The sequence below is a fragment of the Streptomyces winkii genome, from assembly GCF_032248595.1.
In the GTDB taxonomy this organism is placed as follows: Bacteria; Actinomycetota; Actinomycetes; order Streptomycetales; family Streptomycetaceae; genus Streptomyces; species Streptomyces winkii.
The window spans coordinates 1-57671 of record NZ_JASTTH010000002.1 but is presented as its reverse complement, the minus strand read 5'-3'; the positions used below and the strand labels follow the sequence as shown (position 1 = coordinate 57671).

Here is a 57671-nt window from a genome sequence, read left to right as displayed (position 1 = left end):
TAGCCGGTCGAAGGCCGATGTGCTGCGACAGGAGGTCGAGCAGGTCGCGCCGGGCACCCCGGTCGACGTCTTCCTCGCTGATCTGTCCCTGCTCGCCGAGGTGCGCCGGGCAGGTGAGGAGATTGCAGCGCACTATCCGCGGATCGACGTACTGATCAACAACGCGGGTTTGCACGCCTTCTCCCAGCGGGTCACCGCCGAGGGGTACGCCGAGATGACCGCCGTGAACTACCTCGCGCCCTGGTTGCTCACCGACGTCCTGCGCAACAGGCTCACAGCGTCGGCGCCCGCCCGGATCGTCACGGTCGCCTCCCGGGCTTCGCTCCGGGCCGGCAGTATCGACCCGCTCAAGGACCTCACCGACACGGCACCCTTCACGCGTCGCGAGTCGAGCACGCTGTATGGCCGATCCAAACTGATGGACATCATGTTCACCGAGGAGCTCGGCCGTCAGCTCCAGAGCGCGGGTGTCGCGGTCACCTGTTGCTGCCCGGGGTTCAACGCCACCGGCCTGGGGCGCGAACTCCCCCTCTCCGGCGCGCTGGAGAAGGTGCTGACCACGCTGAACATCGGCAACCCTCAGCAAGGGGCTGACATCATCGTGAAGCTCGCTAGCGACCCTGAGTTCGCCGACAGCGCCGGTGGCTACTTCGCCGCCAAGACCGCCAAGGCGTTGCCATGCCCTGAGATCGGGCGCACTGAAGCTGTTCAGCGTTCGCTGTGGGAGGCCACGGCCAAGCTCACCCAGGGCATCCGGAGGCCGTACAACGCCTGAACGGCGTGGGGTACAGCTCCTGTCGATGTGCAGTCTGAACTGGGCCTTTGCTGTAGAAGGCTCAGCCTGCGAGCAGAGGTTCCACCCGGGACAGCGTGTCCTGGATGTTGGCCTCGGTGATCGCCATCCGTGCCTCCTCCAGTGACAGCCACCGCAGTGGTGCGTCCGGGTTCTCTGGCCGCGCCACCTCGGGAACTTGGGTGGCCAGCACGAACCGCAGGTCCGCATGTTCGTGCGGCTCCTCCTGGCTGTTCGCCGGGACCGGCACGATCGCCAGATGCCGTACTTCCGGATCCGGCCACGGCGAAAGGTCGGGCAGCCCCGTCTCCTCATGTGCTTCCCGGAGAGCGATGGCGAGCGGAGCGTACTCACCCGGATCGGCGTGCCCGCCGACCAGCAGCCACGACTGGTGGCGCGGGTGCCAGCGCAGCAGCACCCGGCCGCTGCCCGGGTGCACGATCAGCGCCGATGCCGTGACGTGCAGGGGGTTCGTCCACAGCCAAGGGTCATCCACCTCGACGAGGGCATTTACCCGGTTCACATCGGCGAGTTCCGCCGCGGTTTTCGGCCGATAGCCGGCAAGGACGTCGATGACTGCGTGGTGGGTTGTGGCCATGCGCCGGATCGTAGTGATGCGACGTGACCACGGCCCGCGGTTATCGGTTCGGGCCTTTCCAGGCCTGGGAACAGCGGCCGCTGGGAGGCACGATCGCTCGCCTTCCCCACCGAACAGTGCTTGGTTGCGGCGCGGTCGACGCGGGGTTACCCATGAAGCAGAGCCAACGGTGGAGGAGTGGTCGGATGACGGCAGTGGCGGTCATCGGCATCGGTGACATGGGCGCCGAAATCGTGCCCCATCTGGTGTCGGCCGGTCATGAGGTGACGGCGTTCGACCCCGTCCCCGAACGGCTGGACAGAGCGCGCGACGCCGGCGCGGAAGCGGCCTCGTCACCGGCCGCCGCGGCACGCGGTGCCGATGTCGTGCTGGGTCTGGTGATGGCGGAGGACATCCCGGCGGCGTATCTCGCGGCCGACGGCATCTTGGCGGGTACCAGCAGCGGCTCTGTCGTCCTGATCGGCTCGACGACCACGCCCACCGCCGTCGAGGGGATCAATGCCCAGGCACCGGACGGTGTCGCTGTCCTCGACGCTCCGATGGTCGGCGGCGTGCGGTACGCACGGGAGAAGTCGCTGACTTTTCTCGTGGGCGGCCCCGAGAGAACCGTCGCCGTTGTCGAGCCAGTGCTCACTTCCCTCGGCAAGGTCCGGCACGTCGGCGACTTCGGGGCAGGCGTGGCATACAAGCTCATCACCAATGTGGCGATCATGGCCGCAGAGGCCGGAATCCGCGAAGCCCTGGATCTGGCCGATGTCCTCGGCGCGGACTACGGGACGGCTCTGGACCTCATGTCGGCGGGACCGCTGGGGGCGGTCGTGTCCCGTGCCCTGGACACGAGCAATCCCCGCCCGTTGCGGCGCTCAGCAGAGGACGACGACGCGTTGCTGTCCGCTGTCCACGATTCCGGCAAGCTGCTCCCCATCTCGACCGCGGGGCGCAAGCGGCTGTGGGAAGCGGTCAACACCACTCCCGGGTTCGAGCCGGATTTCGTCGACCTCACACGTAAGACCACGTCCCGCCCCGGGCACCGGCCTTAGCGCACCGGGGCCGATCCATCGAGGCCGTTGAGGATGTGCGTGAGACCGCGTTCGAAGCGGACGTCGTTGTCGAGGTCGGTGGCCTCGTGGATGACGCGGCTGAGATGCGGATATGCACCGGTGCGCAGGACGTCCTGGAGGTAAGGCCCGACAGTGGTTCGCCATTGCTCCTCGGTCAGGCCGGAGCGGCGCTGGATGTTCGCCTCGGCGAGTTCCCGCGCCACGGCGCCGAGCACGTAGGCCAGTACCGTCTCGACTGCGCTGCCGGCCGCCGTCGGGTCCTCCGTCAAGCCGGCCACGGCGGCGAGTGCCCCTTCGTGGTGCGCCAGCGCGTGGGGGCCAAGTGCAGGGCGTCCGGCAAGCTCCGAGCCCAGCCAGGGATGGCGGAGCAGGAGCGCGCGGCGGGCCTGGGCGAGCCGCCTGAGGTCTGCTCGCCAGTCGCCGGAGCGCTCTGCGGGCAGGGACTCCCCGAGTGCCGTGTCAACCATGTGGTCGAGCAGCTCCTCGCGGCTGTCGAAGATCCGGTACAGCGACGCCGTGCCTGACTTCAAGGCGGTGGCGACGCGGCGCATGGACACCGCGGTGAGGTCCTCGGCGTCGGCAAGGTCGATGGCGACTTGGACGATCTGTGCGAGGTCCGGCGCGCCACGGCGCCGGGGTGTGCGCTGCTTGCTCCACGTCAGCATGGGTGCCCTTCCCGCTCGATTCTGGCTACAGTGTATCCAGAATCGGCTACGGTGTATCCAGGAGTAATTGATGAACGTTGACGACGCACTGGCCACTCTGCTGAGCAGGTACTTCGCGGCGGTGGACGACAAGGGGCTGGACGCCGAGGTGGTGGCGGCGACGTTCACGCCCGACGGCAGGATCGTCCGCCCCAACGGCGAGACGCTGACCGGCCGGGACGAGATCCTCGCCCGGCAGTCCGCGAGCTTCGCCCGGTTCCGGTTCACGCATCACATGCTCACGAACCACCTCGTCGAGCGGGACGGCGACACCGCGCGGATCCGCGCCAACATGCAGGCCATGCACCTGTGGGGCGACGGGCATCGCGACCCGCACGAACTGGTGACGCACTTCGTGGCCGGCGGCGTGATACGAGCGGTCGCCGCGCTGACGCCCGACGGCTGGCGCCTGACCGAGCTGGCCCTGCGGCCTATGTGGCGGACCGGCGCCAGTCTCGGAATGATGGCGAGCGCCTAGCGCCTGCCCTGTGAGTCATCACAGCCAGAGCACGGTCGCGGCGATGATCAAAAGCCACAGCTCAAACCACTTACAGGACACGGCAGTAGGCGGTTTCGTCTGGATCATCGTGAGGGCCAGAGGAAGATGCCCGCGACGTGGAGTCCGGCCGGGTGACGCCGCTCAGGCGTTCCCGGGTACCGCCGCCAGGATTCGCCGGGCGCTGCGGATCACCGCTTCGTCGATCATGCGGCCCGAGTCGTCCAGGGCCACGCCCGAAGCGGAGTTCTCGAACCGCTCGACCAGTGTGCGTGCCCTGGCCAGTTCAGCGGCGCTGGGGGTGAACACCTCGTTGACGACGGGGAGTTGCGCGGGGTGGATGCAGGCACGGCCGCCGAAGCCGAGGCGTTTGAGCGCCAGCGTGGACCGGCGCAGGGCATCGAGGTCACGGAAGTCCGTGCTGACCGGGGCGAGCGGGGGCGCGAGGCGGGCGGCCGCGCAAGCGACTACGAGTTGGGACCGGGGCCACAGCAACTCCCTCTCGTCCAGGCCCGGTTCGATGCCCGTGTCGGCACGCAGGTCGGCCTCGCCCAGCTGCATCCTGGTCACCCGCGGCCCGCGGGCGATGAGCGGTGCGGACAGCAGTGCGGCCGCGCTCTCCAGCAGGGGGCACAGCGCGATCCACGGAGCGGAGACGAGTGCGCCGGACACGGCGACCAGGTCGCCGACCGTCTCGGTCTTCGCGACCATCACGCCTGTCAGGGCAGGCAGCGCCACGGCGTCGAGGTCGGCGAGTCCCTGGCGGCCGGGGTTGATCCGGGCCCATATCTCGGGTCCCGTACGGGAATTGGCAGACGGCAAGCTCGCCAGCCAGTCCGCCACGGTGACCCGGGCGTCCTCCTTCGCCCCGGGTGCGACGCCGTCCTCCAGGTCCACGATCACCGCGTCGGCGCCCCGGCCGAGCGCCTTCGCCAGCCTGTCCGGCCGGTCGCCGGGTACGTACAGGGCAGATCTCACGAGAGCTCTCCTTCCCTTCCTGCTCGTCCTGGCCTGCTTACCGACGTGCGATGCGGTGGCCGGGCGATGCCGTCCCGGACACCCCGGCCGTCTCCGATCGAGGGGTGTGCGTGCGGCTCAACTGCCGGTCGGACGGTGAAGGTAGGAACCGCCGGGCTCACCGGTGATCTTGCCCTCGGTCAGGACGCGGGAGCCCCGCAGGAAGGTGTCGGTGACCCGGGCGGTCAACTCGAAGCCCTCGAAGGGGGTGTACTCCTGGGCGGACTCCGAGTCCTCCGCGCGGACGGTCCAGGTCTCGTCCGGGTCGACCAGCGCGATGTCGGCGTCGAAGCCGGCGACGAGCCGGCCCTTGGTGGGCAGGCCGAAGCGCTGAGCGGGGTTCCAGGAGGTGAGGGCGGCGATCCGTCCGAGGGGCAGCCCGCGCCGTACGCCCTCGGTGACCATGCCGGGCAGCAGGTACTCGGCTCCGCCGAAGCCGGACTTGGCGAGGAAGACGTCGTCCTCGGGCTTGCCGAATTTCAGTTCCTCTCGGCAGCAGGCGTGGTCGGAGACGATCCAGTCGACGGTGCCGTCCAGCACGTACTCCCACAGGGCCTCGACGTCTTCGCGGGGCCGCAGCGGCGGGTTGACCTTGCCGCCGAGACCGTGAGCGGTGTCGATATCGGCGAGCAGGTGGCCGACGGTGACCTCGCGGCGGAAGTCGATGTGCGGGAACGCCCTGCTCATACGGACCGCCGCGTCGACCGCCTTGCGGGAGGAGAGGTGAAGCAGGTTGACGGTGGGCAGGCCGGTCTCGTGGGCGAGGTAGGAGGCGATGGAGACGGCCAGGCCCTCGGAGTGCTGCGGGCGGGAGGCACTGTAGGCGGCGAGACCGGTCAGTTCGCCGGCTTCCTCCACCAGCTGCGTGTACGCCGTCATGATCTCGGCTGTCTCGCAGTGCAGGGACAGCGAGATCTGGTCGGCGATCTCGGGGAACTCCTCGCGCGCGGCCTGGATGCCGCGCATCACGAACTCGAAGTGGGCGTAGTCGTAACGCTCCCCCTCGGGGGTCATCAAGAAGGAACTCTGGTCGGAGGAGCGGCCGTGCAGACCGTGGCTGCCGTAGAACATGAACACCTTGAACGAGGTGACACCGTGTTCCCGGACCAGGCTCGGGATCTCGGCGATGTGGCCCTTCGACATCGGTGCGAGATGGAAGGCGTAGTCGACGTGAGCGCGGCCTCCGGCTCGCTCCAGCACCTCGGGGAAGAACTCGGCGTACGGGCCGCCCTTGTTGAGGTAGTACTGCCCGGTGCGCATGTAGGTCAGGGCCGACGTGACGCCGCCCTGGGCGCAGGCGCGGCTCTCGGCTGCGGCGTCCTGCTCCAGCGGGTTGTAGATGCCCCAGTGCTGGTGGGCGTCCACGACCCCGGGGAAGGCCAACTTGCCTCCGCCGTCGACGACTTCGCGGGCGCCGGCGGCGTCGATGCCGGGCGCGACCGCCGCTATCCGCCCGCCGGCGACGGCGATGTCCGCGTCGGCCGGTTCGTCGTGTTCGTCCGTGACGACACGCACGTTCTTCACCACGAGGTCGTACTCAGTCACGATGGCCTCCTGCCAGGGTCTTCAGCTCGGCCAGGGGCCGGAGCAGGTCTTGGACGCGGTCGAGTTCGCCGAGGCGCAGGCCACGCTCCATCACGGTGTCGATGTGGGCTTCGGACAGCCGCCCGGAGGCGTTGTCGCGGAATTTCAGCGCGAGTTCGGCGTCCGACAGGGGGCGGTCGGGGCCGCCCCGGTTGCTGAACGTCTCCTGCCGCCATTCGCGGCCGTCGGCGTCGTACGCGGTGAGTACCGCCGGGAACTGCGCCGGGAAGATCCGGGTGGCGGTCTCGTCGGCGATCACCTCGACCTTGGCCATGAGTTCACGGCGGGCCGGGTCACGGGCGAGTGCGTCGGTGAAGTCGCCGAGACCGAGACCGAGGCCGGCGCCGCCGCCGAGGAGTCCCGCAGCGACCATGTACGGGCCGGAGAACTGGGCCTCGTAGCCGGTCTCGGGGGCCCGCTTGCGCTCGATCGGCTGACCGATGGTGCGGATCACCGGGGCAGGCACGCCCAGCACCAGTCGCTCCACCCGGGCCGGGTCCAGGCCCCGTTCACGAAGGGCCATGGCGGCGTCGGCCGCAGTGTGGGTGAAGTGGTTGGCCGGGTAGGGCTTGAAGAAGATGTCCGGCACTGCCCATCCGGTGCCGAGGTCCGTGGTGACGGCCGACGGGTCATAGGTGCCGTGCAGGAACGCCTCGAAGAAGCCGAAGCGCCCCTCCAGCACGGTGGGCGGTCCGGTGAAACCGCGGCACACCAGTTGGGCGGCGGTGACGGCCGACTGCGCCGCCAGGCCGCAGTGCAGCCGCTTGACGGTGCCACCGGTGCGGTTGGCCTCGATGATGCCGGCGGCCATGGAGGCGGCGACGCCCATCACGTCCACGAGACCGTCGGCCGGGAGGCCGAACAGCAGCCCCGCGGCGACGGCCCCACCGAGCGCACCGCATATCGAGGTGGCGTGCTGACCGTGTTCGAAGAAGGTGGAGTTACCGGACTCGCGGTCGTAGCCGGCCATACCGAGACGTACGCACACCTCCAGGCCCACGGCCATGGCCCGGATGGTGCGGGGGCCGTCCGCGCCGGCTGACTCGGCCGCCGCGAGCGCGGCGGGGACGACGGAGGCGCTGGGGTGCAGCACGGAGGGCAGGTGGGTGTCGTCGTAGTCGAGGGAGTGGGCGAGAACCCCGTTCGCAAGCGCCGCGAGCGGGGCGGGAACCAGGGTCCGGCCGCCTCCTACGACGGTCGCCTGTGGCCGCCCGCCTTGCTCCTGCACGTGCTGGACGATCGCAGTGGAGGTGGGCAGCCGGTGGGCTGCGACGCACAGGCCGAGCACGTCGACGACGCGCTTGCGGACACTGCCGGCGACCTCGTCCGGGAGGCTGCCGTACGACGTGGCGGCGGCGAACTCGGCGAGTTGCCGGGCGAGGGTGTGCTCAGCCACGGCCGTCCCCCGGTGCCGTTCCGTCCCCCGCCCCCGGGGCGCAGACCAGGGCCAGCGGACGTACGGGGGACCCGGTGGCGCCGAACAGCGGCAACGGGGCGAGCACGAAGGTGAATTCGTGCACCTGCTCTGCCGCGATCTGTTCCAGGTCCAGGGTCTCGATGATGTACACGCCGGCTTCGACGAGCAGCACCCGGTGGGCGGGCAGGCTGCTGTGGCCGGCTCCCGGGGCCAGCCGCTCGAAGGCGATGGAGTCGGCGCCGGCGGCGTGCACTCCGCGGCCGGCCAGCCACCGCGCGCCCGCCTCGCCCACACCGGGGACACCGGAGTCGTGGCCCACGAAGGTCCCGTGGCCGGGGGCATCGAAGTGGCGCCCCCAGCCGCTGCGTACGAGAACGACGTCGCCGGGCTCCACGGGGGTGCGCTGACGGCGCTCGGTGGCTTCCAGATCGGCCACGGTGATCTCGTAACCGGGTTCGCAGACCTCGGCGCCGAGTGCCGTCGGCACGTCGAGCAGGACGCCCCGGCGCACCATCGGCGCGATGCTGTGCACTCCGTGCTCGGGATAGAGGCCGCCCTCGCCGGCGGCGCGGGCGTCGGCGCCGCCGTGCAGCTTGCCGTCGTGGGAGACGTGCGCGAGGGCATCGATGTGCGTGCCGACGTGGGTGCCCATGACGAGCATGTCGTTCGCCGCGGAGCCGCCGTCCGGACGTACCCGGTCCCCGTGGCGGCGCGGCAGGGTGTGCCAGTAGGCGGGGTGGTTCGGCGACTGGGGCATGCCGACGTAGAGCCGGCGGCCGAGGTCGAGAACGCGTACTCCCTCCCGCACCACGGCCAGCAGCGGGTCCCGCGGGCTCGTCTGCGCGGATTCGGAGATCGATGCTGTGCTGCTCACTTGCGTCCCGTCCTTCTCTCGCTGGTGCCTTGCGCGACTGCCCGCCCGATGCGGCCCGCTCAGGAGACGACCTTCCGTTCCCGAAGAGCCGCCAACTCCTCGGATGGAACGCCCAGTTCCTCGACGAGCACCTCTTCGGTGTCGGCTCCGAGCGCGCGTCCGGTGAAGCGGATACGCCCCGGAGTCCGCGACATCCGCCACATGACGTTGTGCATGAGCAGCGGGCCGAGGTCCTCGTCCTCGACGGCGGTGAGCATGCCGGTGGCGCGGATGTGGGGATCTTCGACCAGGTCGCGTGCGTCGTAGACGGACGCCACCGCGGCCCCGGCCTCGGTGAACTCGGCGACGACCTTCTCGCGGAGCCGTTCGGCGATCCAGCCGCCGACGAAGCCGTCGAGCAGGTCGGCGTGGGCGGCCCGGCCGGCGCCGGTGGCGAACCAGGGCTCGTCTATGACCTCGGGGTGCCCCACCAGGTGCATGACGCGTTCGGCGATCCGCTGGGCGCTGGTGGACACGGCGACCCAGTGACCGTCACAGGTGCGGTAGGTGTTGCGCGGAGCGTTGTTGGTGGAGCGGTTGCCATGCCGCTGCTGGAGGATGCCGAGCTGGTCGTAGACCGTCGGCGCGGGGCCGACGGCGGTCATGAGGGGTTCGATCAGGCTCATGTCGATGACCTGGCCCCGGTGCTGCGGATCGCGCTCGCGGTCGTACAGCGCCATCGTGGCGGCCGACGAAGCCGCGATCCCGCAGATGGTGTCGGCGAGGCCGAACGCCGGGAGCGTGGGCGGCCCGTCGGGTTCGCCTGTCAAATGGGCGAAGCCGCTCATCGCCTCGGCAAGGGTGCCGAAGCCGGCCCGGGAGGCGTAGGGACCGGTCTGTCCGAAGCCGGTGACGCGCACCACCACCAGGCCCGGGTTGCTCTCGTGCAGGACTTCGGGGCCGAGACCCCAGCGCTCCATGGTTCCGGGGCGGAAGTTCTCCACCAGGACGTCGGCGCCCTCGACCAGGCGGCGGAACAGGGCGGCGCCGTCCGGGTCGGAGAGGCTGAGGCCGACGGTGCGCTTGTTACGGGATATCTCCTTCCACCACAGCGGTACGCCGTCCTTGAGCTCGCCGTGGCCCCGCATCCCGTCCCCGGCCACGGGGTGCTCGATCTTGACCACGTCGGCACCGAAGTCGCCCATCAGCTGGGCACACAGCGGACCGGCCAGGATGGTGGAGGCGTCGATGACGCGGATGCCCCCGAGAGGGCCCGGGCCGGTGGCCGGTGCCTCCTCCCCGGGGCCGGCCTGCGCCGGTGTCGTCATGGTGGTCCTGCCTTTCAAGTCGTCGGTCCGCTCTGGTCGTTCGCGAGATCGGACGGCCCAGGGGCCGTGACGTTCTTCTGTTCGCCTGCGGCGTCCTGTACGGCGCCGAGGTCGGCGGAGATGTCGACGGCCGCCTTCGCGACCCACTCGCCGAGCCGGCGGCTGCTGATCTCGTCGAACATGGACTTCGTCCCGCACACCGACACCGAGCCGACGACCTGTCCCATCGGCCCGTGCAGCGCGGCGGCCACACTGGCGGCCTCCACTTGCCGCTCCCCGATGCTCACCGCGTAGCCGACGGCGCGAATTGCGGAGATCTCGTCGCGCAGGGTCTCCGCAGAGGTGATGGTGGCGTCGGTGACGCTGTCGAGGCGGTGATGGGCGATGTAGTCCTCCACCTCGGAGTCGGGGAGGCCGGCCAGGATGGCCTTGGAGGAGGAACCGGCGTGCAGCGGATGGCTGGTGCCGAGCGCGACGGACATCCGGATCTCCTGGCGGGAGAGGACCTGGTCGACGTACACGCGTGACCAGCCCTGCCGTACGGAGAGAGTCGCGGTCTGTCCGGTGCGCTCGGACAGAGCCACCACGTGGCGGTGTGCGATGGAGGCGATGTCGAGTTCGCGCATCGCGGCAAGGCCGATGTTGAGGGCCCCGGGACCCATCCGGTAGACCTTGGTCGCCTCGTCGAAGGCGAGGAACTTCCCGGCCACCAGCTCGCGCAGGATGCGGTGGGTCACCGCCTTCGGCAGCCCCGTCTCCCGGGCGATCACGGAGACACCCTGTGCGTGGGGGGCACGTCCTATGGCGTCGATCACCGCGAGCGCGCGGGCGATCCCGGAACGGCTGCGGTTCGACTGCTCTTCGGTGTCATCGCGGGTCATTGAAGTCCTCGGTCGGTCGGCCGGCCCGCGTGCGCGTTCCGGCGTGAATGGCTCACGGCGCTATTGAGGTGCCGGTGACGTCAAGTGCCGCCGCTCACCTCGGTGGTGACCTCGATGTTGCCGCGAACGGCTCTGGAGTACGGACAGATGGTGTGGGTGAGCGCCACCAGTTCCTCCAGCGTCTGCTGCGGGCACTCGGGTGCGGCGACCCCGAGGCGGACCGCTATGCCGTACGTGCCGCCCGGCAGCGCGCCGAGAGTGACGGACGCGCTGACGGTCACCGGACCGGCGGTGACGCTCCTGCGCCGCTCGGCGACGCCGAGCGCGCCGCCGAAACAGGCCGCGTAGCCCGCAGCGAACAGTTCCTCCGGGTCGGTTCCGGTGTCGCCCTCACCGCGCTCGGCCGGCCGGGTCAGGTCCACGTTCAGCGATCCGGTGCGGGAACGCACCCGTCCCGCGCGGCCGCCCAGCACATCCACCGTGGCGGTGTAGACCGGCTTGAAGGAGGCGGGCCCGAACGAGGAGCCGGGCGAGGGATCGGGCGAAGCGGCCGCCTCCGTGTGGGACAGCACGTGCGCGGCGACGGCGTCCGCGAACTCCTGCGGTTTCTCCTCGGCGACGAAGTCGGTGCCGCCCTCGATGCGGATCAGCGGGGCGGCCGGGAAGGCCGCCGTGACGACGTCGTTCATGCGGTCGAGGACGTCTTCGCTGCCGTGCAGCAGCAGGGTCGGCACCTCTTTGAGGGTTTCTCCGAGGGCTTCCGTGTCGGCCCGGTGGGCGAAGACGGCGCGGTAGGCGACTCCGTAGTCCGGGCCGACGCTGAGGTACTCGGCGACCTGGCGGCTGCACGACTCGGCGGAGATCGTCGGGTAGAGCCGACGGATCCGGTCCCAGACGACCTTCAGATGGTCACCGTCGAGGCCGGGGGTGTAACCAGGGGCGTAGTCGGCGGCCTTCTCGGCTCGCTCTTCGTCGCTGTAGAGCGGAATGCCCTGGAGGATCAGGCTCAGCACCCGGTCGCGCTGCTGGAGCGCGGCCTCGGCGCAGACGATCGCGCCGGTGTGCTGGCCGAGGAAGTGCAGCCTGTCGAAGCCGAGTTCGTCGGCGATCTGCCACAGCGCTCCCGCGTACTCGGGTATGGACCACTGCCCGGGGGTGGCGTCCGACATGCCGAAGCCGGGGATGTCGACGGCGACGGTGTCCAGTCCATGGGCGGCGAGCGCGGCCATCGCCGGTTCGTAGGTGGCGGAGGACAGCGGCGACTGGTGGACGACGACGAGCGCGGGGCCGTCTCCCTCGCCGGAGCGGCGGAAGTGGACCTGTCCCCAAGGCAGTTGGAGGTACCCGCGGCGTGCGGCTCCCTTCATGTGGGTGACCCGGGTGCTCATGCCCGTACCGCCAGCGCCGCCATGATCTCGATGACGTGTTTGATGCCCATGCGGTAGTCCTCCAGGCGTATGTGCTCGTTCGGGCCGTCGATGCCGGCGTCGGCGCGCGAGACGCCCACGCCCACGATGGGCAGGCCCGCCAGCACGCCCTGGTTGCCGATCCACTGGGTGTACGGCTCGATGAGCGGCTCGGCGTGATAGGCGGCGCGGGCCGCCTCGGCGACGAGGTGCACGAACGGGTGGGTGTGATCGGTGATGTGCGGGCGGCTGCGGGCCATCACGGCGACGGCGACGTCCTCGAAGCCGCCCTCCGCGAGGTGACCGCGGACTGCCGCCAGCACCCGCTCGGGGTCCTGGCCGGGAACGAGGCGGATCTCGACCTTTGCGGCGGCGGTGGCGGGGATGCCGAGGGTGACGTCGTCCGCGTCGTCGCCCCCGGCGATGCTGGTGACGGTGATGGTCGGAACGGTGCGGATGGCGACGGCGGCCTCGGTGTCGCTCAGGTCCCCCCTGAAGGTGTCGACACCTGCTCGGCCCTTCAGGAACGCACCGTCGAACGGCAGCTTTTCGAGCAGGGCGCGCTCGGCGTCCGTGGGGACGCGGGCGTCGTCCGCGAAACCCTTGACCGCCGGGGTGCCGTCGGGGTGTACGAGAGTGGCGAGCGCGCCGATGAGCCGGGCGGTGGCCGACGGCAGCAACGCGGTGTTCTGACTGGTGAGTTCGCGAGTGAGCGAGGTCGCGGTCAGACGCAGGTAGAGGATGCCCTTCTCACCGAGTTTCAGCAGCGGGCGGCCCTCACCGTCGCACCATGAGTTCTCCCACAGGGCGGCGTCGGCCGCGAGCCGGTCCGCGTGGGCCTCCACGAAACTGCCGAGTCCCGGGCTGTGCAGCATCTGCTTGCCCTCCATGATGTAGCGGCTCGTGACCGGAGGTTCCTGCCCGGAGAGCCGCCAGGCCGCCGCGGCGTGCAGCCGTGACATCAGGGCGCCCTTGTCGTCCGCCACACCCCGCGCGTACAGCCGGCCGTCGTGGATCGCGGCGGCATACGGGGGGCTGATCCACTGGGAGTCGTCGCCGGTGGGCTCCACCTCGACGTCGTAGTGGTTGAAGTGGAGGAGGCGCCGCTCACCGCCGTGGATCTCGGCGAGGACGTACGGGTGGGAGTGCTCCCACTCGACGATGTCGGCCGTGCCGCCCCAGCGTTCCACGGATCGCTTGAGGAACTCCGCTGTGGCGGCCATCTGTTCGGGCTCCTGGCGCCTGCTGCGGATGCGGCACAGCTCCTGGAGCTCGGTGACGAAGGTGTCGAAGTGCTCGTCGACCGCTGCGAGGGCGGTGTCGAGATCCAACTCGGGCATGCGGGGTGCTCCCGTTCCTGGTGGCGTCCTGGTGACGCCGGCTAGTGGATGACGGCTCCGCCGTCGACGAAGATCGTCTGACCGGTCGTCATGGCCGCTGCCGGGCTGAGGAGATGGGCGGCGGTCAGGGCTACGTCGAAGGGGCTGGCCATCCGTCCGAGCGGGATGCCGGCCATCTTGTGCGCCATGTACTCCTCGTCGGCGCGCACGTCCTCGGTCATGCCGGTCGGCACGATGGTCGGGCCGACCGCGTTGACGCGGATGTTGTCGGGGGCCCACTCCAGGGCCAGGACGCGGGCCATATGCATCACGCCCGCCTTGCTGACGCAGTATCCGAGAGTGTCGAGGACCGCGATGTGGCCGTTGGTGGAGCCGATGTTGACGATGCTGGCCTCGCCGGCGTCCCGCAACGCGGAGTAAGAGGCCCGCGACATCCGGAAAGTGCCGGTGAGGTTGACGTCGATGACGCGGGTGAAGTCCTCCTCGCTCATGGTGGCGGCCGGTCCCCTGCTGACGATTCCGGCGTTGTTGACGAGGTGGTCCAGCCGGCCGTGCGCGGCGAGGACCTCCTCGACCGTGCGGCGGCAGGACTGCGCGGAGCGGACGTCCAGGTGGTGCCGGGTGTGCACGCCGCCGAGGGGGACGGCGTCGTCCCACCGCTCTTCCGGGACGATGTCGGCGGCGGCGACAGCGGCACCCAGTCCGGCGAGGCGGCCCGCGATGGCGGCGCCGATGCCGCGGGCGGCGCCGGTCACGAGGGCCACCCTTCCGTCGAAGCGGAGCGGGTCGGGCTTCGCGCCGCTCACGCGCCGATCACCGTGTTGTCCTCGGCCCAGAAGGCGAAGCGCTTCTGGGCGGTACGGATGATGAAGTGCGCGATCAGGCCGAGGACCGACAGGACCACGAGGACCGCGAACATCCCTGCGATGTCGAAGTTGTAGTTGGCCTGGAGCAGCAGGTAACCCAGGCCTTCCTTGGCGCCGATGAACTCGCCGACGACCGCGCCGAGAATGGCGAAGACGATGCCGATGTCGAGGCCGGCGAAGATGAACGGCAGGGCACTGGGCAGCCGCACCCGCCGGAAGACATCGAACTTGCTGGCCCCGAAGACGGTCAGCATCTGCACGCGGTCGGCGTCCGCCGACCGCAGTCCCTCGACCACGTTGACCAGCATCGGGAAGAAGGAGATGACCGCGGCCATCACGAACTTGCTGGTCATGCCGAAGCCGAACCAGACCACGAACAACGGCGCGAGGGCCACTTTCGGCACGGTCTGGAAGGCCACGATGTAGGGCATCAGGGTCTTCTCGACGAGCCTCACCTGAGAGATCGCGGTGCCGAGCACCAGCGCGGCGCCGACGCCCAGCAAGAATCCGTAGAGGGATTCCAGCAGAGTGACCTTCATGTGCGTCCAGAAAAGAGCGTCGGACAGCTGTCGCCCGAGCGCCTCGACGATCTGGCTGGGACGCGGCAGCACGTACTCGTCGACGCCGAGAGCCGGGATCAGGTACTCCCACAGCACTACGACGACCACGAAGACGCCCGGAACCAGGACCCATTCGGGGTGGTCCCGCAGATCTCGCCAGCGGCGGGCCAGGAGGGACGCCTTGGCGGCGGCCGTCCCGTCCCCCGGTTCGGTGGGGCGCGATGTGGCGCCGTCGCCCTGCTCGGCTTCCTCGGTCATCGTCATGAGCGGCCTCATCAGTCGATCACGGCTTGGGCGTTGAAGTACGTACGGATCCGCTCGACGTAGACGCCGGCCCGGTCCGAGGCCATGACGCTGAGTTCACGCGGACGTTCGAGGTTGATGTCGATGACCTCCGCGATCCGGCCGGGGCGCGGGCTGAGCACGACCACCCGGTCGGAGAGGAACACCGCTTCGGGGATGGAGTGGGTGACGAGCACGACGGTCTTGCCGCTCTCCCGCCAGATCCGCAGGAGTTCGAGGTTCATGTACTCGCGCGTCATGGCGTCGAGCGCGCCGAACGGCTCGTCCATGAGCAGGACCTCCGGGTCGTGGACCAAGGCCCGGCAGATGCCGGCTCGCTGCTGCATGCCGCCGCTCAGCTCGTCCGGGTACTTGTCCTCGAACCCTTTGAGTCCGACCAACTCCAGCAGCCGGCCCGCCCGTTCGCGGTAGACGGCCTTGTCGAGGCGCTGGATCTCCGCGGGCACCATCACGTTCTGCAGGATGGTGCGCCAGGGCAGCAGCGTGGCCGCCTGGAAGACCATTCCGACCTGCGGCAGCGGACCGTCCACGTCGCGCCCTGCGACCCGCACCGTGCCCTCGGTCTTGGGTATGAGCCCGGCGAGGATCTTCAGCAGGGTCGTCTTGCCGCAGCCCGAGGGGCCGACGACCGAGATGAACTCACCGCGTGCGACGGTGAGGTCGATGTCGGACAGCGCGTGTGTGGGTTCGGACTTGCGGGGCCGGTAGACCTTGTGCAGTCCGCCGAGTTCGATCCAGCGGTTCTCGTCGGCCTCCGGGGCGGCTGCCACGCTCTGGCGACGCCCGAGAGTCTTCAGGGCCATATCGGCCTCCTTCGCCTTCCTTTGTGGCGTCGCCGCCTATTCGGCGGCGCTCTTCGCCTTGCTGATCACGGCGGCCGCGTCGAAGTCGTTGGCGTCTTTCAGGAGGCTGTCGTCCCAAAGGCTCTTGAAGTCGGGGGACTTCTTGATGGTCCCGGACGCCTTCATGTAGTCGGCCGTCTTGTTCCACGCCCCGCCGCTGATGGCGCCCCAGTCCTTGAAGGACTCCGGTTCGCCTTCGGCGGGCACGGCCGTCTTCACCCAGGTATCGAGGATCTTGCTGTCGTCCTTGACCCGTTCCTTGGCGCTCTTGCCCGAGAGGATCGCCGGGAATACGCCGTACCCGTCGCGCATGGCGGCCTCGGGGTTGACGGCACTGAACAGCAGTCCCTTGTACGAGGCCCGCAGGAACCGGGTGATCACGTCCCGCTTTTCGCGGAGGGTGTCCTCGCGTACCGCGTAGGTCAGCGACTGAATTCCCTTGAAGCGCTCGCCGTTCGGCAGGTAGTGGAACTTCTTGCCGCTCAGCTCCAGGGTGGTGTACGCCTGCGTGTACAGGGCCAGCGCGTCCACCTTTCCGCTGTCCAGCGCTGAAAGGGCCTGGCTGCCGACGCCGACGGGTATCAGGTCGACGTCCTTCTCCGGGTCCAGCCCCGCGTCTTCGGCGAAGGCGCGCGCGTACGGGGCCGAACCGGATGCGAGGCTGATGACGCCGATCTTCTTGCCCTTGAGGTCCTCGGGGCTCTGGACCTTGCCGTCCGGCTTCGTCGCGATACGCCAGGGCCAGTTCTGCACCAGGCCGCCGACCGCGACGACGGGGACGCCCTTCTCCCGGGCGGCCAGAACGGCGCTCGCGTCGGCCGGGGTGATGTCGGCGCTGCCCGAGGCGACCGCCTGGACGGAGGCGACCGAGCCGTCGGCGTTGGACGTCTTGACGTTCAGTTTCTCCTCGCCGAGGAAGCCTTCCTTCTTGGCCACCGCATAGGTGGCGACCTCTTCCTTCGGGCCGATGACGGCGGAGGCGATGGCCAGGTCGACGGTCGCCTTCTTCCCCGGGGCGGACGAGGATCCGGAGGAGCCGCCGCCGCAGGCGGCGAGGGCGCTCATGGCGAGAAGTGCCACGGCGCCGGCGCCGATTCGCAGTGCATGGTTCATGATCGGTACCTCTGCTGTTCAGTGGAGTCGCGGAGTGTGCCGCCGCCCGGGGAGCCGCTCCCGGTCTCGGCGAGGTCGTTGTAGACGTGCTGTTCGGCGATGAGCCCGTCGCGCAGAACGAAGACGTCGGCGTAGCGGACGTCTTCGAAGAGCTCTCCGTCCGTGCCCTGGCCGTAGAGCGTGCCGAGCGAGGTGACGGTCACCAGACCGTCCGGGGTGCTGCCCTCGAAGTACCGGTCGCGCCGCTTGCGCACCCACTGGTACCGGCCGCGCTGCCGGACGGCCATTTCGGGCAGGGAGCCGTAGACGGCACCCCCCGGGAACACGATGCGGGCTCCCGGGACGAGCATCTTCCCCGCCTCTTCCAGGTCGCGGTCCTCGCAGAGCTGGAGGTACCGGTCGACCGCCGCACTGGGGGCGCGCCCTGTAGCCATCAGCCGGCCCTCTTCTTCAGCGTCGACTCCCACTGGTCGCGCAGCGGGTGCTCGGCGGGGCCCGACTCGGTGATGATCCGCATGAGCCGGGCGACGACGGCCTCGCGTCGGTTGTCCAGCACGCGCTGCTCGTCCTCGGTGGGTTCCAGGGCGTCCAGTTCGCCGTCGGCGAGCACTCCGTGCCTCACCAGCAGCGCCTCCATCGCGTGCAGGCGCTGGCTGGTGACGTGGAGTTCGGTGCTGACCTGGAGCAGCAGGTCGAACAGCTTGCCGGTGTTCCGGTCGCGGAAGTAGTCGAATTCCTCGGTCATGGCCGCCTCAGCTCTCCGGCTTGGTCGCTGTCAGAACGGCCCATGGGAAGTGCCACTCCGTGCGGTCGCCCCAGCCCTCGGGGCGCTTGCCGTCACGGCGTTCGTCGAAAGGCGTCCAGCCGGCGTCGGTCAGGCCTGCCTCGGCGCAGACGCCGAGCAGGTCGGTCGCGAACAGATGGCGGAAGAAGGGCTCGTTGTTCCGCTCGGCGTGCTCGTAGATCGTGGCGTCGCGGAAGGGATCGCCGGTGGTCTGGAACTCCAGGAAGCTCATGGTGCCGCCGGGCTTGAGCAGCCTGGCCGCTTCGCGGACGGTCTCGCGGACCGCGTCGGAGGGCATCTCGTGCAGCACCATGGTGCCGGTGACGACGTCGCAGGAGGCGTCGTCCAGGCCGGTGGCACGGCCGTCGGCCTGGAGGTAGGTGATGGCGCCTCCCTCGGCGTGCGCGAGGCGGAGGCCGGGTGCGGCGAGGTCGATTCCGATGACCTCGGCACCGGGGTACTTGGCCACCAGGGGGCGGGTGCTCTTGCCGAATCCGCAGCCGATGTCCAGGACTTGGGTGGCGCCCGGCACGTCGGGCAGGGCTGTCTCGGTGAACAGCCGGTGGAACTTGTAGCCGTCGTTGTCGCGCAGCATCACGATCCGCGCGCCCAGTTCGTAGACGTAACCGCTCAGGTCGTCGGAGTAGAAGCTGCCGGGCTGGATGTGGATGTCGTAGTCCGTGTACCAGGCGGGCAGTTCCAGGTGGGGGTCGAGCACGAGCCGGCCCTCGGGCGTTTCGGAAGTCTGTTCCAGCAGCTGCCGCAGCTCCTCGCCGCGGCCGAGGACGGCTTCGCCGACGGTCTTCCACAGCATCTTCTGCTGCACCCGCTCCAGGTGGCTGTACCAGGGGTACAGGCTCAGTTCCCGCATACGGTCCGAGGCGCCGTCCACCGTGCCTTCCGCCGGACCTTCCGCTTCGTACTCGCTGACGAGGGCCGGGTAGACGGTGTCGGACCAGCGCTTGCGCAGCGTCAGGATGAAGTCCACGGACGAGCGTTCGTCGAGGGTGAGTTGGTCCTCGATGTCGATCATGTGTCTCTCCTGTTCGGGTGGGGCGGCGGGGCGTGCGGAAGCCGGGGACCGGCGATGAAGGGCACAACGCGGCCCGGGAGCGTGATGGCGATAGGTGCGACCGGAGCGGGCCCGGCCGAGGACCCGGACGGATGTCCTCGGGTGCGGGCGAGCCGGCCGGAGCGGCCCCGAACGGGTTGCGTCGGGGATCGCCCGGGCGAGAGCGCGGCCTGTGGATCGGCCGCCGTCCGGCGGTTCCGTGCGTCGGTCGAACGGTGAGTGGTTGGGAGTACGGGTTGCGAGTACGGGTCAGTGGGCCTGGGCAAGGAGTCCGGCGGCGGTGACCGCGTCGGTCAGGAAGGTTCCGGCGAGCCGGCCTTCGTACACGGCCTCCAGCGCGGTGCGGGGGGCGTTGGCATCACCGACCACGTGGACGCGCGGGGCGTCGTCCCGGGTGTCGAGGGCCCGGTACAGTCCGTCGTCGGCCACCGGCAGTCCCACGTCCAAGACGGCCGTGACGCCGGTGAGTTCTTCGGTGTGGCCGCAGAGCGTGTCACGCAGGACGACGCTGTCGCCCCGTGCCGCTGCCACGTCCCGCATGGGATGCGACCTGACCCCCAGCTCACCCAGCCGGCTGGTCAGCGCCAGCTTGGAGTACGTGGTGATCTTCGAGGCGAAGGAGGCAGTGGGCGACAGCATGTGCACCTGAGCGCCGCCCCGGGCGAGGCTCTCGGCGACGGAGGCCGCCGCCCAGCCGCCTTGATCGTCCCGGACGAGCACCGTGCCGAGCAGCGGGGCGACAGGAGCCCTCAACGCGGCAATCGCCTCCAGGATGTCGAATACGGGCGGTCCGTCCGGCAGTTCACGCTTCCCGGGACGGGCACCGGTCGCGACGACGACGTCGTCGAAGCCGTCGAGACGTCCTCCGGGCAGCAGATCCGCCGCTGCCACCGGCTCGCCGAGCCGCACGGTCACGGCAGAACGGCCGAGTTCGCGGACGAGGTCGGCGACCATCAGGCCCAGCCGTTCCCGGCCCGGCACCGTGGCCGCGTCGGAAATCCGGCCGCCCAGCGCCCGGCCGGCCTCGACGAGGGTGACCTCGAACCCGGCCCGCTCAGCGGCCAGGGCGGCCTCCATCCCCGCGGGACCCCCGCCGACGACCAGGACACGCCTGATCGTGACCGGGTCGGCGGCCGCGGTAAGACCCGACCGCACCGCCGCCCACTCCGCTTCGGAACCGACCTCCGGGTTGACCACACACGAGATCGGCAGGTTCGCCTCCAGCCGTCCGACACAGCCCTGGTTGCAGGCGATGCAGGAGCGGACGTCGTGCGGACGGCCCTCGTGGGCGCGGCGGACCAGGTACGGATCGGCGATGTGCGGCCGGGCCAGTCCGACGAGGTCCGCCTCTCCGGCCGTGACGAGTGCGGCCGCCTCGGGCACGCTGTCCAGACGGCAGACCGCCAGCACCGGGAGATCCGGGAACTCCTTCTTGAACAGGGCCGCGTGGTGCCGGAACTGGGCGTGCTCGAAGCTCATGTCCGCCATCTGTGTACCCAGCGAGTAGCTGCCGTGGTAGGCGGCGTGACTGGCGTGCACGTAGAGCAGCGGGAACTCCTGCCGCAGCAGGCCGACGATCTCGACCATGTCGGAAGGCGTGAGCCCACCGGGCAGAAACTCGTCGACGCTGATGCGAATGCCCATGGGGAGTCCCGGCGCCTGCGCCAGGACTTCGGTCAGCACCTCGCGCGCGAACCGCAGCCGCCCGTCGGGGCTTCCGCCGTAGGCGTCGGTACGGGTGTTGGTGAACGGCGACAGGAACTGCTCGATCAAATGGCCGTGGCCGAGATGGATCTCGACACCGTCGTAGCCGGCCCGCTGCATGCGACGGGCCGCCGCGCCGAAGGCCCGCACCACGATGGAGATGTCCCCGCGGCCCATGGCGTGCGGGATGTGCATCCCGGCCGCCCACGGGGCGGTGCCCGGAGACCATGCGGCGGTACGGGTGGCGTCCCCGCCGGCCTGGCGGCCGGTGTGCAGTAGTTGGGCGAACAGCCGCGTGCCGTGCGTCTGCACCGCCTCGGCGACGGCCGCGTACTGCGGAATGGAGGAGTCGTCGAAGCTGCCGAGGCTGATGTGGCGGCCGGAGCTGGTCGGATGGACCCGGATGCCCTCGGTGATGATCAGTCCGACTCCGCCGCGGGCGCGCTCGCGGTGGTAGGCCGTGTGGCGCTCGGTGGGCCGGTTGTCGTGACCGAAATTCGTCGTATGCCCGGGGACGAAGACACGGTTGCGCAAGCGGACTCGGTCAAGGCTGACCGGGGACAGGAGGGTCTCGATGTCAGGAGTTGTCACTTATGCTCCCTCCAACCCGAGGCCCAGCGCCGGAACTTGTTCCGATGACATGAACGCTGTTCGTTTGACCGGAACAGTAGAGCGGGGCATACATCGCGTCAATCGAGACCCGTGAGTAACTTCTGTCGTTAACGCCCGGGGAGATATGGCTACATCGGCGAAACATCCGGACGGGAGAAGCACGGCAACCGGCGGGGCGTCCGCAACCGGCTGCGGAATCGGCCGCTGACGGCACACGGGAGCGGGTGTCCACCGCGTCCAGGGTCGAGGCGGCCGGGCCGCCGAGGGCGGCGAGCAGACCATGTCGGCCCGACCGCCGGGCGCACGCCGCTCCCACGGCCCCGCACATGCGCCCCGAAGAACCGCCGCACAGGCCGGAGTCCGGAGGCGTCGGGAGGGGAACAGGAGACAGCCGCGGCAGCGGCAACCACGGCGGCGAGTCCGGCAGCGTCGGCGACCGCGCACGGTACGCGTGTCTTGCCCGCGTGGGCGACCTCGCGCAGCGCCCGCAGGCGCAGCGCGCGCAGGCGACGGCCGCCGCATCCACAGCCGCCGGCGCGCCCGCGGCCACGGCTGCCCTTCGGTCAAATCCGGCGCGCTCGCGCCGGTCAGGCGCCCCCGTGTGCCCGGAGCACCAGCAGCGCCAGGTCGTCCGCCGCAGCACCGTCGCCGAAGGCGTGGACCGCACGACGGACCCTCTCCGCCGTCGCCGCCGCGTCGAGACCGCCGCACCCCGCGAGCACCGCCGCGAGCCCGTCGTCGTCATCGAACTGCCGCCGGCCGCAGCGCCGTTCGGTGACGCCGTCCGTGACGCACAGCAGCGTCTCGCCGGGTTCCAGGACGACGCTCTGGCTCTCGTACGAGACGTTCTCCTCGACGCCGAGCAGGAGTTGGGGCTCCGCCGCCGGACGCACCTTCCCCGAGGCCTCGCGCACCAGCGGCAGCGGATGGCCCGCGCAGACGAGGGTGCAGCGGGTGCCGCCGCCCTCGGAGGCGGGGCGCGGGGTCAGTTCGCCGTAGATCATGGACAGGAAGCGGGTCTGCTCGCCGACTTCGCGGTTGAGCCGGTCCATCACCTCGGGCACGCCGTGGCCCTCGCGGGCGAGCAGCCGCAGCACGGGGCGGGCGAGGCCGGTGACGACGGCGGCCTCGGGGCCGTTGCCGCACACGTCACCGAGGGCGAACCGCCAGCGCCCGTCCGTCCCTTCGAAGAAGTCGTAGAAGTCGCCGCCCGCCCAGGAGCCCTCGCCGGCGGGCTCGTAGACGACGGCCGTCTCGACGCCCGGCACGGCGACGTCTCCCGACGGCAGCAGCCCCCGCTGGAGCACCCGGCTGATGGTGGCTTGACGCGTGTAGCGGCGGGCGGAGAGCACCGCCTGGGCGACGCGGCGCGCGAAGTCCTCGACGATGCCGACGACTTCGCCAGGGATGCGGATGAGTCCGGCGCGCCCGATGACGAGCGCGCCCACGGTCCGTCCGCCGACGACGAGGCGGCAGCCGACCGCCGCGCCGCCCGGCCCGTAGGCGGACGCCTGGCCCGGCCAGTCCCACGGGACGGCCCGGCCGGGCGGCGTGCGGCCCGTGAGGTGCGGCGGCGACGCCTTGAGTTCGCCGCGCAGCTCGTCCATGCGCTCCTCCTGCGTGTGCCATACGCGCGAGAGGCGGAGCGGGGCGCCCGCGTCGGGGTCGGCGAGCCAGACGGCGCACCAGTCGGCGAAGCGCGGGACGAGCAACTGGCAGGCCAGGGAGGCGACTCGGTCCTCGTCGGTCTGGCCGGCGAGGAGGTCGGAGGCCTCGGCGAGGAAGGAGAGGATGCCGTGGTCGATCCAGTCGGGGTCATGGCGGCGTACGGCTCCCGCGGGGCGCTGCGGCGTCGGGGCGAGGCTCCCCGTCAGGCTGACCGGGCCGCGCTGCCCGGCGCGCTCGTCCGCGGCGGCGCCCGGAGCGGGCACCGACGCGGCCGTACGGTACGCCTCGGCGTCCTCCCCGGCGGCCAGGCCCTCATCAGCCAGGCCCTCATCGGTCAGCCTCTCACCGGCCGTGCCCTCACCGGCCTCGCTCGGCAGCCGGAACCAGACCGTCTTGCCGTCCCGCCGGTAGGTGACGCCCCACTCCTCGGCGAGGGCCGCCACCAGGCGCAGCCCGTGACCCTGATGGCCGTCGCGGGTGCCGTCCGGGTCCTCGCCGGCAGCGCGGGTCTCCACGGCGCGGGTGGGGTGCCGGTCGGCGACCTCGACGGCCAGGGTGCGGCCCTCGTGACGGCACTCCAGGCGCACCGAGGTCCCGGCGTGCACGACCGCGTTCGTCACCAACTCGCTGGCCAGCAGGGTGACATCCTCGACCGTCCGGACGGGGACCTCCCAGCCGCGCAGCGCCGTACGCACGAACTCCCGCGCGGCGGAAGGCGCTCGCGCGTTGCCCGCCAGCGCCTCCCGTACAACGGCGGATCCGGCAGTGCGGACGGGTGCGCCCGCGTCATGGCGCGTGCGCTCCTCCACCTCGTCCGCTTCCCCCCAGCGCGTCGACGACATCCCCACAGTGCCTGCCCCCACCACTTCTCCGGTTACTCCTCACGGGATTATCGCAAGGGTGACAGACTGAGCCGATCCAGATGCGCCGGGTGACCAAACCGATGAGGCGGCATTGCCATGAGTGGTCAAGTGTCCGGACTTCCGGACAACGCCCTGAACGCGGGTGCGGGTCCGCATGATCCGCAAGGTCTGCATCCCGTGCTCTGCGCTCTGCGCGCCCTGCGCGACGGCGACTTCACCGCCCGGGTCGAGGTGGCCCGGGACGTGGCTCCCGGCGTGCACACCGACCTCGCCGACACCGTCAACCAACTCGCGGCGCGCACGGAGCACCTGGCGACGGAGCTGATGCGGGTACGCGCGGACGTCGTGCGCCGTGGCCGTGTGGACGAACGGCTGACCGCCAGTCCCGGCCAGGGCATGTGGACGGACTCCGTACACGCCGTCAACACCCTTCTGGAGACGCTCCTCGGGTCACGGGCCGAGGCCACCCGGGTGCTCGCCGCCGTCGCCGACGGCGATCTGTCACGCCGTGTCGATCTGCACGAGAACGGCAGGGCGCTGCGGGGCGAACTGCGCCGTCTGGGGCGCACGGTGAACCGCATGACCGATCAACTCGCCCTCTTCACCGGTGAGGTGACGCGCGCCGCGCTCGACGAGGAGGGGGACGGCGGCGGGCGCGGCCCGGACGGCAAGCACAGCGGGCCGGTCACCACGCACACCACCGCCGGGGGCCTGTCCGGCAGTTGGCGGGACGCCGCCGAGGCGGTCAACAGGATGGTCTCCGATCTGCGGGAGACCACGCGGGCCAAGGAGTGGCTGGAGTCCAACCTCACCCGCCTCGCCGCGCTGATGCAGGGCCGCCGCGACATACGCGAGATCGCCGAGCCGATCATGCGGGAGCTTCCGCCGCTGGTGGGCGCGCAGTTCGGCGCGTTCTTCCTCGCCGAGGGCCCCGAGGACGAGGCCGCCACGGGCGACGGGGAGCTGAGCTATGTCGCGGGCTACGGCACCGCCGCGTACGAGCCGGGCGCCCGGCCGCACGGTGCGCGCGGGCACGGTGCGCGCGGGCACAGCCTGGTCGCGCAGGTCGTGGCGGAGAAGCGGCGGCTGCTGCTGACGGACGTGCCGCCCGACTATCTGCCCATCGGCTCCGGGCTGGGCGAGGCACGGCCGGCGTGCGTCGTGATCCTGCCGGTGCTGTACGAGGACACGCTCCTCGGCGTCCTCGAACTCGCCTCCTTCAGCACCTTCAGCGACATCCACCTGGCCTTCTTCGACCAGTTCGTGCACACCATGGGCGTCGCCCTGCACACGATCAGGGCCAACACCGAACTCTCCGAGAAGGCCGCCCTGCTGGCCGCCTCCTCCCAGTACAAGACGCAGTTCCTCGCGAACATGTCGCACGAGCTGCGCACCCCGCTCAACTCGCTGCTCGTCCTCTCCCGGCTGCTCGCGGACAACGAGTCGGGGCGCCTGTCCGACGAGGAGGTGCGCTTCGCGCAGACCATCCACCGCTCGGGCACCGACCTGCTCTCCCTGATCAACGACGTGCTCGACCTGGCCAAGATCGAGTCCGGCCGGATGGAGGCCAGGCCGCGCCACCTGACGCTGCGCAAGCTGCTCGCGTACGTGGAGGACACCTTCCGCCCGATCGCGCACGACCGCGGGCTCGGGTTCTCCGTCACGTCCGCGCACGACGCGCCCGACGAACTCCACGTCGACGAGCGGCGGTTGCAGCAGGTGCTGCGCAACCTCCTGTCCAACGCGGTGAAGTTCACCGCAGAGGGCGGCATCGAACTGCACGCGGAGCGCGCCCGTGAGCGCGGCGAGAACGGCGAGGCACTGATCGCCTTCCGCGTCACCGACAGCGGCATCGGCATCGAGCCGGGCCAACTGCCGCGCATCTTCGAGGCGTTCCAGCAGGGGGACGGCTCCTCGCACCGCACCTACGGCGGTACGGGGCTCGGCCTGGCCATCAGCCGGGAGCTGGCCGGGCTGCTGGGCGGGAGCATCACGGTGGAGAGCACGCCGGGCTCCGGCAGCACCTTCACCCTGTACGTGCCCGCTGCGGTGCCCGCGGCGCCGGTGCCCGCCCCCGCCGCGGGCGCTCCGCAGGCCCACGAGGCGCCGGCCGCCGTACTGCCGGCACAGCTGCCGCCGTCCCGGGGCAACGGCCACGGCGGGGACCGCGCGGGTGGCGCCGACGCCAACGGGAACGCCCAGGTTCCGGGGGCGAGTTCGGCACAAACTTCCGCCACAACGCCCGCACCGGCCCCGCCGTCCGGCCTCGCCGCCTGGCAGACGGGCCGCGCCGCGCTCGTACTGCGCGACAAGCGGGCGCTGATCGTGGACGACGACATCCGCAACGTCTACGCACTGACCCATCTCCTGGGCCGGGTCGGCATGTCCGTGCGCTACGCGGAGAACGGAGCCGAGGCGCTGGCCGCTCTGCGCGACGGACCGGCCGTCGACTTGGTCCTGATGGACATCATGATGCCGAAGCTGGACGGCTACGAGGCGATCCGCGCCCTCCGCGCCGACCCCCGCTTCGAGGAGCTGCCCGTCGTCGCCCTCACCGCCCAGGCCATGCCGGGCGACGGCGAGCAGTCGCTCTCCGCGGGAGCCTCCGCCTACGTGCCCAAGCCGGTTGCCGTCGAAGCGCTGCTCGGCACGGTGCTCTCCCTGCTCGACCCGCACTCCTCACCGAGGCCGCAATGACATCCGAAGTCCACACCCGCATACCGCACACCTCGTACACCGGCCCGGCCGAGGAGGCGGGCATCCTCCTCGTCGACGACCGCGAGGACAACCTCGTCGCGCTCGAAGCGGTGCTCGGCGCGCTGGAGGTGCCGCTCGTACGGGCCACCTCCGGAGAGGAGGCCATGAAGGCGCTGCTGCGGCAGGAGTTCGCCGTCATCCTGCTGGACGTGCTGATGCCCGGCATGGACGGCTTCGAGACGGCGGGCCACATCAAGCGCCTGGACCAGACCCGCGACGTGCCGATCATCTTCCTGACCGGAGCCGAGTCCGCCTCCGAGGCCGGCTACACCTTCCGCGGCTACGCGACGGGCGCCGCGGACTATCTCACCAAGCCGTTCGACCCGTGGATGCTGCGCTCCAAGGTCTCCGTCTTCCTCGAACTGGACCGGAAGAACCGGCAGTTGCAGCGAGTGCTGGCCGGTGAGCGGGACAGGCTGGGCGAGTTCGAGCGGAGGCTGGAGCGCCTGGAGCGGCAGCTGAACCCCGCGGGGGCCGCGTCCACCGCAGGTGTGCACGCCCCGGCATCCGGCCCGCCCGCCGCGCCCGATGTGCCCGAACTCGCGCGGCGCATCGCCGAGTTGGCCGAGGCCCTGCACGAGCTCCGCACCGAGCTCCCCTGAGAGGCCGCGCACCGGCGGGCTGCCCGCCGCGCCGCCCGAACCGCACACCGTCAGCCCGCCCGTAGAGCGACGGCGTGAGCCGGGCGGCCGCCGTACGTGCCGCCCGGCTCACGCCGTCACTTCAGGTTTCTCAGGGGTTCCTGCTGCACACTCCCCTGGCGCGCGCCGCCGCCTCAGGCCTCGCGCGTCCCGGCGTACATCTCCTCGATGAGGTGCCCGAACTCCCGCTCCACCACGGGCCGCTTGAGCTTGAGGCTGGGCGTCAGCTCACCGTGCTCGATGTCCAGGTCGCGGGGCAGCACACGGAACTTCTTGATGGTCTGCCAGCGCTGGAGCGTGCCGTTGAGCTCCTCGACGTAGCCGTCGACCATCTGCCGCACCTCGTCGCTGGTGATGACCTCCGAGTACGGCTTGCCCTTCAGCTGCTCCTGCTCCTCCGCCCACGCGGTGAGGCTGACCTCGTCCAGCGCGATCAGAGCGGTGCAGAAGTTGCGGTCGGCGCCGTGCACCAGGATGTTGGAGACGTACGGGCACAGGGCCTTGAACTGGCCCTCCACCTCGGCTGGCGCGATGTACTTGCCGCCGGAGGTCTTGATCAGGTCCTTCTTGCGGTCCGTGATCCGCAGATAGCCGTCGTCCGACAGCTCGCCGATGTCGCCGGTGTGGAACCAGCCGTCGGCCTCCAGGACTTCGGCCGTCTTCTCCGGCAGCCCGTGGTAGCCCTCCATGATTCCGGGCCCGCGCAGCAGGATCTCGCCGTCCTCCGCGATGCGGACCTCGGTGCCGGCGAGCGGCTTGCCGACGGTGCCGGTGCGGTAGGCCTCGCCGGGGTTGACGAAGCTCGCCGCGGAGGACTCGGTCAGCCCGTACCCCTCCAGGATGTGGATGCCGGCGCCCGAGAAGAAGTAGCCGATGTCGGGCGCGAGGGCCGCCGATCCGGAGACGCACGCGCGCAGGCGCCCGCCGAAGGCCTCGCGGAGCTTGGCGTAGACGAGCCGGTCGGCGACGGCGTGCTTGGCCTTCAGACCGGCGGGCGCGGTGGCGTTGCCCGTACGGCGGAAGTTCTCCTGCGTGACCTTGGCGTACTCGCGGGCGACGCCCGCCGCCCACTGGAAGATCTTGTACTTGGCGGCACCTCCGGCCTTCGCCTTCGACGCGACGCCGTTGTAGACCTTCTCGAAGATCCTGGGCACGGCGGCCATGTACGTCGGCTGCACGACCGGAAGATTCTCGATGATCTTGTCTATGCGCCCGTCGACGGCCGTCACATGGCCGACCTCGATCTGCCCGGCCGTGAGCACCTTGCCGAAGACGTGGGCCAGCGGCAGCCACAGGTACTGCACGTCCTCGTCGGTCACCAGGCCGGACTGGGCGATGGCCTTCGCCATGTAGGCCCAGCAGTCGTGCGGCAGCCGGACGCCCTTGGGCTTGCCCGTGGTGCCCGAGGTGTAGATGAGCGTCGCGAGCTGGTCCGAACGGAGCGCCGCCACCGTGTTCTTGACGCACTCGGAGTCGTTCAGCAGGTGGTCGGTGCCGCGCCGGGTCAGCTCGGCGAGGCTGATCACCCAGCCCTCGGGGTCGCCGTGCTCGGGGCCGGTGCCGGCGGGGACGCCGCCCTCGGACTCGTCACCGGAGTCGATCAGGACGACGTGCTTGAGGCCGGGCAGGTCGGCGCGGTGCTGCCGCACCTTCTCCAGCTGCTCGACGTCCTCCGCGATCAGCACGCGGCTGTCGGAGTCGGCGAGGATGTACGCGGTCTCCTCGACGTTGGTGCTCGGGTAGACCGTGGTGGTCGCGGCGCCCGCGCACAGGATTCCGAGGTCGGCGAGGATCCAGTCGACCCGGGTGTTGGACGCGATGGCCACGCGCTCCTCGGGGGCCACACCGAGGGACATCAGCCCCGCGGCGATGCCGAAGACGCGATGCGCCGCCTGTCCCCAGGTGTAGCTGCGCCAGTCGTCCGGCCCCTCGCCCGCGGCGGAGGGCACCGGATAGCGGTAGGCCTCGGCGTCCGGGGTGGCCTCGACCCTTTCCAGGAAGAGTGTCGCCACGGAGGGCGGCCGGTTCTCGATCAGGGGTTGTGTGTCGGTCACGACATCCTCCGCTGGCACCTTTACTCGGTGTGATTTGCGTGGGGGTGAGTACTTGTTGACTCACGAGTAACTAGAAGCAGCGGCCAGCCTAGAGGCCGTCGGCGCCCAACGTAAGGGGGACGTCGCTCGGAATACCCCGATCACCTCGCGATCGTCACAGGCTCCCCAGGAAACACAGAGAGACGGGCCGAGAACGGCCCGTCTCACCCTGTTTCTGAACCTTTTCCGGGCCGCTCAAGTAGCCCTTTCGTTATTTTTCATTTCTTGGCTTTGGCGCCTTCCGCCCCGGTGCCTCCGCCGTCGGTCGAGAGCGCGGCGATGAATGCCTCCTGCGGCACCTCGACGCGGCCCACGACCTTCATGCGCTTCTTGCCTTCCTTCTGCTTCTCCAGCAGCTTCCGCTTCCGCGAGATGTCGCCGCCGTAGCACTTGGCGAGCACGTCCTTGCGGATGGCCCGGACCGTCTCGCGGGCGATGACGCGCGCTCCGATCGCGGCCTGGATCGGGACCTCGAACTGCTGCCGCGGAATGAGCTCGCGGAGCTTGTTCGCCATGCGCGACCCGTACGAGTACGCCTTGTCCTTGTGGACGATCGCCGAGAACGCGTCGACCTGGTCGCCCTGGAGCAGGATGTCGACCTTGACCAGGTCGGCGGTCTGCTCGCCGGTCGGCTCGTAGTCGAGCGAAGCGTAGCCGCGCGTACGGGACTTCAGCGCGTCGAAGAAGTCGAAGACGATCTCGGCGAGGGGCAGCGTGTAGCGCAGCTCGACGCGGTCCTCGGAGAGATAGTCCATGCCCAGCAGGCTGCCGCGGCGCGACTGGCACAACTCCATGATCGCGCCGACGAATTCGCTGGGCGCGATGAGCGTCGCCCGTACGACTGGCTCGTGCACCTTGTCGATCTTGCCGCTGGGGAACTCGCTGGGGTTGGTGACGACGTGCTCGCCGCCGTCCTCCATCTCCACGCGGTAGACGACGTTCGGTGCCGTGGCGATGAGGTCGAGGCCGAACTCCCGCTCCAGGCGCGCCCGGATCACCTCCAGGTGCAGCAGTCCGAGGAAGCCCACGCGGAAGCCGAAGCCGAGGGCGACGGAGTTCTCCGGCTCGTACGACAGCGCCGCGTCGTTGAGCTGGAGCTTGTCGAGGGCGTCGCGCAGCTCGGGGTAGTCGGAGCCGTCCAGCGGATACAGGCCGGAGAAGACCATCGGCTTCGGGTCCTTGTAACCGGGCAGCGCCTGCTCGGCGCCCTTGGCGAGGCTCGTGACGGTGTCGCCGACCTTGGACTGGCGCACGTCCTTCACACCGGTGATCAGATAGCCGACCTCGCCGACGCCGAGGCCGTCGGCGGCCGTCATCTCCGGTGAGTTGGTGCCGATCTCCAGCAGCTCGTGGGTGGCGCCAGTCGACATCATCCTGATGCGCTCGCGCCTGCCGAGCTGCCCGTCCACGACCTTGATGTACGTGACGACTCCGCGGTACGCGTCGTAGACCGAGTCGAAGATCATCGCGCGGGCGGGGGCGTCCGCGACGCCGACGGGCCGCGGCACCTGCCGCACCACCTCGTCCAGCAGCTCCGCGACGCCCTCGCCGGTCTTGGCGGAGACCTTCAGCACGTCCTCCACCTCGCAGCCGATGAGGTGGGCGAGCTCCGCCGCGAACTTCTCGGGCTGGGCCGCCGGAAGGTCGATCTTGTTCAGCACCGGGATGATCGTGAGGTCGTGCTCCATCGCCAGATAGAGGTTGGCGAGAGTCTGCGCCTCGATCCCCTGCGCGGCGTCGACCAGCAGGATGCACCCCTCGCAGGCGGCCAGCGAGCGGGAGACCTCGTAGGTGAAGTCGACGTGCCCCGGGGTGTCGATCATGTTCAGGATGTACGGACCCTCCTCGGCGCCGGAGGGGCCCCAGGGCATGCGTACGGCCTGGGACTTGATCGTGATGCCGCGCTCACGCTCGATGTCCATGCGGTCGAGGTACTGGGCACGCATCAGCCGGTCCTCGACGATGCCGGTCAGCTGAAGCATCCGGTCGGCGAGCGTCGACTTGCCGTGGTCGATGTGCGCGATGATGCAGAAGTTACGGATCAGCGCCGGGTCGGTGCGGCTCGGCTCCGGCACGTTCGAAGGGGTCGCGGGCACTCAGTGTCCTGTCGGGTCTGTCGGTTCGGCGGGGAGGGCCTCGGTCAAGGCCCGTGGGGGAGCTCTCGTACGAAGTCGCAGCCTCCATGGTCCCATGAGCGCGCGGTACGGACCGGATTGGGAGGCCACGTGGGCTGCTGGTAGCCTGACCGACTGTGCCTCGTGCGCTCAGCGACAGGACCGGCTGATCGGTTTCACCGATCACGTTCGCCGACGACATCCGTCCGGCCCGGAGCCGGCGCTCGCACCGGAAGCTCACGGTGGCACGAAAGGCATCATCACACCGAACCCGTAAAGGCAATTCTTCGTGGCGAACATCAAGTCCCAGATCAAGCGGATCAAGACCAACGAGAAGGCACGCCAGCGCAACAAGGCGGTCAAGTCGGAGATCAAGACGGCGATCCGCCGCACTCACGAGGCCGTCGCCACCGGCGACGAGGCGAAGGCCGTCGAGGCCCAGCGCGCCGCCGGCCGCAAGCTCGACAAGGCCGTCAGCAAGGGCGTGCTGCACAAGAACAACGCGGCGAACAAGAAGTCCGCGCTCGCCAAGCGCGTCGCCGGCCTCAAGGGCTGACCGGCCCCTCTCGCCGGTGCGGGTTCCGCGGGCCCTCTCATTCCGCGCCGTACCGGCCGCTTCACAGCGTGACGCTCGGTTCGTGCTCGTGACGTACGACGTCCACGGGTTCCGGGGTCGTTCCGGGGTCCTCGTCCTCGACGAGTCGGTCCTCGACGAGTCCTCATGATCCTCACGGTGTGAACCACGCGCCGCACGCGGCCTGCGTTCGCCACGCGGGTGCGGCGCGGGAGATCGCTCCGCGATCGCTCACTGAACCGACGAAGGCCCCGCAGCGCTTTCCCCAGCGACTGCGGGGCCTTCGCTGTGTCCAGGGGGTCTTCGCTGTGTCCCGGGTGCCTTCGCTGTGTCCGGTCGGGTCCGGGGCAGGCGGGTGGAGGCACGTCAGCCGGAGCAGAGGTTGTTCTCCCAGGCCCAGGCCGCGATCTCGACCCGGTTGCGGGCGGAGAGCTTGCGCTGCGCGTTGGCCAGATGGGTCTTCACGGTCGCGAGGGTGACGTAGAGCTCGTCCGCGAGCTCCTCGTTCGTACGGCCGCGGGCGACGAGCCGGACGACCTCCAGCTCGCGCGGCGTGAGCAGCTCCGCGGGCGCACGCCGCCCGCCCGGCCCCGGGGACTCCGTCGCCTTGTTCCGCCGCTTCGTCCCGGTGCCCGGACTGTCCGTGCCGGGCGGGGCGTTCGTGCCGGACGGGCCGTCGCCCGTCGTACCGGCCGTCGTACCGGCCGTCATACGGGCGAGGAGCCGGACCGTGACGGACGGCGCGATCATGGCGTCCCCCGACGCCGCGGCCCGCACGGCCTCGGTCAGCAGCGCCGGCGACCCGTCCTTGAGGAGGAAGCCGCAGGCCCCGTTCCGCAGAGCGCGGTAGACGTACTCGTCGAGGTCGAAGGTCGTGGCGATGAGGACGTTCAACGGGTCGGCGACGCCGGGACCGGCCAGCCGGCGCGTGGCCTCCAGCCCGTCCAGGCCGGGCATCCGGATGTCCAGCAGACAGACGTCCGGGCGCAGCCGCTGCGCCTGTTCGACGGCCACGACGCCGTCGGCCGCCTCGGCCACGACCTCCATGTCCGGCTGCGAGCCCAGGATCATGCGGAACGCCGAGCGGACCATCTCCTGGTCGTCGGCGATGAGCAGCCGGATCGTCATTCCGCCCATGGTGTCAGAAGCGCCGCGCACGGCGGCCGGGTTCAGGTCGCGGGGGGCAGCGGGAAGCGGGCCTCGACGCGCCAGCCCCCGCCCTCGCGCGGGCCCGCGGTGAAGCGGCCGCCCGCTCCCTGGACCCGCTCCGCGAGTCCCGTGAGGCCGAACCCGCCGCCGAGACACGGGACTTCGGCACGGTGGCTGTCGTCACCGGAGTCGTCTCCGGAGGTGTCGTGGCCCGAGGTGTCGTGGCCGGGTGCGGAGGTCCTGGTTGCGGCGATGCCGGGTGCGGTGGTGGCGGATATGCCGGGGCCGGTTCCGTCGTCGGTGACGGAGAGATGCAGCGTCTCCGGGGGCCCGGGCCGCGGTGAGGCGGTGACGACGACGGAGGTGGCGCCCGGCGCGTAACGGCGGGCGTTGGTGAGCGCCTCCCGTACGACGCCGTGGGCCACGTCGACGAGCCCGGGCGGCAGCCGCCTGCCCGAGAGCCGCGGGTCCACGTCGACGGTGACCGGCGGCGGCCCGCACACGGAGAAGTCCTCGACCGCGCCCTTGAGTACGTGCGCCAGCTCCTGTCCGGCGGGCGCCCGCGGCGGGGCGCTGCTGCGCAGGACCGAGACCATGCCGCGCATCGAACTCAGCGACTGCGAGGCGGCGTTCTCGATGCCCTCCAGCATCCGGTCGAGCTCCGCGGGGTCCTGCTCGCGCCCCTGCGCGGCGGTGAACCGGGCGGCCCGGGTCTGCGCGACGATCGCGGTCACGTGGTGCGCCACGAAGTCGTGCAGGTCGCGGGCGTATTCGAGCCGCTGGGCCTGGCGGATGCCCTCCCGCTCGCGTGCCCGCAGCCGGTCGCGCAGCCGCAGGCACAGCCCCGCCAGTACGGCGGCCACCACACAGACCGACAGGGCGGTCTCCAGCAGGTTCAGATGCTCGTGGTCGGCGTCGGACAGCCGCAGCGGTACCAGCGCCACGGCCACGGAGGCCCCGGCCACAAAGGCCGTGGCCTTCAGCAGCCTCAAGTGCCGGACGGTGCGGGCGGCAAGAGCCAGCAGAGCGCACAACTCGACCATGCCCGGGGTGTGTTCGGGTCGGTGGTCGAGGTTGGCGGAGACGACGGAGAGCACGGCGGACGCGGTCATGGCGAGCGCGGCTGCGCGCGGCAGCAGCTCCACGGGCACCACGAGTGCGGCCAGGCAGAGCGCACCGCTGACGACGGTGCCCACGGCCGTCGGTACGAATCGCGTGTCCCAGCTCTCGGCGACCACGAGCGCGAGCAGCACAGCGGCCGTGAGCACGAGGAGCGCCTGCCCGACGGACGGGCGGGCGAGCGGCAAGCGGGAGAGCGACAGACGAGTCAGGGACAGAGGGGTCAGGGACGGGCGCAAGAAGGAGAGGGGCAAGAGGGACGGGCGGGAGCGGCGGGCACTGGGCATGCCCGGCACGCTACGGCGCCGCGTCCCGCGGCACCTCGGCAATTCGGTTGATCCGGGGGCGATGTGGGGGCGTCCGGATCGGCTTTCCGGTTGATGCAGGGCGCGGGCGCGGGCCCGCAGGATCGGCCCGGAGCGCTGCGGTTCCGGGTTTCCCCGGTGCTGCTCCGGTGCTCGCGGCCCCCGCCGGTCACTGCTCGCGTTCCGGCTCGGGTCCGGGCTCGGATTCGGGCTCGGGTCCGAGCCCGGGTTCCAACTCCGGTTCGGGGCCCGGGTCTTGGCCCTGGCCGCCCGCGGGCCGTGCCCGTACCGCGTACCGGCTGCTGCTCGCGCTCCGTCTGCTGCTGTCCGCACCCCCACAGAAGGCTCTTCGATGCTTCGCACCGCCATACGCAACCTCCGCGCCCACCGGCTGCGATTCGCGCTGTCCGCCGTCGCCGTACTCCTCGGCGTCGCCTTCGTGACTGGCTCGCTGATGTACACGGAGTCCGTCCGCGCGGGGCAGACCCTGGCGCAGCGCGAGTCCCAGCCCGACGTATCGGTGGCGGTGCGTGCGCGGCAGCAGGCAGGGTCCGGCGGCGCCGGTGCCGGTCCCGTACGGCTGGACGACCGCCTCGTCCGCCGCCTCCGCGCGCTGCCCGGAGCCTCCGCCGCCCGGGGAACGGCCGAGGGCCGCGCGTTCCTCGTGGGCCGCGACGGCAGGCTCGTCGGTGATCTGTACCGGGCCGCGGGCGTCAACTGGGTTGCCGGCGAGGACGGAAGGGACCCCCGCTACCGGCTCCGCACCGGCCGCGGTCCGCGTACGTCCACCGAGGTGGCCGTCGACGAGAAGGCGGCGGCAGACGCCGGATACCGGGCCGGTGACCGAGTACGCGTCGTCGTGCGGGGAACCGCGCGCGACGCGCGCCTCGTCGGTACGTTCAACGCCCACGACAGCAGGCTCGCCCTCGGTGGCACCCTCACGGCCTTCCGTACGGCCACGGCCGCACGCGACTTCGCGGCGCCCGGCGCCTATTCGCAGATCACGCTGACCGCCGCGCCCGGCACATCACCGTCCCGGCTCGCCCGGCAGGCGGAAGGGGTGCTGCCGCGAGGGGCGGAGGCCGTCACCAGGGCCCGGCTGGACGCGGAGACCGTCCCTGAGGACCCCAAACTCGCGTACATCCTGCTGAGTTTCGCCGCCGTCGCGCTGGGCGCCTCCGTCTTCCTCGTGGCGAACACCTTCGCCATGCTCAGCGCGGCCCGCGCACGCGAGCACGCACTCCTGCGTGCGGTCGGCGCGACCCGGCGTCAGGTGCTGCGCCTCATGATGACCGAGGCGGCCCTGGTGGGGACGGTGGCCTCGGCAGCCGGCCATGTGCTCGGCATCGGCGTCGCGGCGGCGCTGAACGCCCTGTTCGCCTCGGCGGACGCCCCGGCAGCTCCGCTGCACGTGTTCGGTGCCGTACCGCTGCTGGCGGCCTTCGGTGTCGGCGCCGGAGTCACCACGGTCTCGGCCTGGATACCGGCACGCCGGGCCGCCGCCGTACCGCCGGTGGCCGCACTGGGGACGGGTACGCCGCCCACGGCCGCTTCCCTGCGCCTCCGCAACATCGCGGGCTTCGCGGCCACGGGGCTCGGCGCGCTGCTGCTGAGCGTCGCGGCCACCGGTGACGAGGATCTGCTGTACGTCGCGGTTCCGGTCCTGCTGACGGGGCTGATCGTCCTCACCCCGCTGATCTCTTCGGGCTTCACGCGGCTGCTCCGCCGGCCGCTGGCGCGGCTCGCCGGCGTGCGCGGCCGGCTCGCCGTGGAGAACGCCCGCCGCAATCCACGGCGTACGGCCGCCACCGCCACCGCGCTCATGATCGGGCTGTCGCTCGTCACGGCGGTCACGGTCGGTGCGTTCTCGTTGCGGGGAAAGATCGAGCAGGAGGCGCGGGACGGGATGCCCTCCGAACTGCGCGTCACCGCCGTCGACTTCGCGGACGTCGGCCACGACACTTCACGGCGCATCGCGGAGCTGCCGGACGCGGAGGCAGTCACCTCCCTCGTACCGGTCGCGCTGGGCCTCGCCGACGGAGACGTGCTGGACGCCACCGCCGTCGACCCCCGCGCGGCCGCCCGGCTGGACCGACTGCACGTACGGGACGGTTCGTTGAAGCGCCTCGACCGCGGAATCGCCGTCACCGCCCGCGAGGCCGCCGAACACGACTGGCATGTGGGATCACGCGTGCGCGCCCGGCTCGACGGCGGCCGGCAGCGGATCACGCTTCCCGTCGTCGCCGTCTACGAGGGACCGGAGGCCCTCTCCCCCGTCCTGATCTCCGACGACACGCTGACAGCCCTTCGCCCGGCACGGCAGGCCACGCACGAGAACAGCCCGCCCATCGACTCGGTCATCGCCTCGGTCGTCGTCCAGGCCGCACCGGGCCGTACGGCCGCGCTGCGCGAGGAGATCCGCCGGACGCTGAACAATCCGGCGCTGCTCGTGCAGGACCGCAAGGCGGCGGAGGCCGAAGCCGTGCGTCCCGTAAGGCCGTTCCTCGACATCATGTACGCGCTGCTGAGCGTGACCGTACTGATCGGCGTGCTGGGCGTCGTCAACACCATGGGCATGGCGGTGTCCGAACGCGTGCGGGAGACCGGCCTGTTGCGCGCCGTCGGCCTGGACCGCAAGGGCGTCAGATCCGTCGTCCGGCTGGAGTCGGCGGTGATCGCGCTGCTGGGTTCGGCACTCGGACTGGCGTCGGGCTGCGTGATCGGGGCCGCCGCGGTCGCGGCCCAGGGCAGCGAACCGCTGCTGCCCTGGGGAAGGCTGACCGTCTTCTTCGCGGCGAGCACCGCGACGGGCCTGCTCGCGGCGGTCCTTCCGGCCCGCAGGGCCGCCGCCGTCCCGACGATCGAGGCGCTCGGATCGGACTCGGAATGAGGGTCCCGGCCTCTGGGGCAGCCGGGTTCGGGCCCGTTGCGGGCTGGGGAGTCGCGCCGGGGGCACGGGCCACGTCCTGCTGGGATCGCGTTGACGGAGGTCTGACACGGCTGTCGGGCGGGGCCCAGGCACCGCTGAGTAGCTCAGGCCATCTTGATCGTTTCGGTGGGGCGCCTGCGAAGGGCCATGTTTACGGGCAGCCCGATCGACACCAGCGTGAGCGCCAGTGTCGCGCCGACGATGCCGGCGACCGCGGTGATGGGCAGGTACGGCACGCTGGTATGCAGGGTGTTGCTCAGGATCGGGATGGTCGTCAGCGCGGCGACGACACCGCCGAGGATCAGTGAGGTCAGCCCGAGCAGGACGGCCTCCCAGGCGGCCATCCGCCGGATGTCGCCGGGGGTGGCGGAGACGACCCGGAGCAGCGCGAGTTCGCGGCGGCGCTCGTGGCTGATCACCGCCAGAAGGTTGGCGGCCGCGATCGCGGCGAAGCCCGCGTAGAGACCCGTTCCGGCGTAGTCCAGCCACGCCCAGGACGGATCCTGGGCGACACCCCTGACGTGTTCGGTGGTCGTATGTACTGCGATCTTCATCGTGGCGAATGCGACACCCAGCACCACCGGGATCACGGCGGCGGAATATCTGCGGGTCTGGGAGCGGACATTGAGCATCGCGGCCTGGGCGGCCGGTCCGAACGGCCGCAGCAGCACCGAGGCAAGCACCGCGGCGGGCCCGATGATGCGTGGACCGAGCAGACCGATACCCGCGCAGAAGAGAATCAGCACGAGCATGGCGCTTTGTGTGGCCTGATCGGGCGTCTGCTCTGCGGTCGCCCTCAAGGCCGCAATTCCACCAGCCACGGCGAGCACCCCGAATGCGGTACGCACCAGCCCGAGTTCGCGGCGCGGACTGGCGGACTCTGCCACCGCCCTGGCCGGGCGCAGCGCCGCCATCCGGACCGAGGCGATGATCCCCGCCACCGCCGAGGTCAGCACCGCGACCCCGAGCGCGGCCGGTAGGGCGGCCCAGGTGAAGCTGAAGGTCGAGCTGGGCGGGACCACACCGTTGTCGATCATTCCGCGAAAGCCCCACCATCCGAGGGCTCCGCCGAGACCGAAGCCGAGCACGGCGGCGGGTAGAGCGGCGGTCACCGCCTGGAGGGCGACCGCCCGGCGGATCTGCCAGGGCCGCGCCCCCACCGCCCGCAGCATCGCGAACTCACGCTGCTGCTGGACCACTGCTGTGCTCATGGTGGAGGCCACCACGAAGATCGCCAGGTAGATCGAGATGATCAGCATGACAACGGCTATTGCCACGAGGTCATCGTTGGTCGCACTGCTCAGCAGCATGGTGGAGGCGCTCACCACAGTGGAGGCGAACAGCAACGCGACGAAGGTTCCCGCGAAGGCAGCGGGCCGTGACCTCAACGAGGCGCGAGCGATACCCGCGGTCATGCCCAGCTCCCCTGGTGCGTCTTCGACGGCGGAACCGGCACGGGCACCGTGCGTCTGCTCGCCTCGAATATCCGCTCGCGGATCCGCTGTGGGTCGGTGTCGGAGGTGTCGTGGGCGATCTCGCCGCTCGCGAGGATGACGACCCGGTCCGCCCATGCTGCGGCACCGGGCTCGTGCGTGACCATGACGACGGTCACGGAACGCTCGTCGACCAGAGAGCGCAGCAACGCCAGCACGTCGGCTGCGGCAGCGGGATCCAGCGCTCCGGTCGGTTCGTCGGCGAAGACCACCTCCGGGTTGTTGACCAGCGACCGGGCGATCGCCACCCGCTGCTGCTCGCCTCCGGACAGCTGACCGGCCCGGGCTTTGATGTGCCGCTCCATACCGACGAGAGTCAGCACTTCCACAGCCCGTTCCCGGTCGAGCTCAGCCCCGGCGAGCCGCAGCGGCATCAGGACGTTCTGCTCGACGGTCAGAGCGGTCAGGATGTTGTACGCCTGGAACACGAAGCCGATGCGTTCCCGCCGTATCGTGGTGAGCCGCCTCTCCATCATGCGGCTCAGCTCGAGGTCACCCAGTCTCACCGAGCCCGAGGACGGCCGGTCGAGCCCGGCGGCGCACTGCAGGAGCGAGCTCTTGCCCGATCCGGAGGGCCCCATCACCGCGGTGAAGGACCCTTTCGCGATCGCCGCGTTCACACCTCGAAGGGCATGCGTGGCGTTCTTGCCCCGTCCGAACCTCTTGTGCACTCCCGTCAGGGTGACTGCCGACGTGACTGCCGGCTCAATTCCGTCCATGTGCACCAGCGTCGTGGTCGGAGCCCACCCGCCACCACGGGGGAGGCCACCCTTCCGGCTTCCGGATAACCGGAAGGCAGTCGGCGGACACCACGGCCCTGCGCGTTCAGACGCCGAGGTAGCGCAGGACGGCGAGGACGCGGCGGTGGTCGTCCGCGGAGGGCGGGAGGCCGAGCTTGGTGAAGATGCTGGAGACGTGCTTTTCGATCGAACTCTCGCCGAGGAAAAGGGACTTGGCGATCACCGAGTTGGTGCGGCCCTCGGCCATGAGTTCCAGGACCTTGCGCTCGCGCTCCGTGAGACTGTCCAGCGTGTCCAGCCCTCGGCGTTCGGCGGCCAGGAGTTGGGTGACGACCTCCGGATCGAGAACGGTCTCGCCGGAGGCGATCCGGGTGAGAGCGTCGATGAACTCGCCGAAGTCGGCGATCCGGTCCTTGAGCAGATAGCCGACTCCGCCCGCGCCTTCGGCGAGCATCCGCGAGGCGTACCTCGTCTCGATGTACTGCGAGAAGACCAGGACCCCGAGCCCCGGATGGTCCCGGCGCAGTGCGATGGCGGCCTTGAGGCCCTCGTCGGTGAAGGTGGGCGGCATGCGGATGTCGGCCACGGCGATGTCGGGCCGATGCTCGTCCACGGCCGCGCGCAACGCGTCACCGTCACCCACCGTCGCGACAACGTCGTGGCCGTACGCGTCGAGCAGCTGGGCGAGACCGTCACGCAGGATGACGGCGTCTTCGGCGATGACGATACGCATGATTCGCGGCTCACACGTGTAGAGGGAGTTCGGCGGTCACAACCGTAGGTCCTCCGTGAGGGCTGTCGATCACCAGCCGCCCGTCGACGGTGCCCAGGCGTTCTGCCAGGCCGGCCAGGCCGCCGCCCGCCCCGATGCGGGCGCCCCCGGCGCCGTCGTCGCGGACCACGATCCGGAGCAGCCCGCGATCCTCGGTCACCGTCACGTCGGCCTGCCGTGCCTGGCTGTGTTTCGCCACGTTGGCCAGCAGCTCGGCCGTACAGAAGTAGGCAATGGTCTCGATCGCGGGCGAGCACCGCTCCGGGAGCGCCACCCGCAGGCGTACGGGCACGGAGCCGGACGCGGCGAGCGTGGCCAGCGCCGCGTCGAGGCCTTTGTCCAGGATCGGGGGGTGGATGCCGCGCACGAGGCTGCGAAGCTCGACGAGCGCGTCCTTGGCGTTCTGATGGGCCCCGCTGATGAACCCACTCAGCGCCGGATCGGCCGTGGGCAGTACGGCGAGTCTGTCCTTGGCCGCGCCCAGGTGCATGGCCAGCGTGACGAGACGGACCTGGGCGCCGTCGTGCAGGTCCTGCTCGATCCTGCGGAGCCGTTGGGCCGAATCCTCCACGGCGTGCGCCCGGGTCTCCTCCAGATGCTGGATGCGCCGCGCGGAGGCGGTCGGGCCGAGGAGATACCGCAGCAGGGCCGTGTCCACGAGGAGCACGCCACGGAGCACCCACGGCGCTGCCAGCAGGAGCACCGCCCCCATCGCGGAGGCGAGGAACGCGCGAGGCCAAGTGTCGAAGTAGAGCTCTCCGTTCAGCGTCGGAATGGACAAGCCGACGTCGGTGGTCGACGGCCATACGGCCCGCCACCACAGCGGATAGCACAGATGGGCGATGCCGCTTCCCCACGTCAGCAGCACAACCGCGGCCTCGGCCACGCCGAGAGGGCCTTTCAGGAACAGGTACGCCAGCGTCCGCCAGCCGACGGCGTCACTCAGCCCCGACCGGATCCACCCGAGGACTCCTGGCGCCCGCCGTACGCGCTCGGGGGTCGTTACCGCGACGCCGAGCAGGCGGACCAGTCCCCGGTGAAGGCTTCCCAGCCCCCGGGCCCCTCTCAATACGGTGACGAGCCACGGCAGTCCGATGGTGATGAGGCTCAGGGGGACGCCTGCAAGGGTTGTGACGCAGGCGTACGCGAAGCCCAGCACGGCGATCGGAAGCGCCAACAGCACATAGCCGAGCTCCATCAGAGCCCGCTTGTTGAGCGGTGACCAGCGGGCGATGTGCACGGCTGTCGGCCTCCTTCTTCCGCCGACACCGACCAAGTGTGCGGCACGCTCGCGCAGACAGAGCCAGTCCGAACCCCGAACCGTCCCCGTGAACGGCGGTCAGTTTCCGTCGGCCTTCTTGTGGGGGGGGAGGGCTTGTCCTTGGTGCAGGTGACGTCCTTGGCGGGCAGGTCGCCGTCGAGGAGGTAGCGGTCGACGGTGGTGTCGACGCAGGGGACCCGTCGCCCCGGCCAAAACCCGCTTTCGCGCTCGCATCAATGCTCCCCATACGGTCACGCCGACCAGGCGGTTTCCCGGTTGGCACCCCGGAACCGTACGGATCACATCGGCGTCGCCACGACGGGGCTGTCCACCCGACTGAATACGGCTAACCGGAATCGCCGGGTGGGGCCAGCCCCCGCATTCCCGGGTCAGGACGGCGGTGGTCGGAGACGCTACGGGTTGGCCGGATCCTCGGTGATCACCACCTGCTGAGGTGCAGCGGTGACGGCCCGGTCGCTGGGAGGTCTCGATACCTTTCCGGGCGATGCGGTGGGGTGATGCGGTGGGCGATGCCGCGGCCGCGTAACCAACGCCGCGGGAGCCGTAGCCGTACCCCTTGTCGCCGCGCGGCTTGAGAAGGCACCACGCGCTGGAACGGTTCCCATAACCCATCCGGCACCATGCGCTCCACGAGCCCCACGGAGGCAGACCGTCGGCAACCGCCGGCCAAATGAGAGGGGCTCTAAGGGAGTTGAGCGGGGAATCGCGCTCCGGCCGGCGAGGCCCTGCGGATCCGGCGGGGCCGGTCGAGTACGCGGCGAGCAGCTCCGCCGCGGCCACGTAGGCCCGCGCGTCGCGCAGGGGTTGCGAGGCTCGCGGTTCATGATGTGCGCTGCGGGCTCGCGAGGCAGAAGGCTCAGGCCGGGCCTGCGGGGTTCGCGGTTCCTGGCTGGTGCCCGGTGCCCGCGGGCCAGTGGGCCCGCGTCGCCGCGCCGAGGCCCGCGAGGCTCGCGACGCTCGCGGCCCCCGGGCTGCGGGGTTGGACGCGGCCCGGCGCGGACCCGCGGCGGCTCGCCGCTCGTACCCCGCGCCGCAGGCCCGAAGGCACCCCGCGGAGATACGAAGCGCCTCAGCGGGAGCGGGCCGCCCTGGCGACCGCGATCACCGCCTGCTCCAGCGCGTACTCCGGGTCGTCGCCGGCGCCCTTCACCGCGTCGTCGGCCGCCGCCACCGCACGCAGTGCCGTCGAGACGCCGTCCGCCGACCAGCCACGCATCTGCTGCCGGATCCTGTCGATCTTCCATGGCGGCATGCCGAGTTCGCGGGCGAGGTCTCCGGGACGCATGCCGCGGGGCGCGGAGGCGAGCTTGCCGATGCCCCGTACGCCCTGCGCCAGCGCGCTGGTGATCAGCACGGGAGCGACGCCCGTCGCCATGGCCCAGCGCAGCGTCTCCAACGCCTCGGCCGCGCGGCCCTCCACCGCGCGGTCGGCGACGGTGAAGCCCGAGGCCTCGGCCCGGCCCGTGTAGTAGCGCGCCACCACGGCCTCGTCGATCGTGCCCTCGATATCCGCGACGAGCTGGTTGCAGGCGGAGGACAGCTCGCGCAGATCGCTGCCGACCGCGTCGACGAGGGCCTGTGCCGCCTCGGGCGTGGCCGACCGGCCGAGCCCGCGGAACTCGCCCCGTACGAACGCGAGCCGGTCGGCGGGCTTGGTCAGCTTCGCGCAGGCCACCTCGCGCGCGCCTGCCTTGCGCGCGGCGTCCAGCAGGCCCTTGCCCTTGGCGCCGCCCGCGTGCAGCAGGACGAGCGTGATCTCTTCGGCGGGAGCCCCGAGATAGGCCTTCACGTCCTTGACCGACTCTGCCGAAAGATCATGGGAGTTGTGCACGGCGACGACCTTGCGCTCGGCGAAGAGCGAGGGGCTGGTCAGCTCCGCCAGCGTCCCCGGCTGGAGATCCGCGGCGGCGAGCTCGCGCACGTCGGTGTCCGCGTCGGACTCGCGCGCGGCGGCGACGACCTCCCGCACCGCCCGCTCCAGCAGCAGCTCCTCCTGCCCCACCGCGAGGGTGACGGGAGCCAGCGGGTCGTCCGTCGTCTTCTTCCGTGTACCAGCCATCGCCGACCAGCATCCCACGCGCCACCGACACCCCTGCCTGCCCCGTCTCTCCTGCCGGTGCGCAGAATGCCGGTGTGACGGACGTACGACACATCCTGGTGCTGCCCGACCGCGACGCCGCCGAAGAGGTCGCCGAGGAGCTGACGCGGCGCTTCGCTGGCCCGCACGAGGAGCCGCAGCTGGTACGGGAAACGCTCGCCGGTGAGGACGACGCCGAGGACGCCCAGTGGCTGGTCGTCGTCGAGGACCCGGACGCGCGCTACGAGCGGCGTCAGCTGGACACGCTGGCCGGGGAGCACGACGGCTGGCTCGAGTGGGACTGAGGGACGGGCCAGCCCGCTCTCCGAGCAGCCTGCCCGTGGGCGGCCGGCCGCCCACGGGGCCGCCGGACGTATGGACCGCTGGACGCCCTCACGGAGGCTCGCCCCGCTCGGGCCCGGTCGCCGGCCCCGGCGCCTCGGGTTCCTCCCGTTCCTCCCGTTCCTCCCGTTCGCTGACGACGGACGGAGCCCCTCCCGCCGTTCCGGGGCCCGCCCTTCCGTCGTGTGTCCTCGAACCCGTCACCGCCAGCGAGCCGTTGCGGTCGGTGCGGCGGACCAGGGCGCCCGCCGCCCGGAGCGCACTGACCGTACGCGGCGACGGATGCCCGTAGGGATTGCCCGCCCCACAGCTGATCAGGGCGATGCGCGGACGGAGCCGGGCCAGCAGCCCCGCGTCCTGGAACGCCGAACCATGGTGCGCGACCTTGAGCACGTCGACGGAGGACAGCGCCGGATAGGCGGTCGACAGGGCGCTCTGGGCGGCCGGTTCGAGGTCTCCGGGCAGCAGCAGGGTCATGCCGCCGCTGCGGAAGAGAAGCGTGATGCTCGCGTCGTTGGCACCGTCCGGCTGCCGCCCGCTCGGAGCCGCCCCGGGCGGCTCCGGCCACAGCGCCTGCCAGGACAGCTCTCCCACGTGCCGCCGCTCGCCCGCCGTCGAGCCGATGACGGGGACCCCTGCCCGGCGAGCCGTCCGCCGGACGAACTCCGCCTGCCCCGGCGGCTGTTCGAGCCCCGTGGTCTGGATCGCACCGACGCTCCGGCCCTTCAGCACGCCCGGCAGACCGTCGACATGGTCGGCGTGGAAGTGCGTCAGTACGAGCAGCGGCACGGAGGAGACGCCGAGCTCACGCAGGCACCGGTCGACCGCCGCCGGGTCCGGACCCGTGTCGACGACGACGGCCGTGTGCGCCCTGCCCGTGGCGAGCGCCAGCGCATCGCCCTGCCCGACGTCGCAGGCCACGAGTCGCCACCCGGGCGGCGGCCAGCCGGTGAGCGGACGGACGAGCGGCACCGGCCGGACCACCGCGAGCAGCAGAAGCAGCACGCACGCCGCGCACAGCCAGGGATGCGCCAGCAGGGCGGGCACCCGTGTGCTTCTCCCCAGCAGCAGCGCGACAGCGGACAGCGCCGCGAGCAGCAGCGCGCCGCTCCACCCGCCGGGCCAGCCGATCTCCGCTCCGGGCAGCCCGGCTCCGGTGCGCGCGAGGGCCGCGATGCCCTCGGCCGGCCAACCGGCCAGCCATGCCGCGGACTTGGCGACCGGCATCGCGAACGGCGCGGTGGCCAGAGCCGCGAAGCCCAGCACCGTGGCGGGAGCGACCGCGAACTCCGCCAGCAGATTGCACGGAACGGCGACGAGGCTGACGTGCGACGCCAGCACGGCCACCACCGGCGCACACGCGAACTGCGCGGCGGCGGCCACGGCCAGCGCCTCCGCCAGACGGCCGTTGACACCTCTGCGGCGCAAGGCCGCGCTCCAGCGCGGCGCCAGGGTGAGCAGCGCACCCGTCGCCAGCACCGACAGCAGAAAGCCGAAGTCGACGGCCAGCCACGGGTCGTGGAGCACGAGCAGCAGCACGGCGGCGGCGAGCGCGGGCAGCAGCGAGCGCCGCCGCCCGGTGAGAAGGGCCAGCAGCGTGATCAACCCGCAGGCCGCCGCCCGTATGACGCTCGGCTCGGGACGGCACACGACGACGAACGCGAGCGTCATCAGCGCCCCGAGGCAGGCCGTGCCGCGCAACGGGATGCCCAGACGCCGGGCGAGACCGCGCCGTTCGGCGAGATGGGCGGTGCCCGGCGGCCCGATGAGCACCGCCAGGATGATCGTGAGGTTCGCACCACTGACCGCCAGCAGATGCGTCATGTCCGTGGCGCGGAAGGCCTGTTCGAGATCGGGCCGCAGCCGCGAGGTGTCCCCCACGACCAGCCCCGGCAGCAGACCGCGCGCGTCTCCGTCGAGACCCTCGGCCGCCTCTCGCAGCCCCGCGCGCAGGTCCCCCGCGGTGCGCTGCAAGGCCGTCGGGCCCCGGACCACGGGTGGCGGACCGTCCGCCCGCAGCCGGACGACCGCTGCGACGTCCTGCACGCGGCCCGTATCGAGGGGAGTCGCGAGCCGTGCCGGGGCTCTCAGGCCGGTCGAGGGCAGCAGCCGGTGCCATCGGGCGGGCGGCGGCCCGTCCCGCGACTGAACGATCACCAGCACCGGCGTGCGTACGGCGGCGTCGACCGGGCCGGACGATCCGGCGCCTGGCGACGCGGAACCCCGCGTCGTGACGTGGGTGGCCTCGGCACGGAACAGCAGCGCCCCAGGCGTCCGCTGTGCGCCACGCACCCGTGGCCGGATGCGGTGCGGATCGCTCGTGACGGTCAAGTCCACGATGGCAGTGGTGTGTTGACCGGCGAGTCGCGGCAGCGGTCCGCGGCGCAGATCGGCCGCGTGCAGGGCCGCGGCACCGCCCGCCGCGGCCGCACACAGCAGCGCCGCGGCAGCAGGGAGCAGCATCGAACGGCGCCGGCCCGAACGCCCCGCATCCCGCGCGGAGTTGCCTGCCAAGGCTCGCCCCCGCTCGTCCCCGCGTAACCCGAAGCCGAGACCGCCGGCGTGCCGATGTGCACGGTCCCGACGTGCACGGTCCCGATGCGCCCGGAGCGGATGAGCACGGAACGGATGTGCGCCGGTTGCCGCAGCCGCCGCATCCCCTCGCAGTCGGCCGCCACCCGCACGTGCGAGCAGCAGCACAGCGCCCAGCACGCATGCCGCGACCCCCATCGAGGCCGCCCGCCCCGAGACGCCCAGCGCCAGCGCCGCGGCTGCCCATGCGGCGAGCGCGGGCGGAACCAGCCGCAGGTCCGCGGCCTCGTCTCGCCGCGCATCCGCCACCCACCTGCCGCCGGACCGAATCGCTCGCATCCGGACCGCGGCGTCACCCGCCCCGGAGGCAGCACCCCGCACGGACGCGCCCTCGGCGGGCGCGCCGACCGCGGACCGGCCGCCGCTCACGGCGTCACCTTCGGTTCGATATCGGCGAAGCGGCGGTCACCGATGCCGTCGACCTCCTGCAGCTGGCCGACGGAGGTGAAGCCGCCGTGCTCCTCCCGGTACTCCACGATGTGCCGCGCGAGGACCGGGCCGACACCCGGGAGCGTCTCCAGCTGTTCCGCGGGCGCCGAACTCAGGCTCACCAGCCCTCCCGAAGCCGCGCCGCCCGGATCCGCGCCCGGACCGCCGCCGCCCGCTCCCGGCGCGGCGGCGCTTCCGGCGGACGGTGCGCCGCCCGCGACGATCTGCTCGCCGTCGACGATGCGACGTGCCCGGTTGAGCCCACTGAGGTCCGTGCCCGGACGGACACCACCGGCCGCCTTCAGCGCGTCGGCGACCCGTGCCCCGCTCGGCAGCCTGTAGATGCCGGGCCTGTGCACCTTGCCGCCGACGTCCACCACCAGCCGCCTGCCCGGCAGTTGAACGGAGCCCCTCCCATCAGCTGCCGCACGCCCGGCGCCCGCGTCCTCGGCCCTGGCGGCTCCGGGAGCGGGCTGGGCCGCCGGTGCCCGTACCGCCTCGGGACGTCCGGCCCAGAAGTGATGGACGGCGAATCCGAGAGCGACGACGAGCACCACGGCGAGCGCGAGCAAGGTTCTCGGCTCGATCCCGCAGCGCAACTGCACCCACAGGGGGAGCCGTTCACGCAGAGCCAGCCGCGTCCGCTCCCCTCGCCCCGGCGATGGCCCGTCCGCATCCGCCGCGCGTGTGTGCCCCTGAGCGGCCCCGTCGGGAGGCCCGGCACCCCGCGCGGCCACGGCAGTCGGAGCCGGAGCGCCCTGAGTCCGCATCGCCGCACGCCGCGCACGGCCGCGACGCACGGCCTCCCGCGCGCTGGCCATGGCCGCGGCACGCGGCAGCACGCCCGCACCGGAGCCGCCACCACCGGACACCGGAGGATCGAGGCCCGTGCCGCCGCCCGGCCCCCGTACCACAGATGTCGTCCGCGACCCGTCGCCGCCGTCCTCACCGAGCAGCACCGCCGCGCGCTCCCCCAGCGGACACGGCGGCCCCTCCGCGTGAGCGTCGGAGCGGAGCCTGGAGCGAGATGGAGACCGCGACCGTGAACGGGAACGGAAGCGCTCCCGGGAATCGGACGGAGAGGACGGAGAAGACGGGGAGGAAGACCGAGACGAGGCAGACGAGGGGGAACGGGACCCACCGCCGGAGCCCCCACCGGGGCGCCGCAGGTCACCTGGGCGCCGCCGGTCAGCGCGGCGCAGACGGTGCCCGGCATCCCCGCGGGCAGCGCCCCCGCGGTGCTGTCCTCCGGCACGTTGACGGGAGACGAGACGAGATCGGGTGCTCATGCCGACCGACGGTACGAACGATCGGCCACCCCATCTGATCTTGCTTAATTCCCGTGGACAACCAGGCAGTTGTGGATACCGCCGTCACTCACTTCAGCGACACGACCGTGCCCAGCAGCCCCGGCCCGGTGTGCGCCCCGATCACCGCGCCCACCTCGCTCACATGCAACTCCCCCAGCCGCGGCACCCGTTCGCGCAGATGCCCGGCGAGCTGGTCGGCGCGCTCCTGCGCCGCGAGATGGTGCACCGCGATGTCGACGTTCGCGTCGCCCGCCCGCTCCACCACGATCTCTTCGAGCCGTGCGATCGCCTTGGACGCCGTACGCACCTTCTCCAGCATCGCGATCCGCCCGTCCACCAGCTCCAGCAGCGGCTTCACCGCCAGCGCCGAGCCGAAGAGCTTCTGCGCGGCACCGATCCGGCCGCCGCGCCGCAGATAGTCGAGGGTGTCGACGTAGAAGTAGGCGGAGATCCCTTCGGCGCGCTTCTCCGCGGCCGCCACCACCTCTTCCAGTGAGGCGCCCCCGGCGGCTGTGCGGGCCGCCTCCAGGGCACAGAAGCCCAGGGCCATGGCCACCAGACCGCTGTCCACGACCCGTACCGGTACGGGAGCGTCGCGCGCTGCGAGCACCGCCGCGTCGTACGTCCCGGAGATCTCGCTGGACAGGTGCAGCGACACGACGCCCTCCGCGCCGGCCTCCGCCGCCGCGCGGTACCGCTCGGCGAAGACGGCCGGGCTCGGCCGGGAGGTGGTCACCGGGCGCCGCTCGCGCAACGCGTCGGCGAGCGAGCGCGCCGAGATCCCGGAGCCCTCCTCCAGTGCCCTGTCTCCGAGCACCACTGTCAGCGGGACGACGTCGATCCGGTGCTGTGCCAGAGCCGACGACGGAAGGTAGGCCGTGGAGTCCGTGACGATCGCGACCTGGCGGGAGGTGGTGCGGGACATGAAGGGAGGCTACCGCCGTCTCACGAAGCGTTCTGCGGACGGCCCTTCTCGATGCCGGGAGGCACGTCGCCGGACACCTCGCCGGACACCCGGCCGCGGTCCCGGTGCACGGCTCCCTCGACCTGCTCGCCGGCGCCCGGCGGCTCACTGTGCCAGTGGCGCAGCGCGCCCGACTCGATCTCGATCTGTTCGCGGAGCGCACCCAGACTCTCCGCGTCGTGCCGGCTGGCGCGGTCCTGCGCCGCGAAGCGCAGCGAGTCCGCCGACTCCTTGATCCGTGCGACGCGCTCGCGCACCTCGGGCATGCGGGCCGCGGTGCGCGCCTTGTCCGGCTCGCGCTCCATCAGGTGCCGCATCTCGACGTCGAGCTGGCGGGCGTGGTCGTGGAGACGGTCGAGCAGCCCGAGCGCCTCCTGAAGGGAGGGGTCGCGGGTGACGTCGGACTCCAGGGCGCGGCGCGTGCCTTCGATGGACGAGCGCAGTTCCAGCCGCTTGCGGGCCAGCTCACCGGCCTGGCCGGGCTGTGCGCTCTTGGCCCGCAGCGCCGTCTCCTCGACCGTGCGGCGCACCTGCGTGCCCGTACGTTCGACACCGCGCTGCACGGCCCGCACCACACGCACCGTGACGATGACGCCGAAGGCCACGAACAGTACGAAGAGCAGCGCCAGCACGCCGATGACGAATTCCACGAGCAAGCTCCTCCGTCCGCCGCCACAGACCGTCTGTCTCCAGCCTAAACGGACCTGCGGCGCCAGGCGTTCCGCGGAGCCCGGACCCTCCCCTCACCCGCCCCGTAGGGGAACGGGTCAGGGAGGACCGTGTGCGCGGTCCGCGGCGAGGGCCGCACGCGGGCCCCCACCGCAGCCGAACGGCCTCAGCCCCGAAAGGCCTCAGCGCCGAACTGCCTCAGCCCGGTACGACGTTCACCAGCTTCGGCGCCCGCACGATCACCTTCCGGATGCCCGCGCCGCCCAGCGCGCCCACGATCGCCGGCTCGGCCAGGGCCCGCGCCTCCAGGTCGGCCTCGGAGATCGACGGGGAGACCTCCAGCCGCGCCCTGACCTTGCCCTTCACCTGGACCACGCACGTCACGGTCTCGTCGACCAGATACGCGGGGTCGGCGACGGGGAACTCCTCGTACACGATGCTCTCTTCGTGGCCCAGCTTCCGCCACAGCTCCTCCGCGACGTGCGGTGCCAGCGGAGCGATCAGCAGCAGCAGCGTCTCGGCCACCGAGCGCGGCACCTCACGCGCCTTGGTGACGTGGTTGTTCAGCTCGGTGATCTTGGCGATTGCGGTGTTGAAGCGCAGCGCCTCCATGTCCTGCGTGACTCCGTCGACCGCCTTGTGCAGCGCGCGCAGCGTCTCCTCGTCCGGCTCCGTGCCGGTGACGGTGACCTCGCCGGTCGTCTCGTCGACCACGTTGCGCCACACGCGTTGCAGCAGCCGGTACTGGCCGACGACCGCACGCGTGTCCCACGGCCGCGAGACGTCCAGCGGGCCCATCGCCATCTCGTACAGGCGCAGCGTGTCCGCGCCGTACTCCGCGCAGATCTCGTCCGGAGTGACGGCGTTCTTCAGGGACTTGCCCATCTTCCCCAGCAGCCGGCTGACCTGCTCGCCGTTGTGGAAGTACGCGCTGCCGGACTCCTCGACCTCCGCCGCCGGTACGGCGATGCCCCGGCTGTCGCGGTAGACGTACGCCTGGATCATGCCCTGGTTGTACAGCTTGTGGAACGGCTCGGCCGAGGAGACGTGCCCCAGGTCGTACAGCACCTTCGACCAGAACCGCGCGTACAGCAGGTGCAGGACGGCGTGTTCGGCGCCGCCGACGTACAGGTCCACGCCGCCGTGCGGCATGCCCTCGCGGGGGCCCATCCAGTAGCGCTCGACCTCGGGGTCGACCAGGCGCTCGCTGTTGTGCGGGTCCAGATACCGCAGCTCGTACCAGCACGAACCGGCCCAGTTGGGCATGGTGTTGGTCTCGCGGCGGAAGCGCCGCGGGCCCTTGCCGTCGCCCAGGTCCAGGGTGACGTGGACCCACTCCTCGTTGCGCGACAGCGGCGTCTCGGGGACGGTGTCGGCGTCGTCCGGCTCGAAGATCCGCGGCGAGTAGTCGTCGACCTCGGGCAGTTGCAGCGGCAGCATCGACTCGGGCAGCGAGTGCGCGACGCCCTCCTCGTCGTACAGGATCGGGAAGGGCTCGCCCCAGTAGCGCTGACGGCTGAACAGCCAGTCGCGCAGACGGTAGTTGACCGTTCCGGCGCCGATGCCCTCGCGCTCCAGCCATTCGGTCATCCGCGCCTTGGCGGGGGCGACCTCCAGGCCGTCCAGACTGACGCCGTCCGACGCGGAGTTGACGATCGTCGCGTCGTACGAGACGAACGCCTCGTCCCACCGGCCGGTGTCCGTGCCGCGGCCGTCGGTGGGCTCCACGACGCAGCGCATCGGCAGCTCGAAGGCGCGCGCGAAGGCGAAGTCGCGGTGGTCGTGCGCCGGGACGGCCATGATCGCGCCGGTGCCGTAGCCCATCAGCACGTAGTCGGCGATGAAGACCGGGATCCGCTCGCCGTTGACCGGATTCGTCGCGAACGCGCCGGTGAAGACGCCGGTCTTGTCCTTGGCCTCGGCCTGCCGCTCGACGTCCGACTTGGCGGCGGCCTGCGCGCGGTAGGCGGCGACGGCGGCCGCCGGGTCGGCGTGACCGCCCGTCCACACCTCGTGGGTGCCTTCGGGCCACTCCACCGGGACGACGCTGTCGACCAGCGGGTGCTCGGGCGCCAGCACCATGTACGTCGCCCCGAACAGGGTGTCCTGGCGCGTGGTGAAGACCTCGATCTTGCTGTCGCCCAGCGGGAAGTCGATGCGGGCGCCCTCGCTCCGGCCGATCCAGTTGCGCTGCTGCAACTTGATCGCCTCGGGCCAGTCCAGGCCGTCCAGGTCGGTCAGCAGGCGGTCCGCGTATGCGGTGATGCGCATGTTCCACTGGCGCAACTGCGCCTTGAACACGGGGTAGTTGCCGCGCTCCGAGCGGCCCTCCGCCGTGACCTCCTCGTTCGCCAGCACGGTGCCCAGCCCGGGGCACCAGTTGACGGGGGCGTCGGACGCGTACGCCAGCCGGTACTCGCCCAGGACCTCGGCCCGCTGCACATCGTTCAGCTCGTCCCAGCGCCCGAATCCGCCGGGCGTCTCACGCTTCCCGGACGCGAACTCCTCGACCAGTTCGTCGATCGGACGGGCCCTGTCGGCCTCCGTGTCGTACCAGGAGTTGAAGATCTGGAGGAAGATCCACTGGGTCCACTTGTAGTACTCGGGGTCGATCGTCGCGAAGGCGCGGCGCTGGTCGTGGCCCAGGCCCAGGCGGCGCAGCTGCGCCTTCATCTGGACGATGTTGGCCTCGGTCGAGGTCCGCGGGTGCGTGCCGGTCTGCACCGCGTACTGCTCCGCGGGCAGGCCGAAGGCGTCGAAGCCCAGCGTGTGCAGGACGTTGTGCCCCGTCATCCGCTGGAAGCGGGCGAAGGCGTCGGTGGCGATGTATCCCAGCGGGTGCCCCACGTGCAGGCCCGCGCCCGAGGGGTAGGGAAACATGTCCATGATGAACTTCTTGGGCTTCGCGGCCGTCTCGGGGTCGCCCGCCAGGTCGCCGTCCCCGGGGTTCGGCGCCTCGTACGTGCCCTGCTTCTCCCAGAAGTCCTGCCAGCGCGCCTCGATGTCGGCGGCCAGAGCCGCCGTGTAGCGATGGGGCGCGGTGCTCTCCGCGCCGGTCGTCGTCTCGGTCATCGTCTCAAAGCTCCATCGGTCGTCCCTGCCGAGCACAAATGAAAAATCCCCTCGCACAGGAGGGGACGCCGCGCCGATTCCGGTCCCCTCGGTCGTCTGACGCGGGGGCCGGGACTGATCAGCGCGGCCGGCTAAGCAGAAGGCGTACGGCACGCATGCGGTCAGGGTACCGCAAGGGCGACGCGGCTTCGCACGGGATTCCCACCGCCCCGGGGGCCTGCGGGCCGCCGCCGGGGCCGCCCGCGGCCCACGACCCGAAGTCCCGGCTCCCTCCAGCGAGTTGACGCTCGCGCCGGCACGGTCCGGGGCAGGCCCGGGGCGGCGCCCTGGACCCCGGGGGCCCGGGGCTTGGCCCGCGCTCGGGGTGCCGGAGCGCCGGGGGGGGCGGCAGCGGGGTCGGGTCTGGTGCGCGGGGCGCTGGATGCGCGGCCGGGTGTGGGTGGACCCCCGTCACCGCGGCGGCGGGAGGGGCGGGCAGCTGTTGGCGACCGGCACCAGCCCCGCACGGGCTCGCGGCCGGGGGCCTGTCCGGCGGATCATGGCCGGGGTGGGGTCTGCCGTACCCCGAGCGGGTGGCAGACCCCAGTGACCGGCGGGCCCCGGTACGAAATGGTCGTCGGCATGTCAGCAACGTCACGGGCCACCAGCACGCGCGGACGATCTCGATCCGCGGGTACCTCCGGTCGCGCACTCGCTCTGCTCGTCGCTCTCGCCGTGGCCCTCGTCGCTGCCTTCAACTTCGTGCCCCGCCCTCTGGCGGCGAGCATGTCGGGCACCGGCTACGACGATCAGCGCACCTTCATCGACAGCCTCTCCGAGGCGTTCGTCGACTACTGGAGTTCCGGCGACCGGAACCTCTCCCCGGGCTGGAAGAAGCTCATCGAGTACTGGGTCTACTACCACGCAGCAAAGGCCGTGATCGCTGCGATCTTGCTGATCGTGCTCATCGCGCTCGGCGTTCTTCTCTGGAAGGCGTTTCTGCGGGCCGACGGCCTCCGAGCCGGAAGCAGGGTCGCTCTCGCCTCGGCCGGGGCCGTCGTCGCGGCGCTCGCGCTGTGCGCGTTGGTGACGACAGAGGGCAACTTCCAGGATGCGACGGTGCCCTTCTCCTCACTGATGGGATGGCTGCCGGTCCACGCGTCCCACGGGGAGCTCGCCGATACGCTCGATCAAGTACGGCAGCACCTGGCCCACTACCCGGACACCGGCGACCGAACTCCGCCTGCCCTCAAGGTGATGGTCAGCGACTTCTCCCGATTCCACGTGGTGAGGGTCGTGACCGCCACGATCGTGGCGATCGTCCTTGCCGGAGCAAGTGCGGTGTCCTGGAAGAGATTTGCGAGAACAGGGGCGTCCGACAGGCGAACGAGGCGCGTGTTCAGGTCGTTCGGTCTCGTCTCGGCCTTGTTGTCGCTGGCCGTCATCGTTGTCGCCGCGGCCAACGTCGCCGTCACAGCCGACCCCGCACCGGCGCTCCTGGACCTGTTCAGGGGCGGATGGTGACGGGCAGCCGCCAGAGGTCGAGGTAGGCGAGGACGGCGAGTCTGGCGGTGCCGGGCGTCGGGCCCACGTAGGAAACGGTCTCAGCCGGGACGCGACTGGAGGATTCCCTCCACGCCTTGCAGGAAGGTCTCGGAGACCAGTTTGGAGTCGAAGAGGCAGCCGGCTGCCATCGCGCCGTCTCTGAGCATGACGAGGTGCCGGGCGGCCGGATCGGCGGGTGCGTAGCCTGCCTGTGCCAGCAGATCCGTGACCGTGTTCAGGAACCACTGCCTGTGAGCGAGGACGGCCTGGTGAACGGGGCTGGCAGGATCGGGGTATTCGGCTGCCGCGTTGAGAAAGGCACAGCCGCGGAAACCGGTGGACTGGATGCCCTCGGTGATGGATCTTCCGACGGCCCGGACCTTGTCGACCGCCGGCCGGCTGCCCGCCACGGCGTCGGCGACCTGCCCCCGGATTGCCTGGTCGGCCTGACCGAGGTACGCGAGGACGAGTTCTTCCTTGCCGCTGAAGTGCCGGTACAGCGTGGCCCGGGTCACCTTCGCCTCCGCGATGATCCGGTCGACGCCGACGGAGTGGATCCCCTCCGCGTAGAAGATCTTGGTTGCTGTATTGAGCAGGCGAGCTCGCGCTGCGGACGGGCTGCCGCCTTCTGAACTCCGGCTCATACCGTCACGCTACCAAAGCACGAGGGAGAACGTTCGGTCTTGACAAGGGCCGCACAGAGCGCTTTCAATCTTGCGAGACCGAACGTTCTCCCTCATTCGAGATGGATCAGGGCATCACCACGCCACCGCTGAAAAGGAACCCCATGGACACTCTCGTGAGCACCTCTACCTCCAGCGTTCCCGTGACTCTGCGCAAGCTGTACTTCCTGCGCTTCGGGTTCGCCGCCGTGTGGGCCGTCCTGCTGTTCGCCACCGCCCGCACGCTGGGGCCGCTCAGCATGACGCTCCTGGTGATCTACCCCCTGTTCGACGTGGCGTCCGCGGTCGTCGACGTCCGCTCCGCCAAGGCGAACGCCACCACGGCTCCTGCCTTGTACGTGAACATCGCGATCAGCTCACTGGCCGCCGTCGCCTTGGTCGCGGCGACCACATCCGGCATCCCGGCCGTGCTGCGCGTGTGGGGAACCTGGGCCGTCGTCGCCGGAATCGTCCAGCTCGTCGCGGGTGCCGCCCGCAGGGAACTGGGCGGCCAGTGGCCGATGATCGCCAGCGGTGCCATCTCCACCGTGGCCGGCGCCTCGTTCTTCGCCATGGCCGGCAGCGATCACCCCACGCTGGTCAACCTCGCCGGCTACGCCTTCCTCGGCGGCCTCTTCTTCCTCGTCTCCGCCTTCCGGCTGAACCGCGTCCGGCTCGGTGCCAAGCCGGACCAACTCACCATGTAGGCAACGGTCTTGTGCGTAGGAACCTCTACGAGAGCCTCGGCACCTCAAGCGGGCCTTAAGTAGTCCTTAGAGGATGCTGAGGGCAATGGAGTTGGGCGGTTCTTCCCGCTTTCCCGGGTGGTCTGGACCTGGTTGGGCGCGCTAGCGTTCAGCCGTCTCACACCCCCCACCTTTGGAATACACGTGTCTTCTCGTATTTCAGCCCGCAAGCGGCTCGCCATAGGACTGGCTGTCGGAGCCGTCGCAGCCGGCGGACTCGCCGTGACCGCGCAGGCGAACCCCGACACGGCACACAAGGCCGAGCAGAGCGCCGCCGGAAAGGCCAAGGCGGGAGATCCCCCGCCGGACGACTTCTGGGGCGACACCGGCAGCATCCCGCCGGCGAAGAACGTGCTGACGCTGAAGGTCCTCAACAAGACCAACGGCAAGTACCCCGACGACAAGGTCTTCTGGACCTTCAACGACGAGACGCACTCCATCGCCGAGCAGTCCACCGTGGACATGAAGGCCAACAGCGCGGGCCGGATGACCTTCCATCTCGGCTCGCCCGACAGCAAGTTGACCGACTTCATCGAATTCACCGTCGGCGACGACGTGTTCAACGGCAACACCACGCGCGTCGACGGCTTCGGCCTGAAGCTGGCCATGCGGCTGCACTCGCACGACGGCGACGACGTGCAGGTCGGCGAGGACTACGCGACGTTCCAGCAGAGCAGGGAAGAGACCTTCGCGCAGTACAAGGACGAGGTGCCGGACGAGTTCGACGGGCTTGCCGACGCCGACCAGAAGAGCATCCTCGCGCCCCGCAGCTCCCCCGACTTCAAGGAGGGCGGCAAGCACGCGGACTACTTCGACTCCTACGCCAAGTCGGCCGGTGTCGACGCGTCCACCGCCGAGATCATGGGCTGCTCCGGAAAGCTTGCCGAGGAGGCCGGCAAGTGCTCCGCGGTCAACCGGCACGTGGCGCATCTCCCGGAGTCGGACTGGTCCGACCCCGGCAAGTACTACAAGGAGAAGCCGGCCAACTACTTCGCCAAGTTCTGGCACGACCACGGCATCAACAACTTGGCGTACGGCTTCCCCTACGACGACTTCGCGGGCCAGTCCTCGTTCGTCTCGCACAACGACCCGGAGTGGCTGGCAGTCGCCGTCGGCTACTGACGGCGCGCGGCAGCAGGCCCGTACAGGCCGCACCGCGTCAGCGGGCCCGGCACCCCCGGCACGGCGGGAGGGGCCGGGCCCGCGGCATGCCTGGACGGGACGTCCACCGACGCTGCTCGCTGGGGGCGAAGCCCCCGCCTCAGGGTGCCGGGGCGCGCAGCCCCGGCACAGGGCAACAACGAACCAGACGGCGCCCCGGAAGGGGGTGCAGGGGCGCAGCCCCGCAGAAGGGGGTGCAGGGGCGCAGCCCCGCAGAAGGGGGTGCAGGGGCGCAGCCCCGCAGAAGGGGGTGCAGGGGCACAGCCCCGCAGAAGGGGGTGCCGGGGGGC

At 71.0% G+C, this 57671-nt stretch carries 45 protein-coding genes and 1 pseudogene (1 of these 46 running past the window's edge); 11 read left to right on the top strand and 35 right to left on the bottom strand.

The genetic code is table 11. The features are described 5' to 3' along the window. Positions 1-775, top strand: the 3' portion of a protein-coding gene (locus tag QQM67_RS04630; protein ID WP_314172295.1) for an SDR family NAD(P)-dependent oxidoreductase. 107 nt of this gene lie to the left of the window's left edge; 775 of the gene's 882 nt are visible here — the last part of the coding sequence; its start codon lies off the left edge, out of view; its stop codon occupies positions 773-775. Between the two features lie 61 nt (positions 776-836). Here the strand turns inward: QQM67_RS04630 and QQM67_RS04625 are convergent, their stop codons facing one another. Continuing rightward, on the bottom strand, positions 837-1391 hold the full coding sequence (locus QQM67_RS04625) for an NUDIX hydrolase (RefSeq protein WP_314172294.1): 555 nt from the start codon (positions 1389-1391) through the stop codon (positions 837-839). 185 nt (positions 1392-1576) lie between these two features. Here QQM67_RS04625 and QQM67_RS04620 point away from each other — a divergent pair, with 185 nt between their 5' ends. Next, positions 1577-2431: an NAD(P)-dependent oxidoreductase gene (locus QQM67_RS04620; RefSeq protein WP_314172293.1), complete on the top strand. Its 855-nt coding sequence runs from the start codon at positions 1577-1579 to the stop codon at positions 2429-2431. On the opposite strand, the gene QQM67_RS04615 is transcribed toward QQM67_RS04620, so the two are convergent. Then, complete coding sequence (locus tag QQM67_RS04615) at positions 2428-3117, bottom strand: TetR/AcrR family transcriptional regulator (RefSeq protein WP_314172292.1); 690 nt, start codon at positions 3115-3117, stop codon at positions 2428-2430. The two genes, QQM67_RS04620 and QQM67_RS04615, sit on opposite strands and share 4 nt — an antisense overlap. 70 nt (positions 3118-3187) lie before the next feature. On the opposite strand from QQM67_RS04615, the gene QQM67_RS04610 reads away from it, so the two are divergent. Continuing rightward, positions 3188-3634 carry a nuclear transport factor 2 family protein gene (locus QQM67_RS04610; protein WP_314172291.1) on the top strand — a complete coding sequence of 149 codons (447 nt, stop codon included), beginning with the start codon at positions 3188-3190 and terminating at the stop codon, positions 3632-3634. 162 nt (positions 3635-3796) lie between these two features. Here the strand turns inward: QQM67_RS04610 and QQM67_RS04605 are convergent, their stop codons facing one another. From QQM67_RS04605 to QQM67_RS04525, 17 genes are all read right to left on the bottom strand, one after another. Continuing rightward, a complete protein-coding gene (locus QQM67_RS04605) occupies positions 3797-4630 on the bottom strand; it encodes an HpcH/HpaI aldolase/citrate lyase family protein (RefSeq protein WP_314172290.1) in 834 nt (277 codons plus the stop codon). A gap of 117 nt (positions 4631-4747) precedes the next feature. Then, positions 4748-6214, bottom strand: coding sequence for a dihydroorotase (locus QQM67_RS04600; protein ID WP_314172289.1), 1467 nt, complete (start codon positions 6212-6214; stop codon positions 4748-4750). After that, entirely contained in the window at positions 6207-7649 is a 1443-nt protein-coding gene (locus QQM67_RS04595) for an MmgE/PrpD family protein (protein ID WP_314172288.1), read from the bottom strand. Before QQM67_RS04595 ends, QQM67_RS04600 begins: the two co-directional genes overlap by 8 nt. Then, entirely contained in the window at positions 7642-8544 is a 903-nt protein-coding gene (locus tag QQM67_RS04590) for a cyclase family protein (RefSeq protein WP_314172287.1), read from the bottom strand. The genes QQM67_RS04595 and QQM67_RS04590 overlap by 8 nt, the downstream gene beginning before the upstream one ends. Before the next feature lie 59 nt (positions 8545-8603). Then, positions 8604-9851, bottom strand: coding sequence for a CaiB/BaiF CoA transferase family protein (locus QQM67_RS04585; protein WP_314172286.1), 1248 nt, complete (start codon positions 9849-9851; stop codon positions 8604-8606). A 14-nt stretch (positions 9852-9865) separates the two neighbouring features. Next, entirely contained in the window at positions 9866-10732 is an 867-nt protein-coding gene (locus tag QQM67_RS04580; protein ID WP_314172285.1) for an IclR family transcriptional regulator, read from the bottom strand. An 80-nt stretch (positions 10733-10812) separates the two neighbouring features. Further along, a complete protein-coding gene (locus QQM67_RS04575) occupies positions 10813-12120 on the bottom strand; it encodes an Ohr family peroxiredoxin (protein ID WP_314172284.1) in 1308 nt (435 codons plus the stop codon). Further along, the gene (locus tag QQM67_RS04570) at positions 12117-13478 is read right to left on the bottom strand and encodes a M20/M25/M40 family metallo-hydrolase (RefSeq protein WP_314172283.1); all 1362 of its coding nucleotides are present in this window, start codon (positions 13476-13478) and stop codon (positions 12117-12119) included. Before QQM67_RS04570 ends, QQM67_RS04575 begins: the two co-directional genes overlap by 4 nt. 41 nt (positions 13479-13519) lie before the next feature. Further along, positions 13520-14284 carry an SDR family NAD(P)-dependent oxidoreductase gene (locus QQM67_RS04565; RefSeq protein WP_314172282.1) on the bottom strand — a complete coding sequence of 255 codons (765 nt, stop codon included), beginning with the start codon at positions 14282-14284 and terminating at the stop codon, positions 13520-13522. Continuing rightward, complete coding sequence (locus QQM67_RS04560) at positions 14281-15168, bottom strand: ABC transporter permease (protein ID WP_314172281.1); 888 nt, start codon at positions 15166-15168, stop codon at positions 14281-14283. The genes QQM67_RS04565 and QQM67_RS04560 overlap by 4 nt, the downstream gene beginning before the upstream one ends. A gap of 11 nt (positions 15169-15179) precedes the next feature. Further along, positions 15180-16010, bottom strand: coding sequence for an ABC transporter ATP-binding protein (locus QQM67_RS04555; RefSeq protein WP_314172280.1), 831 nt, complete (start codon positions 16008-16010; stop codon positions 15180-15182). Between the two features lie 36 nt (positions 16011-16046). After that, positions 16047-17162, bottom strand: coding sequence for an ABC transporter substrate-binding protein (locus tag QQM67_RS04550; RefSeq protein WP_314172279.1), 1116 nt, complete (start codon positions 17160-17162; stop codon positions 16047-16049). Continuing rightward, the gene (locus QQM67_RS04545; protein WP_314172278.1) at positions 17159-17596 is read right to left on the bottom strand and encodes a nuclear transport factor 2 family protein; all 438 of its coding nucleotides are present in this window, start codon (positions 17594-17596) and stop codon (positions 17159-17161) included. The genes QQM67_RS04550 and QQM67_RS04545 overlap by 4 nt, the downstream gene beginning before the upstream one ends. Then, on the bottom strand, positions 17596-17907 hold the full coding sequence (locus tag QQM67_RS04540) for a hypothetical protein (RefSeq protein WP_314172277.1): 312 nt from the start codon (positions 17905-17907) through the stop codon (positions 17596-17598). The genes QQM67_RS04545 and QQM67_RS04540 overlap by 1 nt, the downstream gene beginning before the upstream one ends. Positions 17908-17914: 7 nt before the next feature. After that, the gene (locus QQM67_RS04535; protein WP_314172276.1) at positions 17915-18979 is read right to left on the bottom strand and encodes a class I SAM-dependent methyltransferase; all 1065 of its coding nucleotides are present in this window, start codon (positions 18977-18979) and stop codon (positions 17915-17917) included. Positions 18980-19267: 288 nt separating this feature from the next. After that, the gene (locus QQM67_RS04530) at positions 19268-21313 is read right to left on the bottom strand and encodes an oxidoreductase (protein ID WP_314172275.1); all 2046 of its coding nucleotides are present in this window, start codon (positions 21311-21313) and stop codon (positions 19268-19270) included. A 608-nt stretch (positions 21314-21921) separates the two neighbouring features. Continuing rightward, the gene (locus QQM67_RS04525) at positions 21922-23844 is read right to left on the bottom strand and encodes a SpoIIE family protein phosphatase (RefSeq protein ID WP_399065774.1); all 1923 of its coding nucleotides are present in this window, start codon (positions 23842-23844) and stop codon (positions 21922-21924) included. Positions 23845-23961: 117 nt separating this feature from the next. On the opposite strand from QQM67_RS04525, the gene QQM67_RS04520 reads away from it, so the two are divergent. After that, complete coding sequence (locus QQM67_RS04520) at positions 23962-26562, top strand: ATP-binding protein (RefSeq protein WP_314172273.1); 2601 nt, start codon at positions 23962-23964, stop codon at positions 26560-26562. Beyond that, entirely contained in the window at positions 26559-27224 is a 666-nt protein-coding gene (locus QQM67_RS04515; RefSeq protein ID WP_314172272.1) for a response regulator, read from the top strand. The genes QQM67_RS04520 and QQM67_RS04515 overlap by 4 nt, the downstream gene beginning before the upstream one ends. A gap of 173 nt (positions 27225-27397) precedes the next feature. Here the strand turns inward: QQM67_RS04515 and QQM67_RS04510 are convergent, their stop codons facing one another. Both QQM67_RS04510 and lepA read right to left on the bottom strand, forming a co-directional pair. Then, entirely contained in the window at positions 27398-29317 is a 1920-nt protein-coding gene (locus QQM67_RS04510; RefSeq protein ID WP_314172271.1) for an AMP-dependent synthetase/ligase, read from the bottom strand. Positions 29318-29574: 257 nt separating this feature from the next. Next, positions 29575-31452 carry a translation elongation factor 4 gene (lepA, locus tag QQM67_RS04505; protein WP_314172270.1) on the bottom strand — a complete coding sequence of 626 codons (1878 nt, stop codon included), beginning with the start codon at positions 31450-31452 and terminating at the stop codon, positions 29575-29577. Between the two features lie 307 nt (positions 31453-31759). Here lepA and rpsT point away from each other — a divergent pair, with 307 nt between their 5' ends. Further along, positions 31760-32026: a 30S ribosomal protein S20 gene (gene rpsT / locus QQM67_RS04500; protein WP_314172269.1), complete on the top strand. Its 267-nt coding sequence runs from the start codon at positions 31760-31762 to the stop codon at positions 32024-32026. A 384-nt stretch (positions 32027-32410) separates the two neighbouring features. Here rpsT and QQM67_RS04495 read toward each other — a convergent pair whose 3' ends face one another. Both QQM67_RS04495 and QQM67_RS04490 read right to left on the bottom strand, forming a co-directional pair. Next, entirely contained in the window at positions 32411-33181 is a 771-nt protein-coding gene (locus tag QQM67_RS04495; protein ID WP_314172971.1) for a response regulator transcription factor, read from the bottom strand. A 32-nt stretch (positions 33182-33213) separates the two neighbouring features. Further along, entirely contained in the window at positions 33214-34599 is a 1386-nt protein-coding gene (locus QQM67_RS04490; protein WP_314172268.1) for a sensor histidine kinase, read from the bottom strand. A 370-nt stretch (positions 34600-34969) separates the two neighbouring features. Here QQM67_RS04490 and QQM67_RS04485 point away from each other — a divergent pair, with 370 nt between their 5' ends. Then, positions 34970-37507, top strand: a complete 2538-nt coding sequence (locus tag QQM67_RS04485; protein WP_314172267.1) for an ABC transporter permease — start codon at positions 34970-34972, stop codon at positions 37505-37507. 143 nt (positions 37508-37650) lie between these two features. On the opposite strand, the gene QQM67_RS04480 is transcribed toward QQM67_RS04485, so the two are convergent. The 6 genes and pseudogenes from QQM67_RS04480 to holA all read right to left on the bottom strand — a co-directional run bounded on the left by QQM67_RS04480 (position 37651) and on the right by holA (position 43892). Continuing rightward, positions 37651-38961, bottom strand: a complete 1311-nt coding sequence (locus QQM67_RS04480; protein WP_314172266.1) for an ABC transporter permease — start codon at positions 38959-38961, stop codon at positions 37651-37653. Further along, positions 38958-39758 (bottom strand): ABC transporter ATP-binding protein, encoded by an 801-nt coding sequence (locus QQM67_RS04475; RefSeq protein WP_314172265.1) that lies wholly within the window; start codon positions 39756-39758, stop codon positions 38958-38960. The genes QQM67_RS04480 and QQM67_RS04475 overlap by 4 nt, the downstream gene beginning before the upstream one ends. Before the next feature lie 106 nt (positions 39759-39864). Beyond that, the gene (locus QQM67_RS04470) at positions 39865-40512 is read right to left on the bottom strand and encodes a response regulator transcription factor (protein ID WP_314172264.1); all 648 of its coding nucleotides are present in this window, start codon (positions 40510-40512) and stop codon (positions 39865-39867) included. Between the two features lie 10 nt (positions 40513-40522). Continuing rightward, complete coding sequence (locus tag QQM67_RS04465) at positions 40523-41791, bottom strand: sensor histidine kinase (protein WP_314172263.1); 1269 nt, start codon at positions 41789-41791, stop codon at positions 40523-40525. Next, positions 41749-42000: pseudogene (locus QQM67_RS30580) on the bottom strand (hypothetical protein); the annotation flags it as partial. The gene QQM67_RS04465 and the pseudogene QQM67_RS30580, both read right to left, overlap by 43 nt. A 902-nt stretch (positions 42001-42902) precedes the next feature. Next, positions 42903-43892: a DNA polymerase III subunit delta gene (gene holA, locus QQM67_RS04460; RefSeq protein ID WP_314172262.1), complete on the bottom strand. Its 990-nt coding sequence runs from the start codon at positions 43890-43892 to the stop codon at positions 42903-42905. A gap of 74 nt (positions 43893-43966) precedes the next feature. Between holA and QQM67_RS04455 the strand changes: the two genes are divergently transcribed. Further along, on the top strand, positions 43967-44215 hold the full coding sequence (locus tag QQM67_RS04455) for a hypothetical protein (protein WP_314172261.1): 249 nt from the start codon (positions 43967-43969) through the stop codon (positions 44213-44215). A gap of 88 nt (positions 44216-44303) precedes the next feature. On the opposite strand, the gene QQM67_RS04450 is transcribed toward QQM67_RS04455, so the two are convergent. The 5 genes from QQM67_RS04450 to leuS all read right to left on the bottom strand — a co-directional run bounded on the left by QQM67_RS04450 (position 44304) and on the right by leuS (position 53288). Further along, a complete protein-coding gene (locus tag QQM67_RS04450; protein ID WP_314172260.1) occupies positions 44304-46715 on the bottom strand; it encodes a ComEC/Rec2 family competence protein in 2412 nt (803 codons plus the stop codon). 494 nt (positions 46716-47209) lie between these two features. Then, positions 47210-48232, bottom strand: coding sequence for a ComEA family DNA-binding protein (locus tag QQM67_RS04445; RefSeq protein ID WP_314172259.1), 1023 nt, complete (start codon positions 48230-48232; stop codon positions 47210-47212). A 418-nt stretch (positions 48233-48650) separates the two neighbouring features. Continuing rightward, a complete protein-coding gene (locus QQM67_RS04440; protein WP_314172258.1) occupies positions 48651-49508 on the bottom strand; it encodes a DegV family protein in 858 nt (285 codons plus the stop codon). A gap of 20 nt (positions 49509-49528) precedes the next feature. Then, positions 49529-50197, bottom strand: a complete 669-nt coding sequence (locus QQM67_RS04435; RefSeq protein ID WP_314172257.1) for a hypothetical protein — start codon at positions 50195-50197, stop codon at positions 49529-49531. Between the two features lie 217 nt (positions 50198-50414). Next, positions 50415-53288: a leucine--tRNA ligase gene (gene leuS / locus QQM67_RS04430; RefSeq protein ID WP_314172256.1), complete on the bottom strand. Its 2874-nt coding sequence runs from the start codon at positions 53286-53288 to the stop codon at positions 50415-50417. Positions 53289-54002: 714 nt separating this feature from the next. On the opposite strand from leuS, the gene QQM67_RS04425 reads away from it, so the two are divergent. Further along, the gene (locus tag QQM67_RS04425; RefSeq protein WP_314172255.1) at positions 54003-54791 is read left to right on the top strand and encodes a hypothetical protein; all 789 of its coding nucleotides are present in this window, start codon (positions 54003-54005) and stop codon (positions 54789-54791) included. An 80-nt stretch (positions 54792-54871) separates the two neighbouring features. Here the strand turns inward: QQM67_RS04425 and QQM67_RS04420 are convergent, their stop codons facing one another. Beyond that, positions 54872-55456, bottom strand: a complete 585-nt coding sequence (locus QQM67_RS04420) for a TetR/AcrR family transcriptional regulator (protein ID WP_314172254.1) — start codon at positions 55454-55456, stop codon at positions 54872-54874. Between the two features lie 143 nt (positions 55457-55599). Between QQM67_RS04420 and QQM67_RS04415 the strand changes: the two genes are divergently transcribed. Both QQM67_RS04415 and QQM67_RS04410 read left to right on the top strand, forming a co-directional pair. Beyond that, complete coding sequence (locus QQM67_RS04415) at positions 55600-56181, top strand: hypothetical protein (protein WP_314172253.1); 582 nt, start codon at positions 55600-55602, stop codon at positions 56179-56181. Positions 56182-56364: 183 nt separating this feature from the next. After that, the gene (locus QQM67_RS04410; RefSeq protein WP_314172252.1) at positions 56365-57342 is read left to right on the top strand and encodes a glycoside hydrolase family 64 protein; all 978 of its coding nucleotides are present in this window, start codon (positions 56365-56367) and stop codon (positions 57340-57342) included. The last annotated feature ends 329 nt before the right edge of the window (positions 57343-57671 follow it).

Coding starts and splice junctions, on each gene's coding strand:
- QQM67_RS04625 (WP_314172294.1), bottom strand. CDS start 1,391: ATGGCCACAACCCACCACGCAGTCATCGACGTCCTTGCCGGCTATCGG.
- QQM67_RS04620 (WP_314172293.1), top strand. CDS start 1,577: ATGACGGCAGTGGCGGTCATCGGCATCGGTGACATGGGCGCCGAAATC.
- QQM67_RS04615 (WP_314172292.1), bottom strand. CDS start 3,117: ATGCTGACGTGGAGCAAGCAGCGCACACCCCGGCGCCGTGGCGCGCCG.
- QQM67_RS04610 (WP_314172291.1), top strand. CDS start 3,188: ATGAACGTTGACGACGCACTGGCCACTCTGCTGAGCAGGTACTTCGCG.
- QQM67_RS04585 (WP_314172286.1), bottom strand. CDS start 9,851: ATGACGACACCGGCGCAGGCCGGCCCCGGGGAGGAGGCACCGGCCACC.
- QQM67_RS04580 (WP_314172285.1), bottom strand. CDS start 10,732: ATGACCCGCGATGACACCGAAGAGCAGTCGAACCGCAGCCGTTCCGGG.
- QQM67_RS04575 (WP_314172284.1), bottom strand. CDS start 12,120: ATGAGCACCCGGGTCACCCACATGAAGGGAGCCGCACGCCGCGGGTAC.
- QQM67_RS04570 (WP_314172283.1), bottom strand. CDS start 13,478: ATGCCCGAGTTGGATCTCGACACCGCCCTCGCAGCGGTCGACGAGCAC.
- QQM67_RS04560 (WP_314172281.1), bottom strand. CDS start 15,168: ATGACGATGACCGAGGAAGCCGAGCAGGGCGACGGCGCCACATCGCGC.
- QQM67_RS04555 (WP_314172280.1), bottom strand. CDS start 16,010: ATGGCCCTGAAGACTCTCGGGCGTCGCCAGAGCGTGGCAGCCGCCCCG.
- QQM67_RS04550 (WP_314172279.1), bottom strand. CDS start 17,162: ATGAACCATGCACTGCGAATCGGCGCCGGCGCCGTGGCACTTCTCGCC.
- QQM67_RS04545 (WP_314172278.1), bottom strand. CDS start 17,596: ATGGCTACAGGGCGCGCCCCCAGTGCGGCGGTCGACCGGTACCTCCAG.
- QQM67_RS04540 (WP_314172277.1), bottom strand. CDS start 17,907: ATGACCGAGGAATTCGACTACTTCCGCGACCGGAACACCGGCAAGCTG.
- QQM67_RS04535 (WP_314172276.1), bottom strand. CDS start 18,979: ATGATCGACATCGAGGACCAACTCACCCTCGACGAACGCTCGTCCGTG.
- QQM67_RS04525 (WP_399065774.1), bottom strand. CDS start 23,844: ATGTCGTCGACGCGCTGGGGGGAAGCGGACGAGGTGGAGGAGCGCACG.
- QQM67_RS04520 (WP_314172273.1), top strand. CDS start 23,962: ATGAGTGGTCAAGTGTCCGGACTTCCGGACAACGCCCTGAACGCGGGT.
- QQM67_RS04515 (WP_314172272.1), top strand. CDS start 26,559: ATGACATCCGAAGTCCACACCCGCATACCGCACACCTCGTACACCGGC.
- QQM67_RS04495 (WP_314172971.1), bottom strand. CDS start 33,181: ATGGGCGGAATGACGATCCGGCTGCTCATCGCCGACGACCAGGAGATG.
- QQM67_RS04490 (WP_314172268.1), bottom strand. CDS start 34,599: ATGCCCAGTGCCCGCCGCTCCCGCCCGTCCCTCTTGCCCCTCTCCTTC.
- QQM67_RS04485 (WP_314172267.1), top strand. CDS start 34,970: ATGCTTCGCACCGCCATACGCAACCTCCGCGCCCACCGGCTGCGATTC.
- QQM67_RS04480 (WP_314172266.1), bottom strand. CDS start 38,961: ATGACCGCGGGTATCGCTCGCGCCTCGTTGAGGTCACGGCCCGCTGCC.
- QQM67_RS04475 (WP_314172265.1), bottom strand. CDS start 39,758: ATGGACGGAATTGAGCCGGCAGTCACGTCGGCAGTCACCCTGACGGGA.
- QQM67_RS04470 (WP_314172264.1), bottom strand. CDS start 40,512: ATGCGTATCGTCATCGCCGAAGACGCCGTCATCCTGCGTGACGGTCTC.
- holA (WP_314172262.1), bottom strand. CDS start 43,892: ATGGCTGGTACACGGAAGAAGACGACGGACGACCCGCTGGCTCCCGTC.
- QQM67_RS04450 (WP_314172260.1), bottom strand. CDS start 46,715: ATGCTGCTCCCTGCTGCCGCGGCGCTGCTGTGTGCGGCCGCGGCGGGC.
- QQM67_RS04440 (WP_314172258.1), bottom strand. CDS start 49,508: ATGTCCCGCACCACCTCCCGCCAGGTCGCGATCGTCACGGACTCCACG.
- leuS (WP_314172256.1), bottom strand. CDS start 53,288: ATGACCGAGACGACGACCGGCGCGGAGAGCACCGCGCCCCATCGCTAC.
- QQM67_RS04420 (WP_314172254.1), bottom strand. CDS start 55,456: ATGAGCCGGAGTTCAGAAGGCGGCAGCCCGTCCGCAGCGCGAGCTCGC.
- QQM67_RS04415 (WP_314172253.1), top strand. CDS start 55,600: ATGGACACTCTCGTGAGCACCTCTACCTCCAGCGTTCCCGTGACTCTG.